A 56,843-nucleotide genomic window follows, 5' to 3' on the forward strand; every position below is an offset into this window, starting at 1 on the left:
TCGGACCTCACCCCGCTCTCGGCCCTGGCGCTCGCCGAGCTGGCCGACCGCGCCGGCTTTCCGCCCGGCGTATTCAATGTGCTCACCGGGATGCCCGCCGGCATCGGCGGCGAACTGACTGGCAATCCAGCGGTGCGCAAGCTGTCGTTCACCGGCTCCACCCGCATCGGCCAGCTGCTGTTGGCGCAGTGCGCGGCCACGGTGAAGCGCACCAGCATGGAGCTGGGCGGCAACGCCCCCTTCATCGTCTTCGACGACGCCGACCTGGATCTGGCCGTCGCTGGGGTGTTGCAGAGTAAATTCCGCAACGCCGGCCAGACTTGCGTCTGCGCCAACCGTATTCTGGTACAGGACGGCATCCACGATCGCTTCGCCGAGCGTCTGACCGCCGAGGCCGCCAAGTTCAAGGTGGGCAACGGCCTGGAGACCGGGGTGACGCTGGGTCCGCTGATCAATCGCCAGGCGGTGGACAAGGTGGCCCGCCACGTCGACGACGCCCTGACCCAGGGTGCCAGGGCCCTGTTCGGCGGCCTGCCCAGCGGCCATGACCAGTTCGTCATCCCCACGGTGCTGACCGGCGCCACGGCGGACATGCTGCTGGCCAGCGAGGAGACCTTTGGCCCGGTGGCGCCGTTGTTTCGCTTCCGCGACGAAGCCGAAGCCCTGGCCCTGGCTAATGCCACGCCCTACGGCCTGGCCGCCTACTACTACACCCAGGACCTGCGCCGCGCCTGGCGGGTGGGCGAACAGCTGGATTTCGGCATGGTGGCGCTCAACACCGGCACCCTGTCGATGGAAGTCGCACCCTTCGGCGGCGTGAAGCAATCCGGCCTGGGCCGCGAAGGTTCGCACCTGGGGCTGGACGAGTACCTGGAGGTGAAGGCCTGGCACCTCGGTGGGCTCGACTGAAACCCAAGGCGGCAGGCAACCGAAAATGCCGCCGCCCCCAAGCAAAACAGCCGATCGCGATGCCGGGGCCAGCAACTTCAGCGTTACCGACCCCAAGGCCTGCGTAGGCTGGAACTCTCGCCCCTGCCTGGAGTATCGCCGCATGAATTCCGCTGCCAAAGCCACCGAACGCCTGCTGGGTTATCGCGAACAAGGCGTGCCCCGCGGCATCATCACCGCCCACCCCGTCGTGGTGGCCCGCGCCCAGGGCAGCGAGGTCTGGGACGTGGATGGTCGCCGCTACCTCGATTTCGTCGGCGGCATCGGCGTGCTCAACGTCGGCCACAATCACCCACGGGTGGTGGCGGCCGTCCGCCGCCAGGTCGGGGAGATCTCCCACGCCAGTTTCCAGGTGATGGCCTACGAGCCCTACCTGGAACTGGCCAGCCGCCTCAACACCCTGATCGGCGATGGGGAGGCCTACAAGACGCTGCTGCTGACCTCCGGTGCCGAAGCGGTGGAGAACGCCATCAAGATCGCCCGTGCCCACACCAAAAGGCCCGGGGTGATCGCCTTTCGCGGCGGCTTCCACGGTCGCACCCTGCTCGGCGTGACCCTGACCGGCTTCGCCCAGCCCTACAAGCAGAACTTCGGCCCCTTCCCCGGCGACATCTATCACGCGCCCTACCCCGATCCCTTCCGCGGGGTGGACAGCCAGCAGGCCCTGGCCGGCCTGCGCGAAGTGCTCGCCACCCAGGTCTCCCCCGACCAGGTGGCCGCCATCCTGGTCGAACCGGTACAGGGCGACGGCGGCTTCCGTCCGGCACCGGTGGAATTCCTCCAGGGGCTGCGCGCGCTGTGCGACCAGCACGGTATCGTCCTCATCGCGGACGAGATCCAGACTGGCTTCGGCCGTACCGGCAGCCTCTTCGCCTTCCAGCAGACCGGCATCCAGCCCGACCTGGTGACGGTGGCCAAGAGCCTGGCCGGCGGACTGCCGCTTTCCGGGGTGGTCGGCCGCGCCGCCATCATGGACGCGCCCCTGCCCGGTGGCCTCGGCGGTACCTACGGCGGCAACGCCCTGGCCTGCGCCGCAGCGCTGGCAGTCCTGGACATCTTCGACGAGGAAGACCTGGTCGCCCGTGGGGTCACTCTGGGCGAGCAGCTGCGCAGCGGTCTGCTCGACCTGCAGCGCCGCCACCCGCGTATCGGCGAGGTCCGCGGCCGCGGCTTCATGCTGGCGGTGGAGATGGTGGGCGCGGACGGCAGGAGCCCGGACGCCGCCCTCGCTCAGCAGGTCATCGAGGGCGCTCGTCAGGCCGGATTGCTGGTGATCAAGTGCGGGGTGGAACGCAATGTCATCCGTTTCCTGGCGCCTCTGGTCACCACCGAGGCACAACTGGCCGAAGCCTTGCAGATGTTCAGCCAGGCTCTCGCCCAGGCTGGTGCCTGAGGTCAAACGTAACGCCGCCCGGCCCGGCTGTGGCAGCGCCAAGGGAATCCGACCATGAGAATCACGCGTTACCAGGCCCTAGGCTTTTCCTGCTACGGCACCCTCGTCGACCGTGAAGGGGGCATCCTCGAAGCCCTGCGCCCCCTTGTGGCGCAGGCGGGCCTGAGCACCCATCCCGACTGGCTGCTCGGCAGCTACCACCGCCTGGCCCGCGAACTGCGCCAGGCGGCTCCCACTGCCAGCCAGACCAGCCTGCACCTGCGCATTCACCAGCGACTGGCGCAGGAGTTGCAACAGGAAGCCGACCTGGATGCCAGCGTGGCTTTTGGAAACGCCACGACGTGCTGGCCGGTGTTCGAGGATGCTCCGGGCGCGCTGCAGTACCTGAGCAAGTTCTATCGATTGGTGTTGCTGGCCTCGCCCGATGACGGCGAGGCGGCAGCGGTCACGGCGCGCTTGCCTGAGGTGTTCGCCGCCGTGATCCCCAACCGCGGTGGCGATCTGCGCCAGGCGTTGGACAACACCCTGGAAGAACTGGGCTTGGCGCGTGGGGATTTGCTGCCCATCAGAGGCAGTGAACCGGACGATCCCTGGAGTGCCCTGGTGGATTTTCCCCTGTGTACCCTGCGCCGTGATCGCTCGCGGCCCTGGAACCTTTCGCGGCAGGCCCTGGATGGCACGCGGTGCGAGTACGCGAGTCTCGCCGACCTGGTGCATGCGCACCAGACCGCCCTGCGTGCCTAGCCTGCCGTTCACGATTGCGAGGAACGACGATGGACGCCGCAACAAAACTGGATCGCATCGACATCAACATCCTGGTGCAGCTGCAGAAGGATGGCCGGATGACCAATGTCAGTCTCGCCGAAGCCGTGGGCCTCTCCCCCAGCCCCTGCCTGCAGCGGGTCAAGCGCCTGGAGGCGGCCGGCTACATCAGTGGCTACGAGGCCCACGTCAACCTCGCCAAGATCGCCAACTCGGTGACGGTGTTCACCGAGGTCACACTCTCCGACCACAAGCGCGCCGACTTCGTGAAGTTCGAGTCCTTTATCCGCGGGGTCGACGAGATCCTCGAATGCCACCTCATCAGTGGGGGCTACGACTACCTGCTGCGCTTCATGTGCAGCAGCATCGGTCACTACCAGGAATTGATGGAATCCATCCTCGACCGCAACGTCGGCATCGAGAAGTACTTCAGCTACATCGTCATCAAGTCGCCGGTGGTCAAGAACGCCCTGCCGCTGCGCAGCCTGATCAAGGCGGGCTAGTACTTCGCACCTCGACGCTCCGCCAGCACCCCGCTGCCGGAGCGCGCCGTTCCTAGCGCAGGATGCAATAGAGCTTGCGTACCGTCTCCCGACTGTCCCAGGCCATGGGTGTCGCCGCCGGCACCAGCACCGCCTCGCCCGCCCTGACACTGCACGGTGCTTCACCCTCGACGGTCAGGGTCACCGCGCCGGCATAGAGCAGCATCAGTTCGCAATGGGGATTGGTCACTGCCTTGCGCACGTAACCGGTGCATTCCCACATCCCTACCCGCAAGGCGCCGCCACCGCTTTCGAACAGGTCGCAGCCGGTGGCCGTGGGCTCGGGACTGAGCAAGACGCTGGCCGCCGGTGGCGGCGAGGGTTCGCGCGGAGCCGAGGGATCCAGCAGCACGGGCGCCTGGGGCATGGCGCCTTCACTGGCGCGGCCGGGAAAGGCCATGAACAGGCGACGTAGCTCGCCACTATGACGCCAACGGCAACTCAGGCCCCGGGGCAGGACAAAGGCATCGCCTGCCTTGAGCTGCAGGGCGCCACCGGCCCACTCCAGCTGCAATTCGCCCGCTTCGAGAATGCTCACTTCCACCCAGGGAAAGTCATCCAGCTGGCAATCGGCGAAGTGGCTGGTGGCGCTGCCCATGACATAGCCCAGGCGGTCGTCGTGCAGGTGCAGTTCCCGGCCGGCGGCCAGGGGATCACTGTGCAGGGGCTGCAGCGCGCGCGGCAGCTGGCGGTCATTGGGCGGTTGGCAGTAGTGCAACAGGGGCATGGCGGATCCTCACGACAAGAGGCGCGACGGGCATGCCGCGGACAGGGTCAGTATCGACCGCCAAGACGGCCGGTATATGGCGTTTCCGTCGCGACGCAGCACAGAAGCTGCCGTTTTTCCCAGATGCGGCGCAGTTTCCACCGCACCACCGATCATGACGGCGCGGCACGGGATTTCAGGACAAACTACCGCCCCCTTGCGCCATCCTTGAGCTTTGCCGGAGACCTTCCCATGACGCTGCTCTACAAGGCCGATCCCGAACGCGGTCAGGCCTGGCGACGCCTGTTCCAGGAACGCGCGCCCGATATCGAATTTCGCCAGTGGCCGGAGGTGGGCAACGCCGACGAGGTGCGCTACCTGGCCTGCTGGCAACCACCGCAGGACCTCGCCCAGCGCTTTCCCAACCTGGAGGTGCTGTTCGCCACCTCGGCCGGGGTCGATCAGTTCGACCTGAGCCTGCTGCCTGCCGACCTGCCGGTGGTGCGCATGCTTGATCCCGGTATCGTCGCCGGCATGGTGGAGTACGCCACCCTCATGGTGCTGGCCCTGCATCGCCAGCTGCCGCTCTACCTCGACCAGCAAGGCGCCGGGCGCTGGCAGGAACATGCCTTGGTGACGGCGGAGAACCGACGCGTGGGGGTGCTGGGCCTTGGCCAGATCGGCCAGGCGGTGCTGGAGCGCCTGACGAGCTTTGGCTTCTCGCTGTCGGGCTGGTCACGATCGCCCCATGATCTGCCAGGGGTACGCTGTCATGCCGGCCCCGATCAGCTGCCGGCATTTCTCGCCGACTGCGAGATTCTCATCTGTTTGCTGCCGCTGACCCGGGAAACGCGTGGAATTCTCGATGCCGAACTGCTCGCCGCCCTGCCTCGTGGCGCCAGCCTGATCAACCTGGGCCGTGGCGCCCAGCTGGTGGAAGCCGATCTGCTGGCGGCGCTGGACAGCGGTCAGCTGAGCCAGGCGGTGCTGGACGTGGTGGAGCCGGAACCGCCCGCGGCCGACCATCCCTTCTGGCAGCATCCGCGCATCTGGCTGACGCCCCACGTGGGCGCCATGACGGTGCCGGAAACGGCCTTCACGGTCTTGCTGGACAACATCCGCCGCCATCAGCGCGGCGAGCCGATGCGTGGGCTGGTCGATCGGCAGCGGGGGTACTAGTCGAGAGGCGGGGTGGCCTTAGCCCAAGGCCACTCGCAACCGTCCGAGCAGGGCATCACAGGCTTCCAGCTGGCTGATCTCGACGTACTCATCGGGCTTGTGCGCCTGTTCGATGCTGCCGGGCCCGCAGACCACCACCGGGGTGTCCAGACGATTGGCGAAGAGGCCGCCCTCGGTGCCGAAGGCCACCTTGAGCTGTACCGTCCCCGGCTCGACCAGGGTCTGCATGAACCGCACGGCTTCCACACTGGGATGGGTATCCAGTCCGGGATAGGCGTTGACCGTCTCGATCTCGATGGCGGCCTTGGCTGACGTCTGCCGCGCCTCCCTGACCAGGCGGTCCGCCATGTCCTGCAGCGTGGCCACCAAGCTCGCGGGATCGTCCGCCGGCAGGTGGCGGATCTCGAAATCCAGGGTGCAGCGATTGGGCACGATGTTCAGCGCCTTGCCGCCGTCGATCCGGCCGACATGCAGGGTGGTGTAGGGAATGTCGTAGGCCGTATCCCTAGCGCCCTCTTCCGCCAGCCGACGCTGGCTGGCACGCAGGGCACCGACCAGATCGCTGGCCAGGTGGATGGCGTTGACGTGCAGCGGGGCGCGCGAAGAGTGCCCTTCCTGGCCTTGGCAGTGGGCGCGCAACGCCGCCTTGCCTTTGTGGCCAAGGGCGACCTGCATGTTCGTGGGTTCGCCGACGATGCAGAGGAAAGGCCGCACGGGAGCCAGTTCCAGCACATCCAGCAGTCGCCGTACACCGACGCAACCAATCTCCTCGTCGTGGGAGAGCGCCAACTGCAGGGGTCGTTTCAGTGGTTCACCGCGAGCGGCGTCCAGCAGGGCCACCACCGCACAGGCGACGAAGCCCTTCATGTCGCAGGCACCTCGCCCGTAGATCCGGCCGTCCTGCAGGGTGCCGACGAAGGATGGCAAGGTCCAGGCCTGGCCTTCCACCGGCACCACATCGGTATGCCCGGACAGCAGCACCCCCGGTACGTCGGCAGGCCCCACGCTGGCGTAGAGATTGGCCTTGCGCCCGCTCTCGTCGAGCACCAGGCGGCAGGCGATGCCGGCGGCCTCCAGCAGCCCCTGCACATGCCTGATCAGCGCCAGGTTGGAGTCGGCGGAAACGGTGGGGAAGCCGATCAGGGTGCGCAGCAGATCCTGGCTGTTCATCCGGCAAGGCTCTCCCGGCGCGGTTGCGCGAAACGGGCCACGTCGAAAGCCGCCAGGGGGGTGTCGGTATGGCCGGTGGCGATCAGCTCGGCCATGGTGTCCCCTACCCCCGGGCCGAGCTGGAAGCCGGCACCACAGAAACCGAAGGCGTAGTAGAGCCCCGGCAACTGGCTGCTGGGGCCCATGATCGGCAGGTCGTCGGCGATGTAGCCCTCGACCCCGCTCCAGGTGCGGATCACGTTGACCCTGGCCAGGGCCGGCGCCAGGCGCCGCAGCTGGGTGAGCTGATTGAGCAGGCCGTGGGGCTCGGCGCGGGCCAGACGGGTGTCCAGATCCGGGCGGGTGCGGAAGCAGCCGCCAAAGATCACGTTGCCGCGCGGGATCTGGCGGAAATAGATGGTCTCGCTCACCAGCGGCGAAGACACGCCCACCGCTTCCTTGAAAGCATAGGGCAAGGGCTCGGTGACGCCCATCTGGGGACCATGGGTCTCGATGGGCACCGGCTCGCCGAACTGGCTCGACAGCCGACTGCCCCAGGCCCCGGCGGTGATCAGTAGCCGCGGCGCCCGATAGCGGCGGCCATCGGCGGCCTGCACCAGGAAATCGCCATCCGGCTTGGTGACCTGGGTGATCTCCACCCCTTCCTGCAGATTGACGCCCTCGCGCACCGCGGCGCGGGCAAAGGCCGGCGCGGCCAGGCGCGGATTGGCGTGACCATCGTGGGGCGCATAGGAGCCGGCCACCACCTCGGGGCCCAGGTAGGGAAACTTCTCGTGCAGGGCCGCGCCTTCGAGCACCTGCAGCTCCAGGGCGGCAGTCTCCGGCGCCCGGGCGTACTCGTGCAGCATGGCGATGCGACCAGGATCGTAGACCACCCGCAGATGGCCACCGGGAATGAATTCCAGGTCATCGCCGATCAACTCGGGCAGGCGACCCCAGATACCGCGGGAACGGTTGGACAGCGCCACCTGGGTCAGGTAGCGACCCTGCCGGCGGACATTGCCGAAATTGGTGCCGCTGGCGAAGCGCCCGACCTGGTCACGCTCCAGCAGGAGCACCGATAGGCCCCGGCGCCGCAGGAAGAAGGCACTGGCGCTGCCCATGATGCCGGCGCCGACGACGATGACGTCCGCGCGGTTGGCGGTCTGGTTCATGACGAAAGCTCCTCTTCGCTGGTGACGATGCCCAGCGGCAATGGCCGGACCGGTGCCTGGCCGCGCAGGCGGCCAACGGCCTCCACCGGCACCCCGGATTCGGCGGCGATGATCTCGGCGCCGGCCTGGGCGCAATAGCGACCCTGGCAGCGACCCATGCCGACGCGGCTGAAGGCCTTGGCCCGATTGGCTTCCTGGGCGCCCTTCTCGCGCACCACGGCGCGCAATTCTCCGGCGGTGATGCCCTCGCAGCGGCAGACCACGGCGGTATCCGGCAGGCTGGCCATCTGTTTCGCGGGCCAGGGAAAGGCCTCGGCCAGGCCCAGGCGGAAGCGCTCCTGGACCGCTAGCGCCTCGCGGCAGCGCTCGGCGAGGCCATTGGGCGGGGTGCGACCGAGATCGCTCAGGACCGCGCAGGCGGCCAGTTGCCCGGCCAGCTCGGCCCCGTCGGCGCCCCGGACCCGGGCGCCATCGCCGGCGGCATAGACCCCCGGCGTGGAGGTGCGGCCGTCGGCATCCAGTTGCAGCACCCACTGGCGGGTGGCGCGCTCGAATTCGAAGGCGCAGCGGGCGAGATCGCCCAGCTGGGTTTCCGGGCGCAGGTGATAGCCCAGGCCCACGGCGTCGCCCGCCACCTCCTGACGCAGGCCACGCGCATCGGCGAAGGCCACGCCGCGCACGCCCTGTTCGGCATCGCCGAGGATCTCCAGCGGGGTAACGCCAAAGTGCAGCGGCACCCCGGCGCGCCTGAGCGAGGCCATGAGTTGCACGCCCTTCCAGGCCACGCCCGGGCGGGCCAGCAGCTTGGGCGTAGCCTGGGCACGCAGGCGCAGTGGCGCCGTGTCGAGGACCGCGGCCACCGTGGCGCCGGCCTGCTGGTATTGGGCGGCGACCAGGTAGAGCAAGGGGCCGCTGCCCAGAAAGATCACCCGCCGGCCAATGGACACCGCCTGGGCCTTGAGGGCGATCTGGGCGCCGCCGAGGGTATAGGTGCCGGCCAGGTTCCAGCCCGGCACCGGCAGCAGGCGGTCACCGGCCCCGGTGCAGAGCACCAGGGCATCGAAATCCAGGGTGCGCTGGCGATTGCCCTGCACCGTGTAGAGGGTGCGCTCGTGCAGGTGCCAGGCCAGGGTGTCGGGCCGGTAGTCGAGGCGTCCGCGCAAGCCGTCGAAGGTGCGGTGCAGGCTTTCGGCCTTGCCCGCCTCGCTGCCGTAGAGGGTGGCATAGGGACGCTGAAAGCCCTCGGGCTGGCGCCGATAGATCTGGCCGCCGTCGCGGCGATTCTCGTCGATCACCACCGGGGTGAGACCGGCGGCCAGCAGGGTTTCCGCGCAGCGCACGCCGGCCGGACCGGCCCCGACGATGACCACCTGCGGCGGGTTGCCGCCCGCCTTCGCTAGACCCGATTCCATACCGCCTCCGGTTGCGTGGTGAGGATCTGCAGGCCTTCGCGGACCTCGGTGCCGCAGGCGCGCAGGCGCTCGCCCGCGGCGGTCCAGACCCAGCAATCCTGGCAGGCGCCCATCAGGCAGAAGCCGGCGCGGCGCTCGTCGCCGAATTCGGACCGGCGCAGTGCCGGACCGTTGGCCAGCAAGGCGACCATCAGGGTGTCGCCGGCCAGCGCCGTGACCGGCAGGCCATCGACGCTGAGGCTGACCTGGGGCCGGCCGGTCTCGCCGAGTCGCTGGAAGCGGGAAGTCATGCGCGAACTCCTTGGGTGTGCAGCAGGGCGCCACCCTGCAGGCGCTGCAGGGTCTCGCCGTCATGATGACAGAGGATGCGGTTGCCCCCGGCGAGGGTCTGGGGCCGGGGCGGCACCCGGTCGCAACGGCCTTCGAGCCGTACCGGGCAGCGCTGCAGGAAGCTGCAGAGCCGACCGCTGGCGGGCGGCGACGAGACCAGGGGGACCGCCGTGCGGATGGGTTGCTCTTCCAGCCAGCCCTGGCGCAGCGTCGGTACCGAGGCGGTGAGCAATTCGGTGTAGGGGTGCAGCGGCGGATGCTGCAGGGTGGTCGGGGTGCCCAGTTCCACGGGCTGCCCGGCATAGAGCACCAGTACCTCGTCGCAAAGGCTGCGCACCGTGGAAATGTCGTGGCTGATGAACAGATAGGCCAGCCCCAGCTCACGGCGCAACTCGACGAGCAGGTCGAGAATGGCCGCGCCGACCACGGTATCCAGCGCCGAGGTGACCTCGTCACAGAGGATCAGCTCGGGTTCCGCGGCCAGGGCGCGTGCCAGGTTGACCCGCTGCTTCTGCCCGCCGGACAGCTCGCCCGGACGCCGGCTGGCGAGGCCGGCCGGCAGTTGTACCCGGTCGAGCAATTCGCGGACCTTGCGCTGGCGGGTGGCCTTGTCGAAGGCGTGATAGGTCTCCAGCGGGCGCGTGAGGATGCGCTCCACGCTGTGCGCCGGATTGAGCGCCGTGTCGGCATTCTGATAGACCAGCTGCACCCGGCGGAATTGCTCGCGGGTGCGGCCTTCCAGGCCCGGTGGCAGCAGTTCGCCGCCCAGGCGCACGCTGCCCTGGGCCGGTGGCAGCAAGCCGGCGATGACCCGCGCCAGGGTCGACTTGCCCGAGCCGGATTCGCCGATCACCCCCAGGGCCTGGCCAGCGGCAATGCGCAGATCGATACCCTCCAGCACCCGGTAACGTGGCAGGCCATCGGCGCCGCTGGGGCCATAGCCGGCCACCAGGTCCTTCACTTCCAGTACCGGCGCCGCAGTCTCGACCGTGGGCAGGCCACGCTCCGTCAGGGGCTCCGGCCGGGCCGCCGCCAGCAGGCTGCGGGTATAGGGATGGCGGGCGCTGGCCAGCAGCCGTTCGGTGCGGCGGTTCTCATAGACCTCGCCGCCGTTGAGCACCAGGATGCGATCGGCCATCTGCGCCACCACCGCCAGGTCGTGGGAGACGTAGATGGCGGTCACGCCCCGCTCGCGGACCACCTGCTTGAACACCCGCAGCACCTCGATCTGGGTGGTCACGTCCAGCGCCGTGGTGGGTTCGTCGAGGATCACCAGGGTCGGATCGGTGATCAGCGCCATGGCCGCCATCAGCCGCTGCAATTGACCGCCCGAGACCTGGTGCGGATAGCGCTGACCGATGTGCTCGGGATCCGGCAGCGCCAGCTCCCTGAACAGTTGCAGCGCCCGCGCTTCGGCTTCCTGGCGCGTCAGTACACCATGGATCAGGGCGCTCTCGATGATCTGTTCCATCAGGCGCCGCGACGGGTTGAAGGCCGCCGCGGCGCTCTGGGCGATATAGGCCACGGTGCGACCGCGCAGGCGGCGCAGGCCAGCGGCGTCCAGCTCCAGCACCTGGGTATCGCCGACGCGGATCGAGCCGCCGGCCAGTCGGCAACCCTCACGGGCATAACCGAGCAGCGACAGGGCGATGGTGGTCTTGCCCGAGCCGGACTCGCCGATCAGCGCCAGCACCTCGCCCTTGGCCAGGTTGAAGCCGACGTCCTTGACGATGGGGGTTTCGCTGCCGTCGTCGCCCTGGGCGACCACGCGCAGGTCCTTGACCTCTACCAGCAATTCCATCTCAGCGCCCTCCCCGGCGTCGCGCGCCGAACCGGTCGATGAGCAGGTTGACGCCCACGGTCAGGGTGCCGATGGCCAGCGCCGGCATCAGCACCGCCGGGGCGCCGTCGGCCAGACCACCGATGTTTTCCCGCACCAGGGAGCCCAGGTCGGCGTTGGGCGGCTGCACGCCGAGACCAAGAAAGCTCATGCCACTGAGCAGCAGCACGATATAGACGAATCTCAGGCCCAGGTCGGTGAGCAGCGGCAGGCGCATGTTGGGCAGCATCTCGCGCAGGGCGATATACAGCCGGCCCTCGCCACGGGTGCGGGCGACCTGGACGTATTCCAGCTCGATGAGATTCATCGCCAGGCTGCGGGCGATCCGATAGCAGCCGGGGGCATAACCCACCACCGCCATGACGATCAGCAAGGGCACCGAGGAGCCGAAGGCCGAGACCATCACCAGCGCCAGCATCTTGCTCGGCAGGGAGATCAGCGCATCGATCAATCGCGACAGCGGCTCGTCCACCCAGCGCCCGGACAGCGCCGCGAGCAGACCGAGACCGGTGCCGAGCACGCAGGCCAGCACGGCCGCGATCAAGGCCAGACCCACGGTGAAGCGGGCACCGTCGAGGATGCGGCTGAGCACATCACGGCCCAGGTAATCGGTGCCCAGCGGATGGGCGGCGCTGTAGCCGGCCAGCACCGCGCTGTCGCCCAGGGCGCCTGGGTCATAGGGCGCGAGCCAGGCGCCGAACGCGGCGAGGAATAGCCAGAAGGCCACCAGGATGCCACCGAGCAGTCCGGTCAGTGACCAACGCGCGCGGCGACGAGTGCGCGGCGGCGACAGCTGGGCATCGAGCGTCTTGCCGTCCACCGGCAGGACGGACGCGGCACGTACGGGAGTCACGGGTCGGGTCATAGCGTTCTCAGCCTCGGATTGGACAGGATGGCGCAGAGATCCGCCAGGGTCATGAGCACCAGGTAGGCGCAGCAGAACAGCATGGCGCAGGCCTGGATCAGCGGCAGGTCGCGACTGGCGACGCCGTCCACCATCAGCTGGGCGATGCCCGGGTAGTTGAAGATGGTCTCGACGATCACCACCCCGCCCATCAGGTAGGAAAGACTCAGGGCGATGGAGTTGGCGATGGGCCCCACGGCGTTGGGCAAGGCATGGCGCAGCACGGCGCGCACCGGACCGACGCCCTTGAGCCGGGCCATCTCCACATAGGGACTCTGCAGCTGCTCCACCAGGGCCGCCCGAGTCATGCGCGCCATCTGCGCCACGATCACGCAGCACAGGGTGCCCACCGGCAAGGCATAGGCACGCAGGAAGTCCAGGGGGCCGGCGATGTCGTGGGCGAAGGTCAGCGCCGAGGTCCATTGCAGGTGCACGGCGAACACCAGCACCGCCAGAGTCGCCACCAGGAATTCCGGTACCGCGACGATGCCCAGGGTGAAGACGTTGAGCGCCCGGTCCAGCCGCCCGCCGGCGTTCATCGCCGAGGCGATGCCCAGGCCGAGCGCCAGGGGCACCGACACCAGGGCGGTGACGCCGGCCAGCATCAGCGAGCCGCCCAGCCGGTCACCGATCATCGTGGCGATGGGCATCTGGCTGGCCAGGGACTGGCCGAGATCGCCGTGCAGCAGGCCGCTCAGCCAGTGGAAGTAGCGCAGCAGCGCAGGCTGGTCGAGGCCCATCTGGGCGCGCAGCGCCGCGACCTGCTCGGGCAGCGCGAACTGGCCCAGGGCCTGCTGCGCGGCATCGCCCGGCAACAGCGCCGAGACGAAGAACACCAGCAACGAGACGATGAGCAGGGTCAGCAACCCGCCCCCGAGGCGTCTGGCGATGAGGGAAAACACGGAAAGGTCCAAAGCCACCTCCTGCTTGAGCGTGGAGTGGCGAGTCCTGTCCTTGCGGACCGACTCGCCGTCAGGCACCGGGCGTCAGGCCTCCAGCCAGACGTGTTCGGCGAACATGTAGCCCATGAAGCCCCCGATGGGGATGATTCCGTAGCCGCCGAGCTTGGGCGAATGGGCATCGATGGAACTGGTGAAGATCGGCAAGCCGATGCCGGCGTGCTGGTGGATCAGCAACTGCATGTCGGCGTACATCTGCTTGCGCTTGGCCAGGTCGGTCTCGCCACGGGAAGCCACCAGCAACTGGTCGAATTGCTCGTTCTTCCAGCCCGATTCGTTCCAGGGTGCATCGGACTTGAAGAACTGCGATAGCAGGATGTTGGCGGTGGGTCGGGCGTTGATGTTGCCGAAACCCAGCGGATCCTTCATCCAGTGGTTGTCCCAGTAGCCGTCGGCACTGACCCGGTTGACCATCAGGTTGAGCCCGGCCTGGCGTGCCGATTGCTGCAGCACCAGGGCCATCTCGTTGGCGTTGTCGGCGGCGGTGGAGGTCACCAGCGGCATCCGCGCACCGGCGATCCCGGCTTTCTGGAAGAGGAACTTGGCCTTGTCCGGATCATAGGGCCGTTGCGGCAGGTCCGCGGCGTGATAGGGAGTGCCGGGCATGATCGGCTGGTCGTTGCCGATGGTGCCGTAGCCCAGAAACACCGACTTGAGGATCTGCTCGCGGTCGAACAGCAGCTTCATCCCCTCGACCACATTGGGATCGTTGAACGGCCGATTGGGGATGCGCATGATCAGATCGGTGTAGCCACCCGAGGTGTTGGCCACGATCTTGAGTTTGCCGCTCTGCTTGAGGCGGTCGGCGGAGCGCGGATCCACCGAGACGGTCAGCTGGACGTCACCGGCCAGCAGCGCATTGACCCGCGAGGGTTCGTCGCCGATGCCGATCAGCTCGATCTCGTCCAGATAGGGCTTGCCGGACTTCCAGTAGTTTTCGTTGCGCGTGCCCACGGTGCGCACCCCCGGCTTGAATTCCTTGACCTTGAAGGGGCCGGTGCCGTTGGCGGTGGAGAAGTCCTTGGTGCCATCGGCGATGATCAGGAACGGCGAGATGGCCAGTACCGCGGGCAGCTCGGAATTCGGTGACACCAGGCGGATACGCACCTCGTCGGGCGACACCGCGGTGATCTCGGCGAACTGGTCGGCCAGCGCCTTGACCTTGGAGCCCACCGCCGGGTCCTTGTGGCGCAGCAGCGAGTAGACGACGTCGGCGCTGTCGAAGGTCTTGCCGTTATGGAACTGCACACCCTGGCGCAGCTTGATCGTCCAGGTCAGGGCATCCTGGGTGTCGAAGCTGGTGGCCAGGGCCATCTGCGGCTCCAGATGGCTGTCGAACACGGTCAGGCCGTTGTAGAAAAAGTAGTGGCGCGCGTAGTCACCGGAAAAGGCGCCACGGGCCGGGTCGAGGGTATCGGCGGTGGACGAACCCGCCGCCGCGGCGCGCACCCGACCGCCGCGACGCGGGGTGCCGGTGACCGCATCTTCTGCAGCGAAGGCCTGACCATCACGGCCGAGCAGACTGCCCACGCCGGTCGCCAGCAGCCCGGCGGCGCCGAGCAGGCGGAGCGCATCGCGCCGCGAGACACCCCGCTGCAGGGCCTCGAAGGCACGCACGCTTTCAGCAGCACCTATCAGGGGACTTCCAGTCTTTTTCTCGGTCATGTCGGCTCGCTCGTTGGGGGCTCTGTCACCAGCGCCGCGATCCCCTCCCCGGGCCTGCGGCACTGTCCTCGTGGCCGCCGTGTCGCACGGCCTGGTTCATTACAGCACCGGCCCTTCGTCGAATACGGTCGAATTGAGCAGGCGACGAGACAGAAAAGACCGTTTTGGCCAAGCCGCTCAGCATTGTTTGCGGTGTGCGTCGCCACAGCGCAACGGGGCTGCCCATGCCCGGGTTTGGCGCGCTGCCAGCCGTCTCGCTGGCCAGCGGAGCGGCGTTTCCGACCAGGTACAAGATGCGAACGCCGACCCTCGCAGCAGCTTTCACCCCGGCCACCTGCCTGGCACAGGGGAAAATGCCAAACCGCCCGTTGGCCTGCAGAAACGACAAAACGCCCGCCTTGACGCTGCGGTTGGTTGGCAGGTCCGGGCGCGCGGTTCGTTGCTCAGGATCTAGGTTCTGTACGAAAAGTCGACGAGCGAAGGTCAGGCGAGGCGAAAAAGGCTGAGGAAGCGGAGTTTACGAGCGGTAAATGAGCATTCCGACCGGCTGGCGATCCAGGCCTTTTTCAACGAAGCATCACCGAGCGCAGGCACTTTTCGTACAGAACCTAGTGCAGGCGATCCTGGACCCGGTAATACAACCCCACCAGCGGCAGGAACCAGGGCTTGCCGAAGTGGCCGGGGATGGCCGGCCAGTCCAGCACCCGCCAGGGGTTGGACTGGCTGCGCCCTTCCAGCACCTCGGCCATCACCCGGCCCATGTGCACCGCCATCTGCACGCCGTGGCCGCTGTAGCCCATGGCATAGAACAGGCCGTCCTGCTCGCCGGCGCGGGGCAGGCGGTCGGCGGTCATGTCCACCAGCCCGCCCCAGCAATAGTCGATGGGCGTCTGGGCCAGGCTGGGAAACAGCTGCCCCAGGGCGGCGCGCAACACGGCGCCGCTCTTGGCGTCCTGGCGTGGATCGGACAGCGCGAAGCGCGCCCGACCGCCAAAGATCAACCGGTGGTCCGGGGTGGTGCGGAAATAGTTGCCGATGATGCGGCTGGTAACATAGGTGCGGCGGTTGGGCAGCAGCTCGTCCAGCTGCGCCTTGGGCAGCGGCGCGGTGGCGATGATGAAGCTGCCTACCGAGGCGATGCGCCGCCGAAACCACTGGAAGGGGCCGACCCGGGCATTGCCCGTCGCCACCAGCACCTGGCGGGCGCGCAGCTCGCCCTTGGCGCTGATCACGCGAAAGCTGCCATCGGGCAGCCGCTGCAGATCGCTGACCGCCGCGCCTTCGTAGACCTGGGCGCCACGCCGGACCACCGCCTCCGCCAGGCCCACGCCGAACCGCCCCATGTGCATCTGGGCGCCATTGCGCTGTAGCAGACCACCGTGGAAACCATCGGAGGCCACCTCGATCCGCACTTGGGCGGCGTTGAGCAGCTCCACGTCCGGGTCCACCTCCCGGCGGATCAGCTCGCAGGTACGTGCCAGGTTGTCATAGTGCTGCGGCTTGGCCGCCAACTTGAGTTTGCCGGCCTTGTGGAAATCGCAGTCGATACCCTCCTCGGCGATCACCGCCTCCACGCTGGCCACCGCATCGGCATAGGCCTGGTAGAAGGCCCGCGCGCGCTCGGCACCCAGGCTGGCGTGCAGCGCCGCGTAGTCCTGGGCGACGCCGGTGTTGCAGTGGCCACCGTTGCGCCCGGAGGCTTCGCCGATCACCCGTCCGGCCTCCAGCACGGCCACGCTGGCACCGCGCCGGCGCAGGGCCACCGCCGCGGAGAGCCCGGTGAAGCCGCCGCCGATGACGGCGACATCCACCTCGCCCGCCACCGGCCCCGGGGTGGCCCCGGTAAAGCCCGGCGCGGTCGCCAGCCAGTAGGAATCGGACGATGCTGGGCCAAGACTCATGGGCGGGCGCTCCGGCAGTTCAGGGTGTTATTCGAGACCGACCACAGCGGCCAGGCCGCCGATGTCCTTGATCTCGGTGTTGCGGTAGAACGGCGTGCTCGGCTCGTGGCCACGATTCACGAATACCTTGTTCTGGATGTTCATGTAGTCGGCCGGGATGAGGTCGTAGCGAAAGCTCGACGACACATGCAGCACGTCTTCCGGACCGCAGCCGAGGTTGTCCAGCATGTATTCGAAGGCCTGCAGGCGCGGCTTGTAGGCCTGGCCCTGCTCGGCGGTGAAGACCCGGTGGAAGGGCACGCCCAGCTTGTCGACGTTGGACATGATCTGCTCGTCGGCGGCGTTGGAATAGATCACCAGCGGGATCTTGTCAGCGATCTTGGCCAGGCCCGCGGTCACGTCCGGATGCGGCCCCCAGCTCGGCACCGCCTCGTAGTAGGCATTGGCCTCGGCGTCGGTGAAGGAGATGCCCCAGCGCTTGCAGGTGCGCTCCACTGCCGCGTACAGCACCTCCGAATATGGCTTCCAGGCGCCAAGCACCTCGTCGAAGCGATAGCCGTTGAAATCCTTACAGAACTGGTCCATCGCCTCAGCTGGAATGCGGTCGGCGAACATCTCGCGGGCCATGTCGGACATGCGGAAACGGGTCAGGGTACCGTAGCAGTCGAAGGTGATGTACTTGGGCCGAAAGGCGGTCATGGCAAGGGTCCTTTGACGAGGGTCGGGAGTGAAGGCCGGGACATTGTTGGCGTCCCTGGCACGCATTACAGCATCGGTGGGCCTGACAGTTGTCCGCTTTCAGGCGACGTGGGAGACAGAAAAAACCGTTTTAGCGGTAGGGCCCAGCATTGTTTGCGGCAGCCTCAGGAATGCTCCAGGTCGATCAGCACGCTCTTGCTGCGCAGGGTCGCCTCGTAGGCGGCGCGGCCCAGGTCCTTGCCGATGCCGGACCTCTTGTAGCCGCCGGTGGGAATGATCCAGTCGTGGCTGCGGCCATAGCGATTGACCCAGACGGTACCGGCTTCCAGCGCCCGCGTCAGGCGCAACGCTCGCCCCAGGTCGGCGGTGTGCACCCCGGCGGCCAGGCCGTAGGTGGGATGGTCGGCCAGGACCAGCGCCTCGGCTTCGTCGTCGAACACCTGCACGGTCAGCACCGGACCGAAGATCTCTTCGCCCACGGCGGGATTGTCCGCGCCGACCCCGGTGATCAACGTCGGCTGATAGTAGGCGCCGCCCAGCCCCTCCTCCAAGGCGCCGCCAACCAGGATCTCTGCGCCGGCCGCCTGGCTGCGGGTGACGATGTCCTGGATACGTTGGCCCTGGCGCTGGGAAATGATCGGCGACAGCGTCGCTGCTGCCGACCAGGTAGGCCCGGGACGCAAGTCGACGAAGGCCGCGCGGATGCCTTCCAGCATCGGCTCCAGGGCGGCGCGCTGCACCAGCAGCCGCGAACCCGACACGCAGACCTGGCCGGCATTGCCGGTGATGGCCGCTGCCACGCTGCGGGCGGTCCGTGCCAGATCCGGCGCATCAGCGAACACCAGCTGCGGACTCTTGCCGCCCAGCTCCAGGGTCACCGGCTTGGGGCCGCTCTCGGCGCAGGCGGTCATGATGGCGGTGCCGGTACCCGTGGAGCCGGTGAAAGTGACCTTGCCGATGCGCGGATGCCGGCACAGGGCATCGCCGGTCACCCGGCCATCGCCCTGAACCACGCTGAGGATGCCGGCGGGCAGCCCGGCCAGCGTGGCCAGCTCAGCCAGGCGCAGGATGGAAAAGGGCGTCAGCTCCGACGGCTTGATCACCACCGCATTGCCGGCCGCGAGCGCCGGCGCGATCTTCCAGCCGGCCATGCTCAGCGGAAAATTCCACGGGGCGATGGCGCCCACCACGCCATAGGGCTCGGTGATCTGTAGGCCCAGGTGACTGGTGGCGGTGGCCGCCACCTCGCCGCCGTGCTTGTCGGCGAATTCGGCGAAGAAGCGGATGCCCTCGGCCACATAGGGGATGTCCCAGGCCAGCACCTCGCGCAGCGGACGGGTCGAGCCCACGGCTTCCAGCGGACCGAGCACCGCGCCATCGGCCTCCACCAGATCGGCCCAGCGGCGCATCACCCGCGCCCGTTCCCGGGGCGGACGGCTGGCCCAGTCACTGGCCTTCCAGGCGCGCCAGGTGCCTTCCACCACCTCATCTACCAGATCCGCCGAGGCGCACGGCAGCCCGCTCTGGAAGCCGCCATCGGAGGGCCGGAACACCTCCAGCTCGGCACGGGCATCGCGGCTGCGGCCGCCGATGAAATGGGCACAACGAACCGCAACTTCTCTGGGGTCGAACGAGGCCATGGCGCGCTCCGCTAGGGCTGTGGGCTTGGCCCCATGCTAGGCCGGCGGACCGCCATCTTTTGCCGATCTGGCCCGGACCTTCGGCGCCTCACGCCGCTGCACCCGGCCATCGGCAACCGAATCTGCCGTCGCGTCTTGCTAGGCTGACGTCTGCATCAGCCAGACCCGAACCGGAGCCCTGCCGTGTCCCACGCCACCCTGAGACCCCTGCGCGAAACCGACCTCGCTACCGCCTACCGCCTGTCCCAGGCGCTGCACTGGCCTCATCGGCCGGAAGACTGGCAATGCCTGTTCCATACCGGCGAAGGCCTGGCGCTGGAGGACGACCAGGGGGTGTTCGGGACCGGCTTCTGCGTCCCCCAGGGCGATTACGCCACCATCGGCCTGGTGATCGTCGCCGACAGTCACCAGGGCCAGGGCCACGGCCGCCGCCTCATGGACGGCCTGATCGGCCTGGCGGGCACCCGCACGCCGTTGCTGGTCGCCACCCTGCGCGGCGCCCCGCTCTATCGCAGCCAGGGCTTCGTCTCCTACGAGCGTATCTATCAGCACCAGATCGCGACGCTGCCGGCCATGGACGACCAGCGCCACCCGCTGGAAAGCCAGGTTCAGGAGCTGACGCTGGCCGCAGCTCCCCAGCTGCAGGTCCTCGCCCAGGCCGCTACCGGCCTGGACCGCACCACCTTGCTTCAGGAACTGCTGCCACAGGCCGAGCGCATTGTCGGCCTGGAACGTGGCGGCCAGCTGCGCGGCTTCGCCTTGTTGCGTCCTTACGGTCGCGGGTTGTCGGTCGGTCCGGTGATCGCCGAATCCGCCGACCAGGCCAGGGCGCTGATCCTCGCCCTGCTGCGCCACGCCGAAGGGCGCTATGTGCGCTTCGACGTGACGGCTCGTAGCGGCCTCAATCCCTGGCTCAGCGAGCTGGGCATCCCCCAGGTCGACGAGGTCGAGCAGATGGCCAGGGGCGAGGCGCCGGTATCTCGCGATGGCCTGGATCAGTTCGCGCTGCTGACCCAGGCGCTGGGTTGATCCGCGCAAATCGAGCCGGGCTCAAGCACGCGCCGACAAGCCACGCCGCCAGCGCAGCAGCCGTGCTTCCAGCAGGGCCAGCACCGCATTGAGCGCCAGGCCCACCACCGCCAGCAGCAGGATGCCGGCGTACATGCTGGGGATCTGGAACACCTCCTGGGAGTTGAGGGTGAGAAAGCCCAGCCCCGAGTGGGCGCCGATCATCTCGGCGGCCACCAGCGCGGTGATGGAATAGGCGCCGGCCAGGCGGATGCCGGTGAAGATCGACGGCGCCGCCGCCGGCAGCACTACCTTGAGGAAGAGGAAGCGCCGGTTGGCCCCCATGGACAGCGCCGAATTCACCAGCAGCGCATCCACCTGCTTCACGCCGCTGATAGTGCTCAGCAGGATCGGCCAGAAGGACGCCCAGAAGATGATGGCGATCTTCGAGGCCTCGCCGATGCCCAGGAACAGGATGAACACCGGGAACAGCGCCAGGGCGCTGGTCTGGCGGAACAGCTGCAGCAGCGGATCGAGCAGCCGTTCAAGGCGGATGAACCAGCCCATCAGCAGGCCCAGGAGCACCCCTGCGCCTATGGCCAGCAGCAGTCCGGCCAGCGAGCGTAGCAGGCTGGCGCCGAGGTGCCGCGTCAGGCTGCCATCGCGCGCCAGGTCGAGGATGCTCTGCAGCACCACCGAGGGCGGACTCAGGTAGCCGGGGTTGACCAGGTCCAGCCGCGGCAAGGCCTCCCAGAGCGACAGGAACAGTAGGATGCCGAGGCTGCCGTCGAGCAGCCGACGGGAATGGCGTATCAGCTTCATGCGCCTACCTCCTGGCGTCGCGGTGCCGCTGACGGCACGGGTGCAGGCGCCCCGCGCAGGGCTTCCCAGGCCTGTTGGCGCAAGGCCGCGAAGGCCGGGGTGTTGCGCACCTCGGCCGCCCGCGGACGCGGCAGGTCGATGTCGAGCAAGCGGTGGACCCGCCCCGGGCGGGGCGTCATCACCGCGACCCGGTCGGCGAGGAAGATCGCCTCGTCGAGACTGTGGGTGATGAAGACGATGGTCTTGCGTTGCCCGTCCCAGATGCGCAGCAACTCGTCCTGCAGATGCTCGCGGGTCTGGGCGTCCAGCGCGGCGAAGGGCTCGTCCATCAACAGCACGTCCGGCGCATAGGCCAGGGCGCGGGCGATGGCCACCCGCTGGCGCATGCCGCCGGAGAGTTCGTGGGGATAGCGAGCGCCCTGCCCCTCCAGCCCTACCAGCGCCAGATACTCCCGCGCCGTCGCGAGCCGCTCGCGACGCCCCACCCCGCGAATCTCCAGACCGATGGCGATGTTGTCCAGCACCGAGCGCCACGGCAGCAGCGCATAGCCCTGGAATACCACGCCCTGATGCGGATTGATGCCTTGCAACGGTCGGCCGTCGATGGTCAGCTCACCCGCGCTCTTCTGCGCCAGACCGGCGAGAATGTTGAGGAAGGTGGACTTGCCGCAGCCGGAAGGCCCCAGCACCGCCAGGAATTCGCCCTGGCGCACCTCCAGGTCGAAGTCCTGCAACACCGGTACCCGCTCCTGGGCGCCGCTTTCGCTAAGGCCGTCATAGGCCAGCGCCAGGCCCCGGGCGACGATCTTGGCGCTCATCAGACGGTACCCCGGACAAAGGGATTGAAGGCATTGGTGTAGACGTCCTTGACCTGCACCGCGCCGGGCTTGAGCTTGCCTTCGTGTTCGAGGATATCGATGTAGTACTGGATCGGCGGCTCGGTGATGACCAGATCGTCGACGTAGGCGAAGCGCTCGACCAGTTCCAGCTTCATGCCCAGGCGCTCGGCGGTGATCTTGCGGGCGTCGTCGGGATGCCCGTTGACCCAGTTGGCCGCCTTGGCCAGCGCCTGGACCACGTCCCGCGCAGCCTCGGGATGGTCGCGCAGAAAGCGGCCATGGGCGCTGTAGGGCGCCATGCCGCCCAATCCCTCGTCCAGGTCGAAATCGCTCCACAGCTTGCGCAGGGCGGGATTGTGCTCGGCGCTGCCGGAGGTGGGCGGATGGATGATCGCCAGATCGATGTTGCCGGTGGCGAGCGTCTGTTCGGCCTGGACGTCCGGGACCACCACCCATTTGATGCGATCGACGTCCACGCCCTGCTGGCGCAGGTATTTCTTGGTGACGAACTCGGCGCAGGCGCCGAAGCTGTTGAAGCCCACCGTCTTGCCCTCGAGGTCCTTGGGCGTGCGAATACCCGAGTCGTCACGCACGAAGTACTTCATGTGCGGCGCTTCCTGCAACGTCTTGCCCCCGGCGGCCACCACCTTGAGGTCGAGGCCGCTGGCGATGGCGGAGATCACCAGCGGCACCATGCGCGTGCCCAGGTCCAGCTCGCCGGTGCCGACCAGCGGGATGATCTGCGGCGCGGCGACCTTGCCGACGTATTGGGGACGCGCCCGGGTACCCTCGAAGTAGCCCAGGGAGTCGGCGACGTAGACCAGATCGAAGGTGGGGTTGTCGGGGTAGCGGAACGGGACCACCTGATCCGAGCGCTGGCCGATCACTGCCGGTGCGCCGGCCTGGGTACCGGGTTTGTCGTCGCAGCCGAATAGGCTGGTACCCAGGGCACCCAAGGCGGTTACGGTGGTTAGCTGTCGAATGAAGCGGCGTCGGCTGAGTGGCTCGAGGTCCATTGGGGCTCCTGTCCTGGTTGGCAGCTCGTACGAACGGCTAGGCATGCTGCCCCAGGGTGGCGGACGACTCCAAAGACCCAGATTCTTTATGAATAGATCGAATGGTTAGACACCATAATCTTTCACTCTAACCATATTCTTTCCGCTATCGCCCGGGTAGGAAGCGTTGGTGCAATTGGCGCGCCAGTACGTCCAGGGTGAAGCCCAGCAGGCCGATCAGCAGCACCAGGGCCATCAGCTCGCCATAGGCCAGGCGGTCGCGGGTGTCGAGGATGTAGTAACCGAGGCCGGCGCTGACGCCGAGCATCTCGCAGGGCACCAGCACGATCCAGAGGATGCCGATGGCCAGGCGCACGCCGGTCAGCACCTGGCCCAGCACGCTGGGCAGGATTACCCGCCGCAGGATTTCCCGGCGGGTAGCGCTCAGGCTGTGGGACAATGACGCCGCAAACGGGACGGCTGCAAGTGACGGGCGCCCCTCAAGCGCAGCCCTCCTGCTAACGCCACTCGCACCCTGCCACGCGATTGCAGCTGGTGCGGGCGCGGTCGCCCTGGGAGGTGGAGAAGCGGCTGATGACGTTCCAGCCCAGCTGGCGGGTACGACCAAGCCAGAGGTTGCCATTGCTGGTCAGACCGCTGAAGAACTGCAGCCGCCCCAGGCGGGTGCTGGTCTGGGACCAGGAGAGGCCTGAGACCGGATCGTAGCCGCGCATCAGGGTATCGTTGCCCTGCACCGCCACCCCGTACCAGCCGCCCTGCCCGTCCTGGCAGCGCAGCACGAAGGCGCTGCGCACGCAGGTGTTGGCGGGTTTGAGACTGGGAATGTCCGCCTGGGCGGAGGACAACGGTAGCAACAGCGCCAGAGACAGCAGGCCGGTACGCAGGATCGCAGTCGGGGTCATCGCGGCAGTCGGTCGAGAGCGGGACGCCCAGCATGAGGCAAATCCCGCCACCCTGCCAGCCATGAACGAAGGCTCTGGCTTCAGCCTTTTGCCGTCCGCCAGAGCCGACCTATATCGCGCGCGGTGCGTTCCAGCAGCACCTCGGCCTGGGCCAAGGCTTCTTCCAGGCTGAGCGGTCCCGGCACCAGGCTGAAGGCGGCGGCGAGGCCCTGTTCATAGAGGGCGTCGTACCCTTCGCCCAGGGAGCCGGCCACCGCCACCACCGGCACGCCGTGACGCCTGGCCAGGCGCAGCACGCCCGCTGGGGTCTTGCCTCTCAAGGTCTGGCCGTCCAGCCGCCCTTCCCCGGTCAGCGCCAGGTCGGCGCCCATCAGCGCGTGCTCCAGACCCACCAACTCCGCCACCACCTCGATGCCGGGGCGGAAGGTCGCCTGGAGAAAGGCCAGCGCCGCGAAACCCACCCCTCCGGCAGCGCCGGCACCGGGTTGCTCGCGGACATCGCGGCCCAGGGTCGCGGCGGTGACCGTGGCGAAATGCGCCAGTGCGCCATCGAGCTGCAGCACCTGATCGGGCGAGGCGCCCTTTTGCGGTCCGAAGATGTGGCTGGCGCCCTGGGGACCGCAGAGGGGATTGTCGACGTCGGCGGCGATGACCACCTCCACCTCGGCCAGGCGTGGATGCAGCTGGCTCACGTCGAGGCGAGCCAGGTTGGCCAGGGCCGCACCGCCCGGCGCCAGCGCCTGGTCCCGCTGATCCAGCAGCCGTACCCCCAGAGCCTGGAGCAGGCCCGCGCCGCCGTCGTTGGTGGCGCTGCCGCCGATGGCCAGCACCAGGCGCTCGGCGCCGGCGTCCAGCGCGGCGTGCAGGAGTTCGCCCGTGCCCCGCGAAGTGGCCACCCGGACATCGCGACGTGCCTTGGGCACCAGTTCCAGACCGCTGGCGCTGGCCATCTCGACGAAGGCGGTGCGCTGCTCGGCCAGCCAACCCCAGCGGGCGGTCACGGGCTCGCCGAGGGGACCGGTCACCTGCGTCTGGCGCACCTCGCCACCGGTCGCGGCCAGCACGGCATCCAGGGTGCCCTCACCGCCATCGCCCAGCGGGCATTCGATGAGTTCGGCCTCCGGTAGCGCGTGGCGCAGGCCGCGGGCCAGGGCACGGGCGACCCCGGCGGCGGACAGGCTTTCCTTGAAGGAATCAGGGGCGATGACGATCTTCATGGGGCCGATTCTCCGTTGTTATGTGCCGAGTGTTTCGCGGATCGCTCAGCACAACAATAGGACAATTGCCCACCATCGACAGGTCAAGATCGTGAATTTGCCCAGTGCTGATCCAGCATCAGCAGGGCGCAATAGAGTTCGGCAGCCTCGGTGAAGCGCCGCGGATCCCGCCCGGTCAGCCTCTGGATCCGGTCGAGTCGATGGCGCAGGCCGTTGCGATGCAGCCCCAGCGCCTCGGCACAGGCCTGAGGGCTGGCGTCCTGGGCGAACCAGTTGCGCAGGGTCGCCAGCAACTGGCCATCCCGGTCGGCTTGGCGCAAGCGCTGCAGCGGCTCCAGCAGCCAGGTAGCGGGCAAGCACTCAGCCTGCCCCTGTAGCCAGGTGGGCAAGGCCAGGTCGTCCAGCGCTATCCGCACAAGGTCAGGTCGCAGTCGCCTGGCCACCGCCAGCAGATCCAGGGCCCGCTGGGTCGTCTCGGCCAGGCCGGTCCAGGGTCGCGGCGCAGGGATCCAGGCGCTGCGCCCCAGTGACCAGCCCTGCCCCGGCAGTTCCTCCAGCAGCGCCTCTGGCGCCTTCGCTCCGGGTCGATACCAGAGCCATTGCCCCTCCTCCCGTGGCAGGCACCAACTGTGGGTTACCCGCTGCTGCGCCCAGTCGCCAAAACCCGGTGCTGGCGCGGTGAACTCCAGCAGTAGCACGTCTCGTGGCAGCGCCGGCTGCAGGCCGAGCAGATTGGCGTGGCGACCCAGTTCGGCTGCCGCGCCCGGGGCGAGCAACTGACGCAACAAGGGTACGGTCATGCAGGTAGTCGCAGGCGGCTGCCCAGTGGCCTGTTCGATCAGCATTTCCGCGGTCAGGCGCAGGAGTTCGGCGGGCAGCCGCAGCTGCTCGGCGTCAGCCCCGGTTACGCCGAGAACGCCGACCAGCTCGCCCTGGCGATACAGCGGCAGGTTGATACCGGGCTGGGCACCCGCCAGCCGGGCGGCGGCAGTGGCATCCAGCGCCACCGCGCGGCCTTCGGCGATGACCTGGCGCGCCCCGGCATGGCGGGTGAACAGCCGCGCCGGATCACCCGAGCCGATGATCAGCCCGGACGCATCCATGACATTGACGTTGCCGGGCAGGATCCGCATGGCGCGTTCGACGATTTCCTGCGCCAGGGTCTGGCTCAGCTCCATGGCCACCTCTGAAGTTGGGGCGCGCCCTCGCGACGCGCCGTCACCTTAGAGGCGGCGCCTGCCGCCGGGCAAGCCGCCAGGCGACCGGGCGCCGTTACTCAGAGGTGCTCAGCACACCGCGGCGCACCTGGTCGCGCTCGATGGATTCGAACAGCGCCTTGAAGTTGCCCTCGCCGAAACCGGTGTCGCCCTTGCGCTGGATGAATTCGAAGAACACCGGACCCAGCAGGGTCTGGGAGAAGATCTGCAGCAACAGCCGGCGCTCGCCGCCCTCGGCACTGCCATCGAGCAGGATGCCGCGGGATTTCAGCGCGTCCACCGGCTCGCCATGATTCGGCAAGCGACCTTCGAGCATCTCGTAGTAGGTCTCCGGCGGCGCGGTCATGAAGCGGGTGCCATAGGCCTTGAGCCGATCCCAGGTGGCGATCAGGTCATCGGTGAGAAAGGCCACGTGCTGAATGCCCTCGCCGTTGAACTGCATGAGGAATTCCTCGATCTGCCCGGCGCCGCGGGAGGATTCCTCGTTGAGCGGGATACGCACCAGACCATCCGGCGCGGTCATGGCCTTGGAGGTGAGGCCGGTGTATTCGCCCTTGATGTCGAAGTAGCGCAACTCGCGGAAGTTGAACAGTCGCTCGTAGAAGTCGGCCCAGTAGGCCATGCGCCCGCGATAGACGTTATGGGTCAGGTGGTCGATCACCTTGAGCCCGGCGCCGAAGGGCTTGCGCTCCACCCCCTCCAGAAAGACGAAGTCGATGTCGTAGATGGAGCTGCCCTCCTCGAAGCGATCGATGAGGTACAGGGGCGCGCCGCCGATGCCCTTGATCGCCGGCAGGCGCAATTCCATCGGCCCGGTGGGCATGTCCACCGCCTGGGCGCCCAGCTCCAACGCCTTGGCATAGGCGTGGTGGGAGTCGCGGCAGCGAAAGGCCATGCCGCACACGGACGGGCCGTGCTCCACGGCGAAATAGGCCGCATGGCCGGTCTTCTCGCGATTGACGATGGCATTGATGTCGCCCTGGCGGAACAGCACCACGTCCTTGGATCGGTGGTTGGCGACGTGGCTGAAGCCGAGACTCTCCAGCACGGGCTCGATGACATTGGGAGTGGGCGAGGCGAATTCGATGAACTCGAAACCCATGAGGCCCATGGGATTTTCAAACAGATCGGCCATGATTGGCTCCTTGACGGTTGACGTGCGGACGTTGTCGATGACGCGGGTCAGCGTGTCGTCAAGGGTGGCGCGCAGGAGATTCCGCGTACGCTGCGGGCCAGGAAGTCACCGAGCAGGAGCTGGCAACCGAGGAACTTCACGAGGTCACCCGCTCCGGGCTATCCGCTTGCAGCACGGGGTGGGCTTGTTGAAAGGCGGGGTCAGCTGCGGCCAGGCTCTCCACGCGCAGCAGGCGCGGGTAGACCGACAGGTCCACCTGGAAACGCCGCGCGGCATAGAGCTGAGGCAGCAGATAGACGTCCGCCAGCCCCCGTTCGCCGAAACAGAATCCGCTATCACCGACCTGCGCCTCCACCGCGGCCAGACCTTCACCTATCCAGTGCGAAATCCAGTCGAGAACGGCCGGCTCGTCCAGGCCCAGACCGCGCAGGCGGTTGAGCACCGCGACATTGTGCAGCGGATGGATATCGCAGCCGATCAGCGCGGCGATGCCGCGATGACGAGCACGCAGCAGTGGCTCGGCTGGCAACAGCGGCACCGCCGGATAGCGTTCTTCCAGGTATTCGAGGATGGCGGGTGACTGGATCAGTACCTCACCGCTGTCGAGGCGTAGGCTGGGCACCCGGCCCTGTGGGTTGAGCGCCCGGTAGGCCGGCTGGCGCTGCTCGCCGTCCAGCAGATTGACCGGTACGGCGCGCCAGTCCAGTCCCTTCAGCGCCAGGGCAAGGCGCACCCGGTAGGACGAGGTCGAGCGGTAGTAGGTATAGAGGTCCATCAGGGCTGTCCTGTGGTCGCCGGTCGGCTTTTTATTATGCGTAAGTCAGTTACGTTGAAAGGAATCTGCGCGTGTCCGGCGGGCTTGTCAACGGCGCTCAGGTCAGGAGCCATCCCTGCTGAACGCGTCCAAGCCCGCCCTTCCCTAGCCTGCCGGCAGCACCCGTCCGCGGCACTCGCCGAAGCCGATGCCGGGCAATCCAGGCGTCTGGCAGCGGGCCCTGAAGATGACCTCGTCGCCGTCCTCCAGAAAGGTACGGGTCTCACCACCGGGCAGCTGTAGCGGCTGCTTGCCGCCCTGGGTGAGTTCCAGCAGGCTGCCGCAGCTGTCGGCATCCGGACCGGACAGAGTGCCCGACCCAAGGAAGTCGCCCGGCCTGAGGGCACAGCCGTTGACCGTGTGATGGGTCACCATCTGCGCCACTGTCCAGTACATGTTCAGGGTGTTGCTCAGGGCGATTCGCTGGGCGGGCAGCCCTTGCGCCTCCATGCGCGGCGTACGCAGCAGCACCTCCAACTCGATATCCAGGGCGCCCTGGGCCTGGTCGTGCTCGTCGAACAGATAGGGCAACGGCTGGGGATCGCCCTCGGGCCGCGCCGGTTGCGCCCGGCGATAGGGTGCCAGGGCTTCCACCGTGACCACCCAGGGCGACAGGGTGCTGGCGAAGCTCTTCGACAGAAAGGGCCCCAGCGGCTGGTATTCCCAGGCCTGGATATCCCGCGCCGACCAGTCGTTGAGCAGGCAGAAGCCAGCGATATGCGCTGCCGCGTCGCCAATGGCGATGGGCTCGCCCTGGGCATTGCCCGGCCCGATCCAGATGCCCAGCTCCAGTTCGTAGTCCAGCCGGCGGCAGGGTCCGAAGACCGGTACGTCCTGCCCGGGTGGCAGCGTCTGGCCCTTGGGCCGCTTGAAGGCCTCGCCGGAAACCCCGAGCGTCGAGGCGCGACCGTGATAGGCGATGGGCACGTGCTTGTAGTTGGGCAGCAGCGGATTGTCCGGGCGGAACAGCCGGCCGATCTGGGTGGCGTGGTGAATACCCACATAGAAATCGGTGTAGTCGCCGACCCGCGCGGGCAGGTACATCCGGCAGGCACCCTGGGGCACCAGCAAGTGTTCGCCCAATTCCTGCAGGTGCTCGCGTTGCGGATGATCGGCGCGCAGCAGCGCCTGCACGGCCTGGCGTAGGGCGACCCGCGCTTGCGTGCCGGCGGCGAAGAAGGCATTCAGTGTCGTCTGGCCGGCCAGCTCGGCGGCGCGCTGGGCCTCGCCCTGGAACAGGTCGGCTTCGAGGGCGAAACCGAGATCGAGGATGAAATCACCCACGGCCACGCCCCCACGGGGCGTCTCCTCGCCACGACTGAATACGCCCAGGGGCAGGTTGTGCAGGGAAAAATCCGCATGGCCGTTGGCCGAGGCCACCCAGCTGTGCAATTCGTGGGTCATGCCGGTTCTCCCGCGTTGGGCGCGACAAAGGTCTTGGCGAGGCCTGCCCAGCAGGCGTCGTAGTCAGGCTGCAGCAGCGGCGACGCCAGCGCGTGACGGGTCGGCCGCAGGACGCGAGCGGTCTCGAACATGAAGGCCATGGTGTTCTCGATCTTGTGCGGCTGCAGGTCGGCAGCGATGGCGTTCTGGGTGGAGACGTGGTCCGGCCCATGGGCGCTCATGCAGCCATGCAGGGAGGCGCCACCCGGCGCGAAGCCATCGGCCTTGGCGTCGTAGGCGCCCTGGATCAGCCCCATGAATTCGTTCATCAGGTTGCGGTGGAACCAGGGCGGGCGGAAGGTGTTTTCCGCCACCATCCAGCGTGGCGGAAAGATCACGAAATCGATGTTGGCCATGCCTTCGATGGCGCCGGGCGCGGTCAGCACGGTAAAGATGGACGGATCCGGATGATCGAAACTGACCGTGCCCAGGGTGTTGAAGCGGCGCAGGTCGTATTTGTAGGGCACGTGGTTGCCATGCCAGGCGACCACGTCCAAAGGCGAGTGATCCAACTCGGTTTCCCAGAGCTCGCCGAGAAATTTCTGCACCAACCGGGTCGGCGTCGTGACCTCCTCGAAGCGGGCCACGGGCGCCTGGAAGTCCCGCGGATTGGCCAGGCCGTTGCTGCCGATGGGGCCCAACTCCGGCAGGCGCAGGGAACGACCGTGGTTCTCGCAGACATAACCGCGGACCGCTTCGCCCTCCACCAGCTCCACCCGGAATTTCATTCCGCGCGGGATCACCGCGATCTCCAAGGGTTCGATACGCAGCAACCCCAGCTCGGTGAGCAGATCGAGACGGCCCCATTCGGGCACGATCAGCAATTCGCCATCGGCGTCGTAGAACACCCCGGTCATGCTGGCGTTGGCGGCATAGCGGTAGAGGCTGACGCCCTCGGCCTGGTCGCCCTCGGCAGTGGCGACGATCCGCTCCAGCCCGGCGAGGAAATCGGTGGGGGCTTCCGGGAGCGGCAAGGGATTCCAGCGCAGGCGATTGGGCGTTGCGCCACCCAGCTCGGCGCCGGTCAACTGGGCGACGCTGCGCTGAAAACGGCCGTGGGCGGCCGATGGCCTGAGTCGATACAGCCAGGAGCGCCGCGCCTCGTGGCGCGGCACGGTGAAGGCCGTCCCGGACAGTTGCTCGGCATAGAGCCCGAAGGGCGCCCTTTGCGGCGAATTCTGCCCGATCGGCAGCGCGCCCGGCAGCGCTTCGGTACTGAAGTGATTGCCGAAGCCGGACTGATAGGTCACGGGCGTTGCTGCTTGTTCTTGTCTGTTCACCTGAGCACCCATTATGCGTAATAGGTTTACGCAAAAAGTAAATTGAACCCAGGGGAGCGTCAAGCTATAACGCTGCCTTTCCCCATGCGATCGAGCAGATGACGAACATTCCAGAAGAAGTTGCCCCACGGCGGCAGAAGGTGCAGGCAGCCGAGGTCGGTACCGACATCCTCAAGGCCCTCGCCGAGCTGGCACCCGCTACCTCCTTGTCGCGCTTGGCCAGCCACCTGGACATGCCCGCCAGCAAGGTGCACCGCTATCTGCAGGCCCTGATCGCCAGCGGTTTCGCCGAACAGGATCCGCGCACCAACCATTACGGCCTTGGCCAGGCGGCGCTTTTCGTCGGTCTGGCGGCCTTGGGTCGCCTGGATGTGGTGAAGCTGGCGGCGCCGGTACTGGCCGAGCTGCGCGATGAGGTGGGCGAAACCTGCTTTCTGGCGGTCTGGGGTAACAAGGGGCCGACCGTGGTGCTGGTGGAGCAGGCGGTGCGCGCCGTCACCCTGGTGACCCAGGTCGGTTCGGTGCTGCCGTTGCTGGGCTCCTCCACCGGCCTGGTGTTCAACACCTTTCTGCCAGATGCCGAGACCGCGGCGTTGCGTGAAGAGGAGCTGTGCCAACCGGATGCGCCCGCTGCAGCGACGCTGGAAGAAACCGCACGCCAGTTGCGGGAAACCCTAATCCAACCGGTACACGGCCTGCTGATGGCCGGCGTCAACGCGCTCTCCGCGCCCTTGCTGGGTGCCGGTGGCCGACTGGCTGGGGTGCTGACCGTGGTCGGGGCCGCACCAGGCTTCAAGGCCGAGGCGGAAGGTCCTGCCACGCTCCGCCTCCACGCCGCTGCCCAGGCCATCAGCAGGCGTCTGGGCGGATAAGACAGACAATCTCAACCAACCGGACCCTGCCTTGAGCGCTGCCAGCGGGCGCAACGCTCCGCCTGATCCTTTCTATACTCCATTCGGCTAAAGGATGACCCAGAATGGCCGTTTGCCATTAAGCTTACTGTTAGCGCGTTTATTATTGGCGCACTGCTTTATGGTGACCCCTTCATGAGTGCTCTTTCCTACCGCGATCGCAACCAGGCTCTCAACGACTCCCTGGACAAATTCTGGCAAGTCGCCAAGCCCGTGGTCCAGGCGGCCATGGTGATTCATGTAGCGTTACTGGTCATTTTCGTCCTGCTCGACCAGATGCTGATGGCCTGGACCAACGTGATCAGCGTAGCGGCCTATGTGGGCTGCCTGATCGCCCTGCGCCAGCGTCGCTATCGCATCGCCAGCCTGACGATGAGCTGCGAGATCGTCGCCCACGCCTGGATCGCCACCTGGCAACTCGGCTGGGACAGCAATTTTCATTACTACGTGCTGTGCATCCTGCCCATCGTCATCTACAACTACCGCACCGCCCCTCTGCGGCATCTGCTGCTGGTCATCGGCATTCTGGTGACCCTGGCGGGTGGCTATCTGCTGCACACACCGGCGACCCTCGCCCCGCTGACGATGAAGCTGTTCGGCACCCTCAACATCATCAGTGCCCTGTTGTTGCTGCTCTACGGCACCGGTGCCTCCTTTCATCACAGCACCAAGATGCAATTGGACCTGCTGCATTCCGCCAGCCACGACAGCCTCACCAACCTCTACAACCGGCGGCGCATTCTCGACCAGGCCGAGAAGCGCAGCGGCGTGAGTGGCAGCCTCATCCTCTTCGACGTCGATCACTTCAAGCACATCAACGATCGCTTCGGCCACGACTGTGGCGACCTGGTGCTGCAACGCATCGCCGACGTCATCCGCCGTGAGGTTCGCCAGTCGGATCTGGCCGCGCGCTGGGGTGGCGAGGAATTCCTGGTACTGCTGCCCAAGGCCCAGAGCGAGGTAGCCTGGGGCGTGGCGGAGCGGATCCGCCAGCGACTGAGCGAGGTGACCCAGTCCCTGGAGCGCGGTCCCGCGCGCGTTACGGCGACCCTGGCCGTGTGCGAGATCCGCGACTGCGAAGCCTTCGCCAGCGCCCTGGAGCGCGCCGACCAGGCGCTCTACCGTGGCAAGCAGGAAGGCCGCGACCGGGTGATGCTGGCGGCCTGAATTCGGGCTCGCCCTAGGCTTAGTACGAGAAGTGCCTGCGCTCGGCGACGTTTCGTACAGAACCTAGACCACGAAGCGCTGCAAGGCAGTGTGCAGATCGGCAGCCAGGGCGGAAAGTTGCTGGCTGCTGGCGCTAGCCTGCTGAGCGCCGGCGGACGTCTGGGTCGCCGCGTCGCGGATCAGCGTCAGATTGCGATCGACCGCCGCGGTGGTGGCGGTCTGCTCTTCGGTGGCCGCGGCGATGGCGTCGTTGCGCTGGCCGATGGCGGTGATGGCCTGGGTGATGCCCTCCAGCACCTGCCAGGTCGCCTGCGCCTGCTCGCGGGTGTGGCTGGCCTGGATCCGGCTCTGGTCGAGGGCGACCACGGTCTTCTCGCTGACCTGCTGCACACCGTCGATCAGGCCCTCGATCTCCCGGGTGGACTCGCCGGTACGCCGCGCCAAGCCACGCACCTCATCGGCCACCACGGCGAAGCCCCGCCCGGCATCACCCGCACGGGCGGCCTCGATGGCGGCATTGAGCGCCAGCAGGTTGGTCTGCTCCGCCACGTTGCGGATGACGTCGAGCATCTTGCTGATGCCCTTGGACTGCTCGGCCAGGTGATCGGCCTGGGTAGCGGCTTCATCCACGTTACCCACCAATTGAGTGATGGCGACCAGGGTCTGCTGCACCTGTGCCTGCCCCTGCTTGGCCTGATCGACGCAGCGCCGCGATTCGGCGGAGGTGGATGTGGCGTGCTCGCACACCGACTGCACCGCCTGATTGAGCAGATTGACCGCATCCGCCGCGTGCTGGATATCGGTCGTCTGCTGCTCCAGGTTGCGGCTGCTCTCATCCATTACCGCGCTCATCTGGGTCGAGGCCGAGGCCAACTGCTCGGAGGCATTGCCGGTATGGGCCAGCACCTCGCGCAGATTGCCTTGCATGCGCTCCAGTGCCAGCAGCAGCATGGCCGCCTCGTCGCGTCCTTGGGGCTGGATGGTCTGCCGCAGGTCACCCGCGGCGATGCCGGCGGAGATGTCCAGTGCCTGCCGCAGCGGCTGCACCACGCTCCGGGTCAGCCACCAGGCCAGCAGCAGCAAGAGGAGAATGGCGCCGCCAATGACCGACCAGACGATGGCGCGGGCCTGGAGGAACTGGGCATTGGCCACCTCCTTGGCCTGGGCGGCGCCCTGCTTGTTCAATTCGCGCAGGAGCTGCACCTGCATGTCCATCAGGTCGCCCTTGAGGCCAACCACGGTATCCAGCTGCATCCGCGCGGCCGGAAGCTGCTGCTGCTCGATCAAACGCACCTCCTCGCGCAGTCCTTCCACGAAAGGCAGGTAGGCCTCGTGCAGGGCCTTGACCGAATCCCGCTCGGTCGCATCGGTGATGACCGGCTCATAGTCGCGGAACAGTTGGTCGGTCTCGTTGACCAGCTGCTCCAGGGTCACTCGGCTCATGGCCACGGCGCCCGGGTCTTCGGCGTTGAGCAGGACCACCGAGGCCTGGTTGCGCAACTTGCCGAGGTTGATCGCCAGGGAGTCGGCGATGGCGATGCTCGGCAACCAGTCCTGTTCCATGCTCAGGGCCTGACGACGCAACTGCTGCATTTCCCATAGCGAAAAGCTGCCCAGCCCGGCGAGCAGGACGGCGGCGAAGGTAAAGGAACACAGCATCCGCGGACCGGTCTTTAAGGCTCTCAGCCAGGAACGACGCGACAGACGACGAAATGGAGCGAGGATACGGCGCATGGAAGGTCACTGCAAAAAGACGTTCGAGTCAGCAGTCTAGGCAAGGGAGATGTCGGATTGATTGCAAAATACTGGCGCCAAAAAACAAATCAGACGATTGCGGTGAAGAAGGGTCGCCGCTAAGGTCCGCCTCCTCCTTTCCGGTCGGTGCAGTCCGCCATGTCCGTCGTTTCCGCCAAGGCCTCCACGTCCCACATCCTGCTGCTCGGCGTCGCTCAGATCCTCGTCTGGGGTGGTTCCTTCTTCATTCTGGCCGTGCTCGCCGATCCGGTGGTTCAGGAGACCGGCTGGTCTCGCCAATGGGTCTATGGGGGGCTCTCGCTCGGGGTCCTGGTGTCCGGGTTGCTGGCACCCGCTTGCGGACGCCTGATCGCCCGCCAGGGTGGCCGCACGCTGCTGTCGCTGAGCGGACTGGGCGTTGCCGCCGGCCTGACGCTGATGGCCTGCGCCCAACATCTGCCGGTGTTCCTGCTGGCCTGGGTGGTGATGGGCATCGGCATGGCCGCCGGTCTCTACGATGCACTGTTCGCCACCCTGGGTACCTGCTACGGCGCCCAGGCTCGCTCGGCGATCAGCGGCATCACCCTGGTATCCGGCTTCTGTACCGCCATCACCTGGCCCATCGCGGCCTTCATGGTCAGTCACCTCGGCTGGCGCGGTGCCTGCCTGGCCTATGCGGCCGTTCTCTTGCTGACGATCTGGCCGCTGTACCGGCGCGCCCTGCCCGCGCCAGCCCTCGCCGCCCAGGCACCACGGCCAAGTCAGGTGGCGCCGGAGGTAGCGGTAAACCGTCTGCTCTATACCGTGCTCACGGCGCTCTTCACCCTGGGCGCCGTGCTGATGACGGCCATTTCCATCCAGCTGATCACCCTGCTGCAGGGCCTTGGCTACAGCCTGGCGAGCGCGGTGGCCCTGAGCGCCTGCCTGGGGCCGAGCCAGGTGGCCTCGCGGATCATCGACCTGCTCAATCGCAATGGCCACCCCCTGTGGACGGCCCTGGCCTCGGTGATCTGCACGGCAGTCGGTCTGCTGCTGGTGACCCTGGGGCCGAGCCTCGTCTGGGTGACGGTAGTGGGTCTGGTGATCTTCGGCGCGGGCAATGGCCTCAGGGCGATCATTCGCGGCGCCTTGCCCCTGGCGCTGTGGAGTCCAGCCGAATACGCCACGGTCCTGGGGCGGATGGCGCGCCCGGCGCTCTTGGGCCAGGCGGCCACGCCCCTGCTTTGCGGTTATGTGCTGGAGCACCAAGGTCCGCAGGCAGTGCTGGGATTGCTCTGCCTGCTGGCGCTGATCAACGTGGCGCTGGTCGCCTGGTTGTTCAGGACGCTCCTTGGCCGTGGCGCCGCCTAGTCACAGGCGATTTCCAGAGGGACCAGGCGCAGTTTGATACCGGTACGACGCAGGGTGAGGATATCCCCCTCGCGTTGGCCGACCTCGTCGCCCAGGGTGCTGCGCAGCGTTTCGTCGAGCAGCTGCGCATAGGTCCGGGGATCCTCTTCCTGGCAACTCTTGGCGATGTGCAGCTCGCCCTGCAGCAACTTGCCCGCAGTGCGACCACTGGTGAGGTCCACGAGCAGGTAATCTTGATCGAGCTGGTAGGTGAAGGTCATGCGAATTCCCCGGCGGCTGTAGCCATGGGAACCGTGTGTCCCCGGTTGGTTCAGGAAGTCGGATTGCCTTCCTCGTCCAGTCGATTGCGCAGCATCACCAGCGTCTCGCGCAAGTCGTCCAATCCAGCGTCGCCCAGCGCGCACACTTCCCGAACCCGGCCGTTTACGCCATTGGCCTGCTCCCGCAGCGTGCGACCTGCCGGCGTCAGTTCGATCGACAGATTGCGCTCGTCTTCCGCACTGCGGCGGCGCGTGACCAGTCCGCCCGCTTCGAGACGCTTGACCACCGGGGTCAGGGCGCCGGAATCCTGTCGCAGACGGTTGGACAGCTCCTTGAGGGTGAGGCCGTCGTGCTCCCAGAGCACCAGCATGATCAGATATTGTGGAAAGGTCAGGCCCATGCTCTCCAGCAGGGGCTTGTAGAGCTGCGTCATCGCCAGCGAAGCCGAATACAGGGAGAAGCACAATTGCTGATCGAGGAGCAGTGGATCTTTGGCTGTCATGGGATTTGCCATTACAAAAGCGTGAAAGAGTGGAAGGTGCGATCGATCCCAATCCAGGTCAATAGCCCAGATGATAAGGGGTCGGTTGCCGGAAACATCCGGTAACTGGCACTGGATTCCGATGCCACAGGATGCCACAGTGAGCGGCTGGACATAAATAATAAGGGTAATACCTGCATGGCCGTTTCCCCTGCCACGCCAGCCACCGCTGGCGAAACTCCAACCGCCGTTGCCGCAGGCGCTTCGCCGCTGGTAGCAGGAATCTTGGCCTCCTGTGCCCTTGCCCATCTGATCAACGACCTGATCCAGTCCGTACTGCCATCGATCTATCCGATGCTCAAGGACAGCTATGGTCTGACATTTACCCAGATCGGTCTGATCACCCTGGCCTTCCAGATCACTGCCTCCCTGCTGCAACCCTGGATCGGTTTCCACACCGACCGCCATCCTAAACCCTATCTGCTGCCGGCTGGCATGGTCTGCACCCTGATTGGCGTACTGCTGCTCGCCTTTGTCGGCAGCTTTCCGGCAATCCTGGCTGCGTCGGCGCTGATCGGTGTCGGCTCCTCGACCTTCCATCCCGAAACTTCGCGGGTGGCGCGCCTGGCGTCGGGCGGTCGCTTCGGTCTGGCGCAATCCACCTTCCAGGTCGGCGGCAACGCCGGCACGGCCATCGGCCCGCTGCTGGCCGCAGCCATCGTCATCCCCTACGGCCAGACCCACGTCGCCTGGTTCGCGCTCTTCGCGCTGTTCGCCATCGGCGTGCAATACGGGCTATCGCGCTGGTATCGCAATCACCTGCGCAGCGCCAAGGGTCGCAAAGCGGCCGCGGTCAGCCACGGCCTGTCGCGCGGGCGAGTGACCTTCGCCTTGATCGTGCTGGCCTTGCTGGTGTTCTCCAAGTACATCTACATGGCCAGCATCACCAGCTACTTCACCTTCTACCTGATCGAAAGATTCGGTCTCTCGGTGGCCAGCTCCCAGCTGCACCTCTTTCTCTTCCTGGGTGCAGTCGCGGCGGGCACCTTCTTCGGTGGCCCCATCGGCGATCGCATCGGTCGCAAGGCCGTCATCTGGTTCTCGATCCTGGGTGCGGCGCCCTTCACCCTCGCGCTACCCTACGTCGATCTGTTCTGGACCAGCGTGCTCAGCGTCGTCATCGGCTTCATTCTGGCTTCGGCCTTTTCGGCCATCGTGGTCTACGCCCAGGAACTGGTCCCGGGCAACGTCGGCATGATCGCCGGAATATTCTTTGGCCTGATGTTCGGCTTCAGCGCCATCGCCGCCGCCGGCCTGGGCAATCTGGCAGACCATCGCGGCATCGAATACGTCTACCAGCTGTGCTCCTACATGCCGCTGCTGGGCATCCTCACCATCCTGCTGCCCTCCACCCGCCGCAAGGCGGTCTGAGGCCCGAGCCACGGGAGCGCAAGGCTCCCGTGGCGAAGCGCTGCGCCACCCGCTACGCTGGCCGCCCCCTGAGCTTTCGCCGAGTCGCGATGAAGAGTCCGCTGCACTACCTGGTCCGTTATCCCTCCGCCAACCTGCTGTTCATCCAGTTGCTCGGCCTGCTGCTCTATCCCTTCGTGGAACAGGAAGAGCACGGTCGCGCCATCATCGGTGCCTTTGGCATCATCGTCCTGGCCACCGCCCTGCGCATGGTCCGGCGCAGCCCGACCATTCAGTGGCTGGGCTTCATCCTCGCCGGCTGCATCCTGGTGCTCACGGTACTGGTGGAATGGCATGGGGATCGGCACCTGGTGGTGTCCCTGGCCATCCTCGATGCGATCTTCTATTTCTATGCCGCCGGCAGTCTCATCGCCTACATGATGGAGGATCAGCGGGCCACCACCGACGAACTCTTCGCGGTGGGCGCGACCTTCACCCTGCTGGCTTGGGCCTTCGCTCACGCCTATTCGGCCTGCCAGATCCTGCAGCCCAACAGTTTCACCGCCGCCAACGATCCCCTGGCCGCCCGCACCTGGACGGAGCTGCTCTACGTCAGCTTCGCCATCCTGTCGGGTGTCGGCCTGAGCGACATCTACCCGATCAAGCCGATGGCACGCTCGCTGGTCATGCTCGGTCAGTTCTCCGGGGTCATGTACATCGCCCTGGTAGTGACCCGACTGGTCACCCTGACGGTGCGCAACCGCTAGCCGAATCGAGCCAGACTGAAGCTGTCCAGATCGATGTCGCTGTGCCCGGTGGTCACGCGCTGGGCAAGCGCCTCGCCCAGCGCGGCCGAATGCTTGAAGCCATGTCCCGAACAGGCGCTGACCACGGTCACGCCCGGCAGCGCGGGATGCTCGTCGACGATGAAACCGAAATCGGGCGTGACCGTGTAGGCGCAGACGGCGCTGCGCACCGTGCGCGCCGAAAGACCACCGACCCACTTCTCCACTTGATCACTGAACAGCTGGTGCGATTCTTCCGGGTGTAGATTTCGATCAATGCCTATAGGGGTGGTATTATCCGTATACTGTTCGGTGGCGACCTTTACGGCGTTCTCGCCGGGCAGCGGTGGAAAGCCGTAGAAGAGATCGCTGTCGCCACTGCCGTGGGCCAGGATGAAGGTGGGCGAATCGCTCGGGAACAGCGCGGGGTCGGCTACCTCGAACCAACGCAGGCTCTGGCGGCAAACGCGCAGCAGCCGATCGAAAGGCGCTCCCAGCAGTTCAGCGCTCCACATGCCGGCGGCGACGATGACCCGCTTCGCGCGCCAACCGCCCTGGGCAGAATGCAGTCGCACGCCCTGCCCGTCCGCTTCCAGGCGTTCGATGACCGTATCGGTTTGGATCCGCGCACCCCGCTCCAGAGCCCCGTCCAGCTGCGCCTGGATACAGGCTTCCGGATACAGATAGCCGCCTCCCGGCTCGAAATAGCCGAGGGCATCGTCTGCCACGCGAAATTGCGGGAAACGCTGGCGAATGGCGGCGCCCTCCCAGGCTTCGTGGGGAATACCGTATTGGCGAGCCAGTTCCAGAGTCGCCCGGGTGAAATCCGGGCGACCGTGATGGGAGGTGGCCGTCGCCGTGGCGGTCATGATCAGCACGCCACATTGCTCGAAGAGGCTGACGCCCCGCTCCGCTTCCAGCTCGCGCCAGAGCTGCTGCGAGCGGAGCGCCAGGGGCACGTAGGCTGCGCCCTCGCCCACCGCCTGGCGGGTAATGCGCGTTGCGCCGTGACTGGAACCCAGGTCGTGGGGTGGCGAATGGCGATCGATGCCCGCGACCTTCACGCCACGCTTGGCCAAGTGGTAAAGCGTGGCCGAACCCATGGCGCCCAGCCCCAGCACGATCACGTCAAAGGTCGAGTCTTGCACGCCTATCTCCTGGGCATCCTGGCGGAGTGGGCACTCTAGCAGAGCTGCCAAGGTCGCAAGGGGCACTGCACCACCCTGTTTTCCATTTGGCACGGTACGAGACACGCAGGGATCTTTTACAAAGGGGTGGTATTACCAGGGAAGACTGGAAACGCAAGGGCGATCCTCGGTCCCTACCGGCCGCGCTGAAAGGGTCGCCGTAGGGTGTAACGGTGCATCCACGGCGCGCCAGCCGAAACGCCGACCCAGTTCGCGATAACCGGAGAACACGAAATCACCGCTGCGCACCCGGTAGGCACCGCGCCGGGCGCGGTAGACCCGCGGGATGAGATACCAGGGCAAGCCCGGAAGATCGTGGTGAACCAGGTGCAGGGTATTGTTGAGAAACAGCCAGCGCATGGCCCCGCCGCTTTCGTTGAGCACGCAGCGCTGGGCAGGATCCACGGCCGGGCGATGCTCGTAGAAGGATCTGACCAGTGCCAACGCCAGCGCCGGCCAGGCGACCCCCAGCACATAGACGGCGACGGGCATTCCAGACAGCCCGTGGATCGTCAGAAGCAGTCCTGCGCACAGCGCCAGATGCTCCAGCCAGACGCGCAGTACGCCCTGCTCGCCACGCCGCCAGCGACCCAGTTCGTGATCCAGCATGCCGTGCAGCGACAGGACTGGTCCCACCAGGATTCGCCCGATCAGGGTCTTGTCCAGCCAGAGCAAGGCACGCCCGGTCTGTCCTCGCCGCTCCCATAGCTCCCCATCGACATAGCGGCTCTCGGGATCCAGCGTGGGGTCGGTAAGGGTCTCGCGGCGATGGTGGGCCAGGTGGCTGTCGCGGTAGAGCGGAAAGGGAAACCAGAGGCCGAGCGGCGGATAGGCCAACAGCGCATTCACGCGGGACCAGCGCGTGGGGTGACCATGGATCAGCTCGTGTTGCAGGGACTGGTGCAACACCACGACCAGTATCAGCGGCGGCAGTGTCCAGTAGCCGAGCAATGGCCAGGCCCAGATGAGCGTCAGCCAGCTGGCGTAAACGCCAACCACCAGCCCCCAGGTAGGCCACTCGCTGCGGGCGGCAAAGGTACTCAGAAGTAATTTGACCAGGCGGCGATGCCGCGCATCCAGATAGACAGTCACCACGGGGTCCTGATAGCGGATAACAGTGGTGACCCTAGGGACAAACGGCCGAGAAGCCAAATATCGTTAAAGCATTACCTCATGAAGAAGTTGCTCTCGGGCATTCGGTCTAGACAACTCCAGCGCTATTCCAAACGGGTTCCGACACCAACTTTCCATCACTCACTGCTTTATACCCCTAGCTTTAAAAGCCTAAGCTTAGAAGTAAAAAACCCATTAACTGAGTTCAGGTGTTGCCGGAAAGACAGTTATCTGGCGAGACAACTAAGGGCATATCCTTAGCAGCTTTGAAGATTGGCAGCGCTCTCCGCGAGTCTTCTAGACTCGCTGGACTTTCGTTCTGCCAGAAGTGGCCATGCGCTTCTTTATCGATATTTTCCCTAGCACTAAGACCGCGCGCTTTTTCGCGGCAAAAGGCCCTGCGAGCCAGCGGGCCTTCCAACCGCGCCGGGTCAAGGTGCGGCGGGCAGCCGCTCACGGACAGGCCATATCCCCTGGCTGTCGCCCGGTAACAAGGCTACCGGCGCTGAACGACCTGGTTCATCGCCTGGTCGCGACGATCCTGCTGATCGGTCGCACCAACGCCGCCCACACCGAAATGGCCCGTCTTGGCCTCGCTTGCCCTGAATCCCGCCCGACACGACCACAAGGATCTCCTATCCCATGAGCACCCTCTCCGCAGGCTGGGGCGCCGGCCCTTCCGAACGCCATGCCGAACTCTCAGCGCGCTTCCAGCCGCTGTTCCAGCGCATTCGCGCACGTGCCATCGAGCGCGAGGTGCAGCGGCGGCTGCCGGTCGAAGAACTGGACTGGCTGAAGGCGGCCGGCTTCACCGCGTTGCGGGTACCGATCGAGCACGGTGGCGCCGGTGTCACGCTGCCAGAGTTGTTCGCCCTGCTCATCGAGCTCGGCGAGGCGGATTCCAATCTGGTCCAGGCGCTGCGCGGTCACATGGGCTTTGTCGAAGGGTTGCTCAACAGCGATGACCAGGCACGCCGCACACGCTGGTTCGCCCGTATTGCTGCCGGCGAAACCCTGGGTCCGGCGTCCAGCGAAGTCGGCGATGCCCGGCGGGCCGAATTCAGCACCCGCTTGCGCCGGGAGGGAGACGCCTTGCTGCTCTCCGGCACCAAGTTCTACACCACCGGTTCGCTCTATGCCGACTGGATCGACGTGGGTGCCACCGACGACGCTGGCGACCGCGTAATGGCCACTGTCCGCCGCGAGGCACCCGGCGTCGAGGTGGTGGACGACTGGAACGGTTTCGGCCAGACCCTGACCGCCAGTGGCACGGCGACCTTCACCAATGTGCGGGTGGAACCCACCGATGTGGTCACCGTGGGCGAGCGCTTCCGCTATTCGCCCGGCTTCTTCCAGGTCTTTCATCTCGCCAATCTGGCGGGCCTGGGCCGGGCCATGAGCAGCGAGGTGGCCGCCGCGGTCGCGGCCCGTACCCGCACCTTCACCATCGGCAACGCCGACCGTGTCAGCCAGGATCCGCAGGTGCTGGCCGTGGTGGGCCAGGTACGCAGCGCCGCCTATTGTGCCGGGGTGATCGCGCTGAAGAATGCCGAGGCATTGCAGCGCGTGCATGACCTCCGGCAGGCGGACGACCAGGCCGCCGAGGACAGCGCCGTGGCACTGGCCGAACTGGAGGTCTGCCAATCGCTCAATGTGGTCACGGACCTGATCATCGACGCCTCCGGCCGCCTGTTCGATGCCTTGGGCGCCTCGGCCACGCTGCGACCCTTGGGACTGGATCGCTTCTGGCGCAATGCCCGCACCCTCGCCTCCCACAATCCGCGCATCTACAAGGATCGTATCGTCGGTGACTTCGCGGTCAACGGCACTCCGCCACCGCCGCAATGGAAGATCGGCGTCGCCTAGGCTGCCGAAGCAGCCGGAAACGCCGACGAGAGCGGCCCTGCCCCGCTGTTCGCCGCCCCCGGCGATGCTTTAAGCTCGCCGGCTTTCTCCCAGGAGCGGTGTCATGGAAAGGTCGCGCAGCAATCGTCAGGCCATGTGGAAAGCTATCAAGGATCCGCGCTTCATCCCTGTCGTCGTGGCGGCGGTGTGCATCGTGCTGTTCTTCATCCTGGGGCTGGTCGACGTCCTGGGCAACTGATCCCGCCGCTCCCGGTCGCGGCACGCGCCATCACCGCGCCTCGCCAGGGCCACGCGGACGATCACCCAGAATGGTCGCCCGGTGCATCACGCGGCGCTGGGGACGATAGTCGTCGCAGGCATAGTGTTGGGTGATGCGATTGTCCCAGAAGGCCAGGTCGCCCGCCCGCCATTGCCAGCGCACCTGGAACTCCGGTCGGGCGGCGTGGGCGAACAGCAGCTGCAGCAGCGCATCGCTTTCGGCCTCTTCCAGCTCGTGGATCCGGGTGGTGAAGCCAGCGCTGACGAACAATCCCTTGACCCCGGTTTCCGGATGTACCCGTACCACCGGATGGCGTACCGGCGGATTGGCGGCGCGTGCCGCGTTGAAGCTCTGCAGGCCCTCCGCGGTATGGCCGAAGCGTTCCAGTGGAAAGGACTTGCTCAGGTCGTGCCAGGCGCTCAGGCCGTCGAGCAATTCGCGCAGCGGCGCGGACAAGGCCGCATAGGCTGCCGAACTGCTCGCCCAAAGGGTGTCGCCGCCGTACGCCGGCACCTGGCGTGCGCTCAGCAGCGATCCCAGGGGTGGCGTCTGGATGAAGGTGACGTCGGTATGCCAGAGCGCATTGTCCCGCAGATCGTTCAACTCGGTATCCAGCACCAGGATTTCCTGCTGCTCGGGATGCTTGGGATAGATCGGATGGATGTGCAGATCACCGAAATGGGCGGCTACGTCCCGTTGCTGGCGAGGCGTGAGCAACTGGTCACGGAGGAACAGCACCTGGTGCTCCAGCAATCCCCGATGCAGTGCGACATGGCTGGTGGGATCCAGGGCCTCGCGCAGATCCAGGCCATGGACGCGCGCACCCAAGGCAGAGCCGAGACGTTCGAAGGTGATGGCCATCGTGAGCTCCTCAGCGCCAACCGGCATAGCGTCGCTGCAGGGCGCGTAAGCCGAGCTCGATGGACAGCGCGATGCTGGCGATCAGCAGGATGCCCACCACCACCACATCGGTGGCCATGAATTGCGCCGCCGATTGCACCATGAAGCCCAGGCCGCGATTGGCGGCGATCAGCTCGGCCGCCACCAGGGTCGACCAGCCCACACCCAGGGCGATACGCAGACCGGTGAGAATGTCCGGCAAGGCGCTGGGAAGGATTACGTGACGCACCACCTGCCCTCGCGACGCGCCCAGGCAGCGCACTGCCTGGAGACGCGCTCGATCGACCCGCCGCACCCCGCCCACGGTGGCGATCAGCAACGGTGCGAACAGCGCCAGATAGATCAGCAGCACCTTGGACAACTCGCCGATACCGAACCAGATCACCATCAGCGGCAGATAGGCCAGCGGCGGGATCGGTCGATAGAACTCCACCAGCGGATCCAGTGCGGCATTCAGCGTGGGATTGAGGCCCATGGCGATACCCAGGGGCACCGCGGTCAACACGGCTGCCAGTAGCGCAGCCAGGACTCGCAGGAGGCTGGTGCCCAGGTGTTGCCAGAGGCTGGCATCCAGGTAGCCCTCGGCGAGCAGCCCCTGCAGGGCGACCAGCAGTTGCTCGGGCGACGGCAGGAACAGGGTGTCCACCCAGCCCAGATGGGTCGCGCTCCACCAGAGCGTCGCCACGCCGGCCAAGGTGCCCAGCGCCGCCACGCGACGGCGATCCAGGCGCAATCGACGGCGCTCTCGGGAGTCTTGCAGAGTGGAAACGAGGGTGTCAGAGGACATGATCGGGCGACTCCTGCAGAAAGAGGTCGAGCAACTCCTGGCGCAGCTCGGCGAAACGGGGATCGGCCTTGATCTGGCGAACGGGCTCCCCTGCCAGATAACGGCGGGCGAAAGGCACGTCCAGGCGCCGCAAGATGCGCGCCGGCGGCCCGTCCAGCACCAGCAGTTCGGTGGCCAGAAACAGCGCCTCATCGACGCTGTGGGTGATGAGGAACAGGCCCTTGCCGGTGCGCTTCCATACCTCCAGCAGCAGCACCTGCATCCGTTCCCGGGTCAGGGCGTCAAGGGCGCCGAAGGGTTCGTCCAGCAGCAGGAAATCCGGATCCACCGCCAGGGCGCGGGCGAGCCCCAGGCGCTGGCGCTGGCCCCCGGACAATTCGCCGATGCCATGGCCGGCATGGTGCGCCAGCCCGACCAGGTCGAGCATCTCGCGGGCCTTGTCCTCTCGTTCACGCCGGCTCAGCCCCCGCAGGCGCAAGCCGAGCGCGACATTGTCGAGGGCATTGAGCCAAGGCATCAGGGCATCGTCCTGGAACACCACGCCGCGCTCGCCGCCCGGTCCCGCCAAGGTACGACCATCGAGCTGCACACGCCCCGCGTCCAGCGATTGGAACCCGGCGAGGACGTTGAGCAGGCTGGATTTACCGCAGCCGGACGGCCCCAGTACCACCAGGGAAGCGCCCTTCTCCACCGCGAGGTCGAGCTGCTGCAAGATCGGTTGACGGCGACCACCGCGGACGAATCCGAGACTGGCCTGTTCCAGGGTGAGTCGACTCATGACCGGCTCCTGTCGGCAGGGAAAAAAAGCCCCTCCAAAGAGGGGCGAGTCGTGGCGTGAAGAAGGGTCGTTACTGGGCCGCGCGGACGTATGCGGCGCTGACATAGGGCGAGTAGTCGTCGAGCACCGTGGGAATGCGCTTCTGTTCCTTGAGGAATTCGGCGGTACGAGCGATGGCCTTGGCCGTGCCACCACCGAGCAGCTCAGGGCCCAGCTGGGCCTCGGCATCCGGATAACGGGACCCGGCGAGGAGCTCAGGCACATCAGCGGCGTCCGCGCCGGTCAGGCGAGCGATCTTCTTGGCCTGCTCGGACCCGGCGTTCCAGTCCTTGCCGTGGGCCTGATAGTCGGCGAAGGCCTGCAAGGTGACCTTGGCGTACTGGGCGAGGATTTCGGGATGCTTTTCAGCGAAGTCCTTGCGCGCCACCCAGACCTCGAAGGTCGGTGCCCCCCAGCTGCCTACCTGGGCCGCATCGGCGAGGACCTTGCCGTTCTTCTTGATCTCGCCCAACGCCGGTGACCAGACAAAGGCGCCATCGATGTCGCCCCGGCGCCAGGCCGCGGCGATCTCGGTGGGATTGAGATTGACGATCTTGACCTTGGTCGGGTCCACGCCCCAGTGCTTGAGCGCGCCGAGCAGGCTGTAGTGCGAGGTGGAGACGAAGGGGGTGGCGATGGTCTTGCCAACCAGTTGCTCGGGTTGGTCGATACCGTTGCCATTGCGCACCACCAGGGCTTCGGCGGAATCGATCTGTGCGGCCACGAGGAAGGTCACCAGCGGCAGCTTGCGCGAGGTGGCCGCTGCCAGGGGGCTGGAACCTAGATTGCCGATCTGCACATCCCCCGAAGCCAGCGCGGCGACGACCTCGGGACCACTGTTGAAACGGCGCCAGTCGATCTTGTGACCGACCGCCTTGTCGTAGAGGCCATCGGCCTGGGCGACCTTGGATGGATCGACACCGGTCTGATAGCCCACCACCAGATCGACCGCGGACGCCTGCCCCGCGAGCGCTGCCATGCCTACAGTCAGAACCAGGGATTTGATCAGCAAATTCACAAAGGCCTCCTTGTCGGCAGACGCGCCAAAGCGCGTCCTCGGCATCAACGCGATGCCTGTTGGAGGCCAAGCTAAACGATCTAAAGATCGCTTGATAAATAACTATATGGAATCAGCTTAGGCAGAGAGCCGGAAGGTCATCTACCGGCTGGCAAGGTAACCGTCCCGAACAGCGAGCCGCGGCCTGGAACCAGGCCGCAAGAGACAGGGATCAGCCTTTGCGCTGATTGAGAAAGCGGAAACAGCCAGCCAGCAGATCGTCGAAGCGCCAGGGCTTGGGCAGATAGTAGATATCGGGAGCGCGTTCGGGCTGGAGTTCTTCAAAATAACCCGAAGAGACGATGATGGGCAGACCCGGCAGCTGCTGCTTGACGCGGCGCGCCAGCTCCAGACCATCGATGGCACCTGGCATGCGGACATCGGTGATCAGCAGATCCGGCGTCGGACGTGCACTAGACAGGTACTCCCAGGCTTGATCCGCGGTACCGAAGGTGCGCACCTGAAAGCCTTCACCTTCGAGCACCTCTTCCATCAGCCCGAGCAACATGTTCTCGTCTTCGACGACCACTACCACTGGTTTCATAAATCCGCTCGATCTCCGCAGGTCCGCCATCTGACTGGACGTATCTCGTTGGGGCGCGAATTCTACTCCTATCCGGCGTCAGCTGCGCAGTCTCCCCTGAGCTTAGACGTGTGATGCGACATCCTGCCTCACTGATTACAAAAAAATTGTCCGGTTACCAAAGCTTTCAACTTTAGGGGTGGTATTACCAGAAAGCCTGGTTTCTCCAGGGAACCGTACCGGAGCTCCTCAGTCGGAAAACAGGTATCTCGAAAGGCTCCCTCGCGATTCCGGCGTGTCAGCTTTTCAGGATCACGGGGAGCCGTCTGCCGGAGGAAAATGCGCATGACGGCCATCGATTGGACGGGTTGGCTCAACGCCCCCTGGATCACCACGCTGATTGCGGCGGCGGTCGCCCTGCTGATCAGTACCATCGCCCTGACGCTGGCATTCGCCGCCATCCGCCGCCTGGCCAGTCCCTTTCTGCTCGCCCGCAACCTGGTCAAGTACGCAGAAAAACCCGCACGCCTCGCCGTACCCCTGGTGGTGCTCCAAGGTGTCTGGAATTCCGCACCCGATGCCCTGCCACTGTTGCGCGCCGTACAGCACGTCACCGGTCTACTGAGCATCGCTGCCTTTACCTGGCTGGGCCTCCGGGCGGTCAAGGCCGTCGGGGCCACAATCGCCCTGCGCAATCCGGTGGATGTGGTGGACAACCTGCGGGCCCGCCGGATTCAGACGCAGAACCGGGTGCTGGTACGCAGCCTCAGTTTTATCGTCCTGCTGGTGGGTATCGCCTTGATGCTGATGACCTTTCCGGCCGTGCGCCAAGTAGGTGCGAGCCTGCTCGCCTCCGCCGGTGTCGCCGGCCTGGTGGCGGGCATCGCCGCGCGCCCGGTCCTGGGCAATCTCATCGCCGGCCTGCAGATCGCCGTGACCCAACCGATCCGGCTGGATGACGTGGTCATCGTCGAGGGTGAATGGGGGCGCGTGGAAGAGATCACCGGTACCTATGTGGTGGTACGCATCTGGGACGACCGCCGCCTGGTAGTGCCCCTGCAATATTTCATCGAAACCCCCTTCCAGAACTGGACACGCTCGTCGTCCAGTCTCATTGGCTCGGTCTTCATATGGGTTGACTATTCCCTGCCGTTGGCGCCGATCCGCACCGAATTGGAACGCGCCTGTGCCGAGGTGCCCCATTTATGGGACGAGCGTGTCTGCGTGCTGCAGGTGACCGATGCGTCCCATGATTCCATCCAGATCCGGGTGCTGGTGAGCTCGGGCGATTCCTCGAAGAACTGGGACCTGCGCTGCTTTGTGCGGGAACGGCTGATCACCTACATCAATCGCGAATTCCCCCTCTGTCTGCCCAAGCTACGGACTGAACTGGGACGCCGCGATGCCCTTCCCACGCCGCGATCCGACGAAAGGCAGGAGCCAGTCGTACGCCAGCCAGAAGTCTGATTTGTCGGCCAATTGCGGCGATCAGGCGCCCATAAAGCGGTTCACCTGGCCCTTATTTCTTAGCGCACCAAGAATGAGCGTCACCTTTTGGGCATGTATTTGGCAACGCGAAGCAAGACCGCAACATTCGCGCGGGAAACTTGTGACGTCGTCCGTGAGTCAGTGCGAGAGCAATCTGGAAATCCGCGAAGCAGTTCTCGCCCAAATCCAGACATCTCAGAAGAGGTGACCGGCAAAAAGGCTGTAGCAGCTCGGCTGTAGGCGTTTTTGAACCAGGAGCATCGAGCTTCAGGAAGAAGCAATCAGGTAAACCTCAGTCTCGAACTTGCTGCATTGGGAGCGCACCATGGCAAATGCCGTCGTGGGGAAATTTGGGGCTCTGGAGCCCGTAGAAACTGCCACTCGCACCACCACATCCAGCTCTCCTCGCAAGCGTGTCGAAGAGCCTCAGCTGACGCTGAGCTCCGTTGTCGAAAGCCGCAAGCGCATTCTTTTCGTGACCCCGGAGATTTCCGACTTCGTCAAGGCTGGTGGCCTGGGCGAGGTTTCGGGCGCCCTGCCGCGCGCCCTCGCGGCCTCCCATGACGTCCGGGTGCTGATTCCCGGTTACCGTCAGGTGATGGCTGCGATCAAGGACCGTGTGCAGATGGTCGGCCGCATCGCTGCCCGTGCCGCCATGCCCGCCTGTGACATTGGTCGCGTCAATCTGGACGACGGGCTGGTCGTCTATGTATTGATCTGTCCCGAGCTGTACGAACGCTCGGGCAACCCTTACGGCGACCTGAACGGCGCCGACTGGGCTGACAACCACATCCGTTTCGGTCGTCTGGCCAGCGCTGCCGCTGACTTCGCTCTAGGCGATGCCTCGATTCGCTGGGTTCCGGATCTGCTGCACCTCAACGACTGGCAGACCGGCCTCGCCGCCGGCTACCTGCGCTGGAAGGGTGCCAGCACTCCCTGTCTGACCACCATCCATAACCTGGCCTATCAGGGCCTGTTCCCGGCCTCGGTCATGGCCGACCTGGACATTCCGGCCCACGCCTTCCAGATGGAAGGCCTCGAATTCTGGGGCAAGGTCTCCTTTCTCAAGGCCGGTCTGGTCTATGCCGACCATATCACCACGGTCAGCCACACCTACGCCCAGGAAATCACCACGCCGGAATTCGGCTGTGGCCTGGAAGGCCTGCTGCAGGTCAAGGCGCGGGACGGCAAGCTGACCGGCCTGCTCAACGGCATCGACGATGGCTGGAGCGCTTGCAGCGATCCGCACCTTTGCCAGCAGTTCCACGAATCCGACTGGGACGGCAAGGCGGTCAACGCCGCCCGCATCCGAGAGGAATTCGGCCTCGAGCCGTCCAATGGCCCACTGTTCGCCGTGGTCTCGCGGCTGGTCCAGCAGAAAGGCATCGATCTGACCATCCAGGCCGCCGATCACATCGTCGCCCGCGGTGGCCAGTTGATGATCATCGGTTGCGGCGAGCCCCATATCGAGCGCCAGGTGCGTGCCCTGGCCCTGCGCTATCCGGGTCGCGTCAGTGCCCACATCGGCTTCTGCGAAACCGAAGCCCGGCGGATGTACGCCGGCAGCGACTTCCTGTTGATGCCTTCGCGTTTCGAGCCTTGCGGCCTGAGCCAGATGTACGCCCAGCGCTTCGCTTCCCTACCGATCGCCACCCGCACTGGAGGCCTGGCCGACAGCATCGAGGACGGTACCACCGGCTTCCTGTTCGCCCCGCTGTCGCTGGAAAACTACCTTGGCGCCATCGACCGCGCCCTGGGTGTGTTCGAACGTCAGGGCCTGCTGCTGGCCATGCGTCACCGGGCAATGCAGGGACCATTTTTCTGGTCCGAATGCGCCAAGCCCTATGCCTCGCTGTACCTCGATCTGCTCCAGACCACCGCTCACCAGGAGCGTCACGTCGGCGCCTGAGGCTCGATGTGGCTACCAAGCGCTTTTCCTTCGGCAAAAGGCCGACGAAAAGCGCTTCCCCCGCCCAACTTTGAGCAGCTCTCACCGGTCATAACAGCAACTGCGGCCAACTGGGCCGCAGTGTCTTTTCTGCCGTCCGGTTTCGGGAGTTCTCTATCCATGACTGATATTTCGCGCGATGCAGCCGCGGTGACCGGGGGCTATGCCTGGCAGACCCGTGCCGGTGCCACCCTGGTGAGCAAGGACCGCACCCTCTTTCACTTCTGGGCGCCCAGCGCCGACGCCGTGTCGGTGGTCCTGGAAGGTGGCATGACCCTTCCCATGGAAGCCGAGCAAGACGGCTGGTTCGCGGTAGAAGCCCAATGCGGCGCCGGTACCCGCTATCGCTACCAGATCGAGGACCTGCTGGTCCCGGATCCGGCCTCCCGGGCCCAGGCTGGCGACGTGCACGAGCCGAGCATCGTCATCGACCCGACCACCTACCACTGGCGCAGCGTCGAGTGGCAAGGCCGTCCTTGGCACGAAAGCGTCATCTATGAATTGCACGTCGGCACCCTGGGTGGGTTCTTCGGCGTCGAGAAGCTGGTGCCACGTCTGGCCGCGCTGGGCGTCACCGCCATCGAGCTGATGCCGCTGTCGGAATTCCCCGGTGGCCGCAACTGGGGCTATGACGGCGTGCTGCCCTATGCGGTGGAGGCCTCCTACGGCACCCCGGACGATCTCAAGTCGCTGATCGATACCGCCCACACCCATGGCGTCATGGTCTACCTGGACGTGGTCTACAACCACTTCGGCCCTGACGGCAATTACCTGCACGCCTACGCCGAGCGCTTCTTCCGCGAAGACATCCATACCCCCTGGGGCGCCGCCATCGATTTCCGCCAGGACGCCGTGCGCCGCTACTTCATCGACAACGCCCTGCTGTGGCTGATGGAGTATCGCTTCGACGGCCTGCGCTTCGACGCGGTCCATGCCATCAACGACAAGGGTTTCCTCGAAGAGATGGCCGAGGAGATCCGCAGCACCGTCGAACCGGGTCGCCACATCCACCTGATGCTGGAAAACGAAGACAACACCGCGACCCTGCTCGGCGGCAAGCACTACAACGCGCAGTGGGCGGACGACTGGCACAACGTCATCCACCCCATGCTCACCGACGAGAACGAAGGCTACTACCAGGACTTCACCGAAGACGCCACGGCCAAGCTGGTGCGCTGCCTGGGTGAGGGTTTCATCTACCAGGGCGAGCAGACCCGCCATGGCAAGGCCCGCGGTGAACCCAGCAAGGACCTGCCGGCTTCGGCCTTCGTCATCTTCCTGCAGAACCATGACCAGGTCGGCAACCGTGCCTTCGGTGAACGCCTGACCCGATTGGCGCCGGAGCCCGCGCTGAAGGCCGCTACCGCCCTGCTGCTGCTCAGCCCGATGATTCCGCTGCTGTTCATCGGCGAGGAATGGGGCAGCCGCCAACCCTTCCTGTTCTTCACCAGCCACAACGACGAGCTGGCCGAACTGGTCCGCGACGGTCGCCGCAACGAATTCAAGGACTTCGATTTCTTCACCAGCGAAGAGCATCGCCAGCAGATCCCCGATCCGAACGCGCCCAAGACCTTCGAAGACTCCAAGCCGAACTTCGGCGAGGCCGATCAGCCCGATCATGCGGCCTGGGTCGGCCTGTATCGCGAACTGTTGGAGATCCGGCACCGGGAACTCTTCCCGCGTCTGGAAGGCGCCCGTGCCGAGGGCGCCGAAGCTCTGGCCGAGCGCGCCGTGCGGGCACGTTGGAGCCTGGCCGATGGCAGCCGCCTGATCATCGAACTCAACCTGAGCGAGAACGCCGTGCAGGTGGACGAGGCACCCCAGGGTGAATTGCTGCACAGCAGCGACGCGGCGGCGGCGCCAGCCCGGCAGGACGGTCAGCTGGCTGCCCACTGCGCACTGGTCTGGCTGGAGAAACAGGCATGAGTGGCGATCGTCTGGAACAATTGGCCAAGGCCGCCGGTATCGCCATCGAATGGACCGCCTACGACGGTAAGCGCCAACGGGTGAGTCCCGAGGCGCTGCGCAATCTGCTCAAGGCCATCGAGCTGCCCGCGGACAGTGATGCTGACATCGACGCCAGCCTGCGCAAGCTGGCCGAGGTCGGCGACAAGGATCATCTGCCACCCCTCCTCACGGCCGTGGTCGGTAAACCCGTCGGGACACCTGACCAGTTCAAGCGTGGCGTCCGCTATGAGGTGCAGTTGGAAGACGGCGAGCGCCTGGAAGGTCAGGTAGATGACCAGGGCCAGCTCGCGCCCATCAGCACCGCCGGTTATCACCAGGCGGAAATCGGTGGTGAAGCCTTGATCCTGGCCGTCGCGCCAGAGCGCTGCTTTACCATCGCCGACGCCACAGGCGACGAGCAGGCCAGGCTCTGGGGCCTGGCCGTGCAGCTCTATAGCCTCAGACGCGACGGTGGCAGCGGTGCGGGCGATTTGCAGGGTCTGGTGCAGCTCGCTAAGGCAGCTGCCGGCAAGGGCGCCGATGCCCTGGCCATCAGCCCGCTGCACGCCATGTTCAGCGCCGATGGCAGTCGCTACAGCCCCTATTCGCCGTCGAGTCGGGTGTTCTTCAATGTGCTCTATGCCGCGCCAGAGCTGGTGCTGGGCGCCGAGCCCGTGCGTCAGGCCATGCAGCGCGCCGGCCTGCAGGCGGAAGCCGAGCGCCTCGAACAGCTTGAGCTGATCGACTGGCCGGCCCTGGCCAAGCTGCGGCTGCGCCTGCTGCGCACCCTGCATCTGGAGTTTCGCACCGCCGCCGGCACACTGCGCGAGCGCTTCGAGGCCTTCCGCCGCGACGGTGGCGAAGCCCTGGAGAATCACTGCCGCTTCGAAGCCCTGCATGCCTCCTTCACCCAGGGCGATGCCTCGCCGAGCTGGCAGCATTGGCCGCAGCAGTATCGCGACCCCAAGAATCCTGCCGTGGCTGAGTTCGCCGAACGCCACGCCCAGGACGTGGAGTTCTATGCCTTCACCCAGTGGCTGGCCAGCGAAGGGCTGTCCGCCGCCCAGAAGCAGTGCCGCGAATCGGGTATGAAGATCGGTCTGATCGCCGACATCGCCGTGGGCGCGGATGGGGGTGGCAGCCAGGCCTGGAGCCGCCAGGAAGAGCTGCTGGCTTCGGTCACCGTGGGTTGTCCGCCGGACCTGCTCAACCAGAAGGGCCAGGGCTGGGGCATATCCGCCTTCTCGCCCACCGGCATGATCCAGCATGGCTTCCGCGCCTTCATCGAGATGCTCAAGGCGAACTTCGCGCACGCCGGCGGTGTGCGCATCGACCATGTGATGGGTCTGCAACGGCTCTGGCTGGTGCCCGAGGGTGCCTCCCCGGCCGACGGCGCCTATCTCTCCTACCCCATCGACGACCTGCTGCGCCTGGTCGCCCTGGAGTCCTGGCGGCATCGCTGCGTGGTCATGGGCGAAGACCTGGGTACGGTGCCCGAGGGCTTCCGTGAACGCCTGGCCGAACGCGCCATCATGGGCATGCAGGTGCTGCTGTTCGAGCGAGATGGCAAGGCCTTCAAGCCCGCTGAGCAATGGTCGGACACAGCCATGGGCATGCCCACCACCCATGACCTGCCGACCCTTACTGGTTGGTGGCAGGGCCGCGATGCCGACTGGCAGGAGGAGCTGGGGCTGCTGCCCGATGGCACAACGCGCCAGGACCGGCTCGACGAACGGGCCGAGGATCGTCAATACCTGGCCAAGGTGCTGGAACTGGACGACATTCGGGAAAGCAACGTCGAACAGGCGGTCGATGCCGCCATCGCCTTCATCGGCCGCACCCCGGCACCGCTGATCATCCTGCCGGTGGAAGACGCCCTGGGCCAGCTGGAGCAGGCCAACCTGCCCGGCACCACCAACGAACATCCCAATTGGCTGCGCCGCTGGGACGCTCCCGCGGAGCGCCTGTTGGACGCCGCCACACCTGAACGACGCCTAAGCGTGCTGAGCACTGCCCGTAACAATCCGGAGAACACTCGATGAGTCGCTTGCGCGCTACCGTACGCCTGCAGTTCCACAAGGATTTCACCTTCGACGATGCCCTGCCCCTGGTCGATTATTACGCCAAACTGGGCATCAGCCATATCTATGCGTCGCCCATCACCACCGCCCGCGCCGGGTCCGTGCACGGTTACGACGTGGTCGACCCCACCCGGGTCAACCCGGAGCTGGGCGGCGAAGAGGCGTTGCGTCGCCTGGTGGCCCGCCTGCGCGAACATGGCATGGGCCTGATCGCCGACTTCGTGCCCAACCACACCAACGTGGGCGGCTCGGAGAACGCCTGGTGGCTGGACATCCTCGAATGGGGCCGCCAGAGCCGCTATGCCGGCTTCTACGACATCAACTGGTACGGGCCGGACCCGGATCTACAGGGCCAGGTGCTGCTGCCCTTCCTGGGTGACGCCTACGGCAACGTGCTGCAGGCCGGTGAGCTCAAGCTGGTGTTCGACGCCGAGCAAGGCGCCTTCCGCGTGGAATACTACGCCCACCACTTCCCCATCAATCCAGGGACCTACGGCCAGATCCTGCGCGAGAGCGACCTGCCCCAGCTGAGCCTGTTCGCCGATGCCTTCTCGGCGCGTGCCAGGGACCTGGAAGAAGCGCGCGGCGCCCAGCGCCAGCTGGCGGACGCCGCCAAGGACCCGGCCGTGGCGGCCGCCATCGACAAGGCGGTCGCCGCCTTCGACGGTAGCCAGCCGGCCAATCAGGAACGCTTGCACGCCCTGCTGGAGAGCCAGCACTATCGCCTGGCCAGCTGGCGCACTGCCTCGGACGACATCAACTGGCGGCGCTTTTTCGATATCACTGAACTGGGCGGCCTGCGCATGGAACGCCACGAGGTGTTCGAGGAAACCCATTCGCTGATCTTCCGCCTGATTAGTGAAGGCCTGCTCGATGGCCTGCGCCTGGATCACATCGACGGCCTGGCCAATCCGCGCGCCTATTGCCGCAAGTTGCGCCGCCGGGTGGACGACCTCTGTGCCAACCGTGCCGGCGGTGCGCCGGAAGATGGCTTCCCCATCTACATCGAGAAGATCCTGGCCGAAGGCGAGCAGCTGCGCGAAGGCTGGGGCATCGACGGCACCACTGGCTACGAGTTCATGAACGAGGTCTCAGCGGTGCAGCATGCGGCCAGCGGTGAAGCGCCGCTGCGCCGGTTCTGGGCCGAGCAGACCGGTCGTACCGAGGACTTCCTCGAAGAGGTACGGGAAGCACGGCGCCTGGTGCTCACCGGCGCACTGTCCAGCGAATTCGAATCGGCCGTGCACACCCTGCACCTGCTGGCCCAACAGGACTGGCGTACCCGCGACACCAGCCAGGGCGCCATCCGCCGGGTGTTGCTGGAGCTGATCGTGCAGTTCAAGGTCTATCGCACCTATGCCGGCGCGGCGGGTTTCGTCGGCGCCGATGCCCAGTGGTTCGATACCGCGCTGGAGGCCGCCCGCCCCCATGTCAGCGAAGCGGAGCAGCCGCTGCTGGAGCAACTACGCGCCTGGCTAGGTGGCGATGCGCCGCGCCACAAGCCAGTGGGCAGCGTGGCCCGTCGCGAACAGCGCCGTGCCATCACCAAATTCCAGCAACTCACCTCGCCCATCGCCGCTAAGGCCGTGGAAGACACCGCCTGCTATCGCTCCGCTCCACTGCTATCGCGCAACGACGTGGGCTTCGATCCGCAGCATTTCGCCCAGCCGGTCAGCGCCTTCCACCAGGCCAGCGGCTGGCGTGCAGAGCATTTTCCGCGCAACATGCTGACCACCGCGACCCACGACCATAAGCGTGGCGAAGACACCCGCGCCCGCCTGGCGGTGGTCTCGGAACGCCCGGAAGCCTATATCGCCCAGGTCAGTGGCTGGATGGAACAGGCTGCTACTCTGCGCGGCCAGTGGAACGATGCA

At 66.3% G+C, this 56,843-nt stretch carries 50 protein-coding genes and 1 pseudogene (2 of these 51 cut by a window edge); 18 read left to right on the forward strand and 33 right to left on the reverse strand.

Annotated elements, in window-relative coordinates; genetic code table 11:
• The 4 genes from NRG74_RS06835 to NRG74_RS06850 all read left to right on the forward strand — a co-directional run.
• Positions 1 to 909, forward strand: partial view of an NAD-dependent succinate-semialdehyde dehydrogenase gene (locus NRG74_RS06835; protein ID WP_257706113.1) — the 3' portion only. The gene continues 555 nt to the left of window position 1, outside the view; only the last 909 of its 1,464 coding nucleotides appear in the window; its start codon lies off the left edge, out of view; the stop codon is at positions 907 to 909.
• Between the two features lie 142 nt (positions 910 to 1,051).
• Positions 1,052 to 2,341, forward strand: a complete 1,290-nt coding sequence (gene gabT / locus NRG74_RS06840; protein WP_257706114.1) for a 4-aminobutyrate--2-oxoglutarate transaminase — start codon at positions 1,052 to 1,054, stop codon at positions 2,339 to 2,341.
• 54 nt (positions 2,342 to 2,395) lie between these two features.
• A complete protein-coding gene (locus NRG74_RS06845; RefSeq protein WP_257706115.1) occupies positions 2,396 to 3,085 on the forward strand; it encodes a hypothetical protein in 690 nt (229 codons plus the stop codon).
• A gap of 29 nt (positions 3,086 to 3,114) precedes the next feature.
• Entirely contained in the window at positions 3,115 to 3,606 is a 492-nt protein-coding gene (locus NRG74_RS06850; RefSeq protein ID WP_007161776.1) for an Lrp/AsnC family transcriptional regulator, read from the forward strand.
• 52 nt (positions 3,607 to 3,658) lie between these two features.
• Here NRG74_RS06850 and NRG74_RS06855 read toward each other — a convergent pair whose 3' ends face one another.
• Entirely contained in the window at positions 3,659 to 4,372 is a 714-nt protein-coding gene (locus tag NRG74_RS06855; RefSeq protein ID WP_257706116.1) for a cupin domain-containing protein, read from the reverse strand.
• Positions 4,373 to 4,603: 231 nt separating this feature from the next.
• Between NRG74_RS06855 and NRG74_RS06860 the strand changes: the two genes are divergently transcribed.
• Entirely contained in the window at positions 4,604 to 5,530 is a 927-nt protein-coding gene (locus NRG74_RS06860; RefSeq protein ID WP_257706117.1) for a 2-hydroxyacid dehydrogenase, read from the forward strand.
• An 18-nt stretch (positions 5,531 to 5,548) separates the two neighbouring features.
• On the opposite strand, the gene argE is transcribed toward NRG74_RS06860, so the two are convergent.
• From argE to NRG74_RS06915, 11 genes are all read right to left on the reverse strand, one after another.
• A complete protein-coding gene (gene argE, locus NRG74_RS06865; RefSeq protein WP_257706118.1) occupies positions 5,549 to 6,700 on the reverse strand; it encodes an acetylornithine deacetylase in 1,152 nt (383 codons plus the stop codon).
• Entirely contained in the window at positions 6,697 to 7,854 is a 1,158-nt protein-coding gene (locus NRG74_RS06870) for an NAD(P)/FAD-dependent oxidoreductase (RefSeq protein WP_257706119.1), read from the reverse strand. Before NRG74_RS06870 ends, argE begins: the two co-directional genes overlap by 4 nt.
• On the reverse strand, positions 7,851 to 9,266 hold the full coding sequence (locus tag NRG74_RS06875) for an NAD(P)/FAD-dependent oxidoreductase (RefSeq protein ID WP_257706121.1): 1,416 nt from the start codon (positions 9,264 to 9,266) through the stop codon (positions 7,851 to 7,853). The genes NRG74_RS06870 and NRG74_RS06875 overlap by 4 nt, the downstream gene beginning before the upstream one ends.
• Positions 9,251 to 9,556: a (2Fe-2S)-binding protein gene (locus NRG74_RS06880; RefSeq protein WP_257706122.1), complete on the reverse strand. Its 306-nt coding sequence runs from the start codon at positions 9,554 to 9,556 to the stop codon at positions 9,251 to 9,253. The genes NRG74_RS06875 and NRG74_RS06880 overlap by 16 nt, the downstream gene beginning before the upstream one ends.
• Positions 9,553 to 11,397, reverse strand: a complete 1,845-nt coding sequence (locus NRG74_RS06885; protein ID WP_257706123.1) for an ABC transporter ATP-binding protein — start codon at positions 11,395 to 11,397, stop codon at positions 9,553 to 9,555. Before NRG74_RS06885 ends, NRG74_RS06880 begins: the two co-directional genes overlap by 4 nt.
• Before the next feature lies 1 nt (position 11,398).
• On the reverse strand, positions 11,399 to 12,301 hold the full coding sequence (locus NRG74_RS06890) for an ABC transporter permease (protein WP_257706124.1): 903 nt from the start codon (positions 12,299 to 12,301) through the stop codon (positions 11,399 to 11,401).
• Positions 12,298 to 13,254: an ABC transporter permease gene (locus NRG74_RS06895; protein WP_160922378.1), complete on the reverse strand. Its 957-nt coding sequence runs from the start codon at positions 13,252 to 13,254 to the stop codon at positions 12,298 to 12,300. Before NRG74_RS06895 ends, NRG74_RS06890 begins: the two co-directional genes overlap by 4 nt.
• A gap of 72 nt (positions 13,255 to 13,326) precedes the next feature.
• Positions 13,327 to 14,964 carry an ABC transporter substrate-binding protein gene (locus NRG74_RS06900; protein ID WP_184288413.1) on the reverse strand — a complete coding sequence of 546 codons (1,638 nt, stop codon included), beginning with the start codon at positions 14,962 to 14,964 and terminating at the stop codon, positions 13,327 to 13,329.
• Between the two features lie 608 nt (positions 14,965 to 15,572).
• The gene (locus NRG74_RS06905) at positions 15,573 to 16,865 is read right to left on the reverse strand and encodes an NAD(P)/FAD-dependent oxidoreductase (protein ID WP_257706125.1); all 1,293 of its coding nucleotides are present in this window, start codon (positions 16,863 to 16,865) and stop codon (positions 15,573 to 15,575) included.
• Between the two features lie 27 nt (positions 16,866 to 16,892).
• A complete protein-coding gene (locus tag NRG74_RS06910) occupies positions 16,893 to 17,564 on the reverse strand; it encodes a haloacid dehalogenase type II (RefSeq protein WP_064308769.1) in 672 nt (223 codons plus the stop codon).
• Between the two features lie 164 nt (positions 17,565 to 17,728).
• Positions 17,729 to 19,204 (reverse strand): aldehyde dehydrogenase family protein, encoded by a 1,476-nt coding sequence (locus tag NRG74_RS06915; RefSeq protein WP_257706126.1) that lies wholly within the window; start codon positions 19,202 to 19,204, stop codon positions 17,729 to 17,731.
• Between the two features lie 183 nt (positions 19,205 to 19,387).
• Here NRG74_RS06915 and NRG74_RS06920 point away from each other — a divergent pair, with 183 nt between their 5' ends.
• A complete protein-coding gene (locus NRG74_RS06920) occupies positions 19,388 to 20,233 on the forward strand; it encodes a GNAT family N-acetyltransferase (protein WP_257706127.1) in 846 nt (281 codons plus the stop codon).
• Positions 20,234 to 20,254: 21 nt separating this feature from the next.
• On the opposite strand, the gene NRG74_RS06925 is transcribed toward NRG74_RS06920, so the two are convergent.
• The 11 genes and pseudogenes from NRG74_RS06925 to hmgA all read right to left on the reverse strand — a co-directional run bounded on the left by NRG74_RS06925 (position 20,255) and on the right by hmgA (position 30,909).
• Positions 20,255 to 21,034, reverse strand: a complete 780-nt coding sequence (locus NRG74_RS06925; protein WP_257706128.1) for an ABC transporter permease — start codon at positions 21,032 to 21,034, stop codon at positions 20,255 to 20,257.
• Entirely contained in the window at positions 21,031 to 21,852 is an 822-nt protein-coding gene (locus NRG74_RS06930; protein WP_017639912.1) for an ABC transporter ATP-binding protein, read from the reverse strand. Before NRG74_RS06930 ends, NRG74_RS06925 begins: the two co-directional genes overlap by 4 nt.
• Positions 21,852 to 22,889, reverse strand: a complete 1,038-nt coding sequence (locus tag NRG74_RS06935) for an ABC transporter substrate-binding protein (protein ID WP_257706129.1) — start codon at positions 22,887 to 22,889, stop codon at positions 21,852 to 21,854. The genes NRG74_RS06930 and NRG74_RS06935 overlap by 1 nt, the downstream gene beginning before the upstream one ends.
• Positions 22,890 to 23,034: 145 nt before the next feature.
• Positions 23,035 to 23,328: pseudogene (locus NRG74_RS06940) on the reverse strand (ABC transporter permease); the annotation flags it as partial.
• A 58-nt stretch (positions 23,329 to 23,386) separates the two neighbouring features.
• Positions 23,387 to 23,791, reverse strand: a complete 405-nt coding sequence (locus NRG74_RS06945; protein ID WP_257706130.1) for a hypothetical protein — start codon at positions 23,789 to 23,791, stop codon at positions 23,387 to 23,389.
• A gap of 80 nt (positions 23,792 to 23,871) precedes the next feature.
• A complete protein-coding gene (locus NRG74_RS06950) occupies positions 23,872 to 25,008 on the reverse strand; it encodes a glycerate kinase (protein WP_257706131.1) in 1,137 nt (378 codons plus the stop codon).
• An 83-nt stretch (positions 25,009 to 25,091) separates the two neighbouring features.
• On the reverse strand, positions 25,092 to 26,186 hold the full coding sequence (locus NRG74_RS06955) for a CdaR family transcriptional regulator (RefSeq protein WP_257706132.1): 1,095 nt from the start codon (positions 26,184 to 26,186) through the stop codon (positions 25,092 to 25,094).
• A 94-nt stretch (positions 26,187 to 26,280) separates the two neighbouring features.
• The gene (gene hppD, locus NRG74_RS06960) at positions 26,281 to 27,360 is read right to left on the reverse strand and encodes a 4-hydroxyphenylpyruvate dioxygenase (protein WP_017639920.1); all 1,080 of its coding nucleotides are present in this window, start codon (positions 27,358 to 27,360) and stop codon (positions 26,281 to 26,283) included.
• Positions 27,361 to 27,496: 136 nt separating this feature from the next.
• Positions 27,497 to 28,135, reverse strand: a complete 639-nt coding sequence (gene maiA, locus NRG74_RS06965) for a maleylacetoacetate isomerase (protein WP_257706133.1) — start codon at positions 28,133 to 28,135, stop codon at positions 27,497 to 27,499.
• 144 nt (positions 28,136 to 28,279) lie between these two features.
• A complete protein-coding gene (fahA, locus tag NRG74_RS06970) occupies positions 28,280 to 29,578 on the reverse strand; it encodes a fumarylacetoacetase (RefSeq protein WP_257706134.1) in 1,299 nt (432 codons plus the stop codon).
• The gene (hmgA, locus tag NRG74_RS06975) at positions 29,575 to 30,909 is read right to left on the reverse strand and encodes a homogentisate 1,2-dioxygenase (protein WP_257706135.1); all 1,335 of its coding nucleotides are present in this window, start codon (positions 30,907 to 30,909) and stop codon (positions 29,575 to 29,577) included. Before hmgA ends, fahA begins: the two co-directional genes overlap by 4 nt.
• 86 nt (positions 30,910 to 30,995) lie before the next feature.
• Here hmgA and NRG74_RS06980 point away from each other — a divergent pair, with 86 nt between their 5' ends.
• Positions 30,996 to 31,769, forward strand: coding sequence for an IclR family transcriptional regulator (locus NRG74_RS06980; protein ID WP_257706136.1), 774 nt, complete (start codon positions 30,996 to 30,998; stop codon positions 31,767 to 31,769).
• A 174-nt stretch (positions 31,770 to 31,943) separates the two neighbouring features.
• Positions 31,944 to 32,975 (forward strand): GGDEF domain-containing protein, encoded by a 1,032-nt coding sequence (locus NRG74_RS06985; protein WP_017639925.1) that lies wholly within the window; start codon positions 31,944 to 31,946, stop codon positions 32,973 to 32,975.
• A 63-nt stretch (positions 32,976 to 33,038) separates the two neighbouring features.
• Here NRG74_RS06985 and NRG74_RS06990 read toward each other — a convergent pair whose 3' ends face one another.
• Positions 33,039 to 34,634 (reverse strand): methyl-accepting chemotaxis protein, encoded by a 1,596-nt coding sequence (locus NRG74_RS06990; RefSeq protein WP_257706137.1) that lies wholly within the window; start codon positions 34,632 to 34,634, stop codon positions 33,039 to 33,041.
• A gap of 234 nt (positions 34,635 to 34,868) precedes the next feature.
• On the opposite strand from NRG74_RS06990, the gene NRG74_RS06995 reads away from it, so the two are divergent.
• Positions 34,869 to 36,059, forward strand: a complete 1,191-nt coding sequence (locus NRG74_RS06995; RefSeq protein ID WP_064308780.1) for an MFS transporter — start codon at positions 34,869 to 34,871, stop codon at positions 36,057 to 36,059.
• Here the strand turns inward: NRG74_RS06995 and NRG74_RS07000 are convergent.
• Positions 36,056 to 36,319, reverse strand: a complete 264-nt coding sequence (locus NRG74_RS07000; RefSeq protein ID WP_257706138.1) for a hypothetical protein — start codon at positions 36,317 to 36,319, stop codon at positions 36,056 to 36,058. The two genes, NRG74_RS06995 and NRG74_RS07000, sit on opposite strands and share 4 nt — an antisense overlap.
• 50 nt (positions 36,320 to 36,369) lie before the next feature.
• Complete coding sequence (locus tag NRG74_RS07005) at positions 36,370 to 36,822, reverse strand: MarR family winged helix-turn-helix transcriptional regulator (RefSeq protein WP_017639929.1); 453 nt, start codon at positions 36,820 to 36,822, stop codon at positions 36,370 to 36,372.
• A gap of 177 nt (positions 36,823 to 36,999) precedes the next feature.
• On the opposite strand from NRG74_RS07005, the gene NRG74_RS07010 reads away from it, so the two are divergent.
• Both NRG74_RS07010 and NRG74_RS07015 read left to right on the forward strand, forming a co-directional pair.
• Positions 37,000 to 38,232: an MFS transporter gene (locus tag NRG74_RS07010; RefSeq protein ID WP_026083712.1), complete on the forward strand. Its 1,233-nt coding sequence runs from the start codon at positions 37,000 to 37,002 to the stop codon at positions 38,230 to 38,232.
• 89 nt (positions 38,233 to 38,321) lie between these two features.
• Positions 38,322 to 38,978: an ion channel gene (locus NRG74_RS07015; protein WP_160922782.1), complete on the forward strand. Its 657-nt coding sequence runs from the start codon at positions 38,322 to 38,324 to the stop codon at positions 38,976 to 38,978.
• Here the strand turns inward: NRG74_RS07015 and solA are convergent.
• Positions 38,975 to 40,099 carry an N-methyl-L-tryptophan oxidase gene (gene solA, locus NRG74_RS07020; RefSeq protein ID WP_257706567.1) on the reverse strand — a complete coding sequence of 375 codons (1,125 nt, stop codon included), beginning with the start codon at positions 40,097 to 40,099 and terminating at the stop codon, positions 38,975 to 38,977. The genes NRG74_RS07015 and solA overlap by 4 nt on opposite strands.
• 177 nt (positions 40,100 to 40,276) lie before the next feature.
• On the reverse strand, positions 40,277 to 41,275 hold the full coding sequence (locus NRG74_RS07025) for a fatty acid desaturase (protein WP_257706139.1): 999 nt from the start codon (positions 41,273 to 41,275) through the stop codon (positions 40,277 to 40,279).
• A gap of 663 nt (positions 41,276 to 41,938) precedes the next feature.
• On the opposite strand from NRG74_RS07025, the gene NRG74_RS07030 reads away from it, so the two are divergent.
• Positions 41,939 to 43,162 (forward strand): acyl-CoA dehydrogenase family protein, encoded by a 1,224-nt coding sequence (locus tag NRG74_RS07030; RefSeq protein ID WP_160922344.1) that lies wholly within the window; start codon positions 41,939 to 41,941, stop codon positions 43,160 to 43,162.
• Positions 43,163 to 43,265: 103 nt separating this feature from the next.
• A complete protein-coding gene (locus NRG74_RS07035) occupies positions 43,266 to 43,400 on the forward strand; it encodes a hypothetical protein (protein ID WP_256563047.1) in 135 nt (44 codons plus the stop codon).
• Positions 43,401 to 43,430: 30 nt separating this feature from the next.
• On the opposite strand, the gene tauD is transcribed toward NRG74_RS07035, so the two are convergent.
• The 5 genes from tauD to NRG74_RS07060 all read right to left on the reverse strand — a co-directional run bounded on the left by tauD (position 43,431) and on the right by NRG74_RS07060 (position 47,526).
• On the reverse strand, positions 43,431 to 44,282 hold the full coding sequence (gene tauD / locus NRG74_RS07040) for a taurine dioxygenase (protein ID WP_064308784.1): 852 nt from the start codon (positions 44,280 to 44,282) through the stop codon (positions 43,431 to 43,433).
• A 10-nt stretch (positions 44,283 to 44,292) separates the two neighbouring features.
• On the reverse strand, positions 44,293 to 45,108 hold the full coding sequence (gene tauC / locus NRG74_RS07045) for a taurine ABC transporter permease TauC (RefSeq protein ID WP_026083713.1): 816 nt from the start codon (positions 45,106 to 45,108) through the stop codon (positions 44,293 to 44,295).
• Positions 45,098 to 45,886, reverse strand: a complete 789-nt coding sequence (locus NRG74_RS07050; RefSeq protein WP_017639937.1) for a taurine ABC transporter ATP-binding protein — start codon at positions 45,884 to 45,886, stop codon at positions 45,098 to 45,100. Before NRG74_RS07050 ends, tauC begins: the two co-directional genes overlap by 11 nt.
• A 70-nt stretch (positions 45,887 to 45,956) precedes the next feature.
• Entirely contained in the window at positions 45,957 to 46,904 is a 948-nt protein-coding gene (tauA, locus tag NRG74_RS07055) for a taurine ABC transporter substrate-binding protein (protein ID WP_257706568.1), read from the reverse strand.
• A 250-nt stretch (positions 46,905 to 47,154) separates the two neighbouring features.
• Positions 47,155 to 47,526 (reverse strand): response regulator, encoded by a 372-nt coding sequence (locus NRG74_RS07060; RefSeq protein WP_017639939.1) that lies wholly within the window; start codon positions 47,524 to 47,526, stop codon positions 47,155 to 47,157.
• 324 nt (positions 47,527 to 47,850) lie between these two features.
• Between NRG74_RS07060 and NRG74_RS07065 the strand changes: the two genes are divergently transcribed.
• The 5 genes from NRG74_RS07065 to treY form a co-directional block, all read left to right on the forward strand.
• Positions 47,851 to 48,972, forward strand: coding sequence for a mechanosensitive ion channel family protein (locus tag NRG74_RS07065; protein ID WP_257706140.1), 1,122 nt, complete (start codon positions 47,851 to 47,853; stop codon positions 48,970 to 48,972).
• A 346-nt stretch (positions 48,973 to 49,318) separates the two neighbouring features.
• Positions 49,319 to 50,902 carry a glycogen synthase GlgA gene (gene glgA, locus NRG74_RS07070; RefSeq protein ID WP_237509563.1) on the forward strand — a complete coding sequence of 528 codons (1,584 nt, stop codon included), beginning with the start codon at positions 49,319 to 49,321 and terminating at the stop codon, positions 50,900 to 50,902.
• 159 nt (positions 50,903 to 51,061) lie between these two features.
• On the forward strand, positions 51,062 to 52,867 hold the full coding sequence (treZ, locus tag NRG74_RS07075) for a malto-oligosyltrehalose trehalohydrolase (protein ID WP_257706141.1): 1,806 nt from the start codon (positions 51,062 to 51,064) through the stop codon (positions 52,865 to 52,867).
• The gene (gene malQ, locus NRG74_RS07080) at positions 52,864 to 54,930 is read left to right on the forward strand and encodes a 4-alpha-glucanotransferase (protein WP_257706142.1); all 2,067 of its coding nucleotides are present in this window, start codon (positions 52,864 to 52,866) and stop codon (positions 54,928 to 54,930) included. Before treZ ends, malQ begins: the two co-directional genes overlap by 4 nt.
• Positions 54,927 to 56,843, forward strand: the 5' portion of a protein-coding gene (treY, locus tag NRG74_RS07085) for a malto-oligosyltrehalose synthase (protein ID WP_257706143.1). 891 nt of this gene lie beyond the right edge of the window; 1,917 of the gene's 2,808 nt are visible here — the first part of the coding sequence; its start codon is at positions 54,927 to 54,929; the stop codon falls past the right edge of the window. The genes malQ and treY overlap by 4 nt, the downstream gene beginning before the upstream one ends.

Origin of the sequence: Pseudomonas oryzihabitans, assembly GCF_024652905.1 — a bacterium.
In the GTDB taxonomy this organism is placed as follows: Bacteria; Pseudomonadota; Gammaproteobacteria; order Pseudomonadales; family Pseudomonadaceae; genus Chryseomonas; species Chryseomonas benzopyrenica.

Bases quoted from the DNA above. Each gene is read 5' to 3' on its own strand.
- NRG74_RS06995 (WP_064308780.1), top strand. From the start codon at position 34,869: ATGTCCGTCGTTTCCGCCAAGGCCTCCACGTCCCACATCCTGCTGCTC.
- NRG74_RS06855 (WP_257706116.1), bottom strand. From the start codon at position 4,372: ATGCCCCTGTTGCACTACTGCCAACCGCCCAATGACCGCCAGCTGCCG.
- NRG74_RS06945 (WP_257706130.1), bottom strand. From the start codon at position 23,791: ATGACCCCGACTGCGATCCTGCGTACCGGCCTGCTGTCTCTGGCGCTG.
- hppD (WP_017639920.1), bottom strand. From the start codon at position 27,360: ATGGCCGATCTGTTTGAAAATCCCATGGGCCTCATGGGTTTCGAGTTC.
- treZ (WP_257706141.1), top strand. From the start codon at position 51,062: ATGACTGATATTTCGCGCGATGCAGCCGCGGTGACCGGGGGCTATGCC.
- NRG74_RS07005 (WP_017639929.1), bottom strand. From the start codon at position 36,822: ATGACAGCCAAAGATCCACTGCTCCTCGATCAGCAATTGTGCTTCTCC.
- NRG74_RS07000 (WP_257706138.1), bottom strand. From the start codon at position 36,319: ATGACCTTCACCTACCAGCTCGATCAAGATTACCTGCTCGTGGACCTC.
- NRG74_RS06915 (WP_257706126.1), bottom strand. From the start codon at position 19,204: ATGGCCTCGTTCGACCCCAGAGAAGTTGCGGTTCGTTGTGCCCATTTC.
- gabT (WP_257706114.1), top strand. From the start codon at position 1,052: ATGAATTCCGCTGCCAAAGCCACCGAACGCCTGCTGGGTTATCGCGAA.
- glgA (WP_237509563.1), top strand. From the start codon at position 49,319: ATGGCAAATGCCGTCGTGGGGAAATTTGGGGCTCTGGAGCCCGTAGAA.
- NRG74_RS06860 (WP_257706117.1), top strand. From the start codon at position 4,604: ATGACGCTGCTCTACAAGGCCGATCCCGAACGCGGTCAGGCCTGGCGA.
- NRG74_RS06930 (WP_017639912.1), bottom strand. From the start codon at position 21,852: ATGAGCGCCAAGATCGTCGCCCGGGGCCTGGCGCTGGCCTATGACGGC.
- tauC (WP_026083713.1), bottom strand. From the start codon at position 45,108: ATGTCCTCTGACACCCTCGTTTCCACTCTGCAAGACTCCCGAGAGCGC.
- NRG74_RS06990 (WP_257706137.1), bottom strand. From the start codon at position 34,634: ATGCTGTGTTCCTTTACCTTCGCCGCCGTCCTGCTCGCCGGGCTGGGC.
- tauA (WP_257706568.1), bottom strand. From the start codon at position 46,904: ATGGCAGCGCTCGCGGGGCAGGCGTCCGCGGTCGATCTGGTGGTGGGC.
- NRG74_RS06900 (WP_184288413.1), bottom strand. From the start codon at position 14,964: ATGACCGAGAAAAAGACTGGAAGTCCCCTGATAGGTGCTGCTGAAAGC.
- fahA (WP_257706134.1), bottom strand. From the start codon at position 29,578: ATGACCCACGAATTGCACAGCTGGGTGGCCTCGGCCAACGGCCATGCG.
- NRG74_RS06955 (WP_257706132.1), bottom strand. From the start codon at position 26,186: ATGGAGCTGAGCCAGACCCTGGCGCAGGAAATCGTCGAACGCGCCATG.
- NRG74_RS07035 (WP_256563047.1), top strand. From the start codon at position 43,266: ATGGAAAGGTCGCGCAGCAATCGTCAGGCCATGTGGAAAGCTATCAAG.
- malQ (WP_257706142.1), top strand. From the start codon at position 52,864: ATGAGTGGCGATCGTCTGGAACAATTGGCCAAGGCCGCCGGTATCGCC.
- NRG74_RS06880 (WP_257706122.1), bottom strand. From the start codon at position 9,556: ATGACTTCCCGCTTCCAGCGACTCGGCGAGACCGGCCGGCCCCAGGTC.
- NRG74_RS06925 (WP_257706128.1), bottom strand. From the start codon at position 21,034: ATGAAGCTGATACGCCATTCCCGTCGGCTGCTCGACGGCAGCCTCGGC.
- NRG74_RS06890 (WP_257706124.1), bottom strand. From the start codon at position 12,301: ATGACCCGACCCGTGACTCCCGTACGTGCCGCGTCCGTCCTGCCGGTG.
- NRG74_RS06870 (WP_257706119.1), bottom strand. From the start codon at position 7,854: ATGAACCAGACCGCCAACCGCGCGGACGTCATCGTCGTCGGCGCCGGC.
- NRG74_RS07060 (WP_017639939.1), bottom strand. From the start codon at position 47,526: ATGAAACCAGTGGTAGTGGTCGTCGAAGACGAGAACATGTTGCTCGGG.
- NRG74_RS06935 (WP_257706129.1), bottom strand. From the start codon at position 22,889: ATGGACCTCGAGCCACTCAGCCGACGCCGCTTCATTCGACAGCTAACC.
- NRG74_RS07050 (WP_017639937.1), bottom strand. From the start codon at position 45,886: ATGAGTCGACTCACCCTGGAACAGGCCAGTCTCGGATTCGTCCGCGGT.
- hmgA (WP_257706135.1), bottom strand. From the start codon at position 30,909: ATGGGTGCTCAGGTGAACAGACAAGAACAAGCAGCAACGCCCGTGACC.
- NRG74_RS06885 (WP_257706123.1), bottom strand. From the start codon at position 11,397: ATGGAATTGCTGGTAGAGGTCAAGGACCTGCGCGTGGTCGCCCAGGGC.
- NRG74_RS06845 (WP_257706115.1), top strand. From the start codon at position 2,396: ATGAGAATCACGCGTTACCAGGCCCTAGGCTTTTCCTGCTACGGCACC.
- NRG74_RS06875 (WP_257706121.1), bottom strand. From the start codon at position 9,266: ATGGAATCGGGTCTAGCGAAGGCGGGCGGCAACCCGCCGCAGGTGGTC.
- NRG74_RS07030 (WP_160922344.1), top strand. From the start codon at position 41,939: ATGAGCACCCTCTCCGCAGGCTGGGGCGCCGGCCCTTCCGAACGCCAT.
- maiA (WP_257706133.1), bottom strand. From the start codon at position 28,135: ATGGACCTCTATACCTACTACCGCTCGACCTCGTCCTACCGGGTGCGC.
- NRG74_RS06980 (WP_257706136.1), top strand. From the start codon at position 30,996: ATGACGAACATTCCAGAAGAAGTTGCCCCACGGCGGCAGAAGGTGCAG.
- NRG74_RS07015 (WP_160922782.1), top strand. From the start codon at position 38,322: ATGAAGAGTCCGCTGCACTACCTGGTCCGTTATCCCTCCGCCAACCTG.
- solA (WP_257706567.1), bottom strand. From the start codon at position 40,099: ATGGGTTCGGCCACGCTTTACCACTTGGCCAAGCGTGGCGTGAAGGTC.
- NRG74_RS07065 (WP_257706140.1), top strand. From the start codon at position 47,851: ATGACGGCCATCGATTGGACGGGTTGGCTCAACGCCCCCTGGATCACC.
- NRG74_RS07010 (WP_026083712.1), top strand. From the start codon at position 37,000: ATGGCCGTTTCCCCTGCCACGCCAGCCACCGCTGGCGAAACTCCAACC.
- NRG74_RS06950 (WP_257706131.1), bottom strand. From the start codon at position 25,008: ATGAAGATCGTCATCGCCCCTGATTCCTTCAAGGAAAGCCTGTCCGCC.
- NRG74_RS06905 (WP_257706125.1), bottom strand. From the start codon at position 16,865: ATGAGTCTTGGCCCAGCATCGTCCGATTCCTACTGGCTGGCGACCGCG.
- argE (WP_257706118.1), bottom strand. From the start codon at position 6,700: ATGAACAGCCAGGATCTGCTGCGCACCCTGATCGGCTTCCCCACCGTT.
- NRG74_RS06910 (WP_064308769.1), bottom strand. From the start codon at position 17,564: ATGACCGCCTTTCGGCCCAAGTACATCACCTTCGACTGCTACGGTACC.
- NRG74_RS06850 (WP_007161776.1), top strand. From the start codon at position 3,115: ATGGACGCCGCAACAAAACTGGATCGCATCGACATCAACATCCTGGTG.
- tauD (WP_064308784.1), bottom strand. From the start codon at position 44,282: ATGGCCATCACCTTCGAACGTCTCGGCTCTGCCTTGGGTGCGCGCGTC.
- NRG74_RS06985 (WP_017639925.1), top strand. From the start codon at position 31,944: ATGAGTGCTCTTTCCTACCGCGATCGCAACCAGGCTCTCAACGACTCC.